At 33.6% G+C, this 57,671-nt stretch carries 41 protein-coding genes (2 of these 41 cut by a window edge); 2 read left to right on the plus strand and 39 right to left on the minus strand.

The genetic code is table 11. The features are described from left to right. The 39 genes from cobJ to Z054_RS0118370 all read right to left on the minus strand — a co-directional run. A protein-coding gene (gene cobJ, locus Z054_RS0118180; protein ID WP_024771470.1) for a precorrin-3B C(17)-methyltransferase crosses the window boundary here: on the minus strand, nucleotides 1-1,029 show its 5' portion. 327 nt of this gene lie to the left of the window's left edge; the window shows 1,029 of its 1,356 coding nt (coding positions 1-1,029); the start codon lies at nucleotides 1,027-1,029; its stop codon lies beyond the left edge, outside the window. Continuing rightward, nucleotides 1,026-1,718: a precorrin-2 C(20)-methyltransferase gene (cobI, locus tag Z054_RS0118185; protein ID WP_024771471.1), complete on the minus strand. Its 693-nt coding sequence runs from the start codon at nucleotides 1,716-1,718 to the stop codon at nucleotides 1,026-1,028. The genes cobJ and cobI overlap by 4 nt, the downstream gene beginning before the upstream one ends. 5 nt (nucleotides 1,719-1,723) lie before the next feature. Beyond that, nucleotides 1,724-2,308, minus strand: coding sequence for a cob(I)yrinic acid a,c-diamide adenosyltransferase (locus Z054_RS0118190; RefSeq protein WP_024771472.1), 585 nt, complete (start codon nucleotides 2,306-2,308; stop codon nucleotides 1,724-1,726). A gap of 45 nt (nucleotides 2,309-2,353) precedes the next feature. Beyond that, entirely contained in the window at nucleotides 2,354-3,445 is a 1,092-nt protein-coding gene (gene cobW, locus Z054_RS0118195; protein ID WP_024771473.1) for a cobalamin biosynthesis protein CobW, read from the minus strand. Between the two features lie 246 nt (nucleotides 3,446-3,691). Continuing rightward, the gene (locus Z054_RS0118200; RefSeq protein ID WP_024771474.1) at nucleotides 3,692-4,378 is read right to left on the minus strand and encodes a DUF2490 domain-containing protein; all 687 of its coding nucleotides are present in this window, start codon (nucleotides 4,376-4,378) and stop codon (nucleotides 3,692-3,694) included. 2 nt (nucleotides 4,379-4,380) lie between these two features. Beyond that, nucleotides 4,381-5,007 (minus strand): carbonic anhydrase family protein, encoded by a 627-nt coding sequence (locus tag Z054_RS0118205; RefSeq protein ID WP_024771475.1) that lies wholly within the window; start codon nucleotides 5,005-5,007, stop codon nucleotides 4,381-4,383. Between the two features lie 5 nt (nucleotides 5,008-5,012). Further along, nucleotides 5,013-5,861 carry a universal stress protein gene (locus Z054_RS0118210; RefSeq protein WP_024771476.1) on the minus strand — a complete coding sequence of 283 codons (849 nt, stop codon included), beginning with the start codon at nucleotides 5,859-5,861 and terminating at the stop codon, nucleotides 5,013-5,015. A gap of 11 nt (nucleotides 5,862-5,872) precedes the next feature. Next, entirely contained in the window at nucleotides 5,873-7,468 is a 1,596-nt protein-coding gene (locus tag Z054_RS0118215; protein WP_035092611.1) for a SulP family inorganic anion transporter, read from the minus strand. 153 nt (nucleotides 7,469-7,621) lie between these two features. Next, nucleotides 7,622-7,963, minus strand: a complete 342-nt coding sequence (locus Z054_RS0118220; protein ID WP_152538600.1) for a hypothetical protein — start codon at nucleotides 7,961-7,963, stop codon at nucleotides 7,622-7,624. Then, nucleotides 7,963-8,631, minus strand: coding sequence for a TetR/AcrR family transcriptional regulator (locus Z054_RS0118225; protein ID WP_024771479.1), 669 nt, complete (start codon nucleotides 8,629-8,631; stop codon nucleotides 7,963-7,965). Before Z054_RS0118225 ends, Z054_RS0118220 begins: the two co-directional genes overlap by 1 nt. A gap of 96 nt (nucleotides 8,632-8,727) precedes the next feature. Continuing rightward, entirely contained in the window at nucleotides 8,728-9,408 is a 681-nt protein-coding gene (locus Z054_RS0118230) for an RNA polymerase sigma factor (RefSeq protein ID WP_024771480.1), read from the minus strand. A 367-nt stretch (nucleotides 9,409-9,775) separates the two neighbouring features. Beyond that, complete coding sequence (locus tag Z054_RS0118235; RefSeq protein ID WP_024771481.1) at nucleotides 9,776-10,444, minus strand: response regulator transcription factor; 669 nt, start codon at nucleotides 10,442-10,444, stop codon at nucleotides 9,776-9,778. A gap of 12 nt (nucleotides 10,445-10,456) precedes the next feature. After that, complete coding sequence (locus Z054_RS0118240; RefSeq protein WP_024771482.1) at nucleotides 10,457-12,433, minus strand: tetratricopeptide repeat-containing sensor histidine kinase; 1,977 nt, start codon at nucleotides 12,431-12,433, stop codon at nucleotides 10,457-10,459. Between the two features lie 32 nt (nucleotides 12,434-12,465). Next, nucleotides 12,466-12,621, minus strand: coding sequence for a hypothetical protein (locus Z054_RS31795; RefSeq protein ID WP_161635307.1), 156 nt, complete (start codon nucleotides 12,619-12,621; stop codon nucleotides 12,466-12,468). A gap of 582 nt (nucleotides 12,622-13,203) precedes the next feature. Continuing rightward, nucleotides 13,204-13,443: a hypothetical protein gene (locus Z054_RS0118250; protein ID WP_024771483.1), complete on the minus strand. Its 240-nt coding sequence runs from the start codon at nucleotides 13,441-13,443 to the stop codon at nucleotides 13,204-13,206. A 765-nt stretch (nucleotides 13,444-14,208) separates the two neighbouring features. Next, on the minus strand, nucleotides 14,209-15,036 hold the full coding sequence (locus Z054_RS0118255; protein ID WP_084050459.1) for an endonuclease/exonuclease/phosphatase family protein: 828 nt from the start codon (nucleotides 15,034-15,036) through the stop codon (nucleotides 14,209-14,211). Between the two features lie 57 nt (nucleotides 15,037-15,093). Further along, nucleotides 15,094-17,037, minus strand: coding sequence for a glucosamine-6-phosphate deaminase (gene nagB / locus Z054_RS0118260; RefSeq protein ID WP_024771485.1), 1,944 nt, complete (start codon nucleotides 17,035-17,037; stop codon nucleotides 15,094-15,096). A gap of 176 nt (nucleotides 17,038-17,213) precedes the next feature. Next, the gene (locus Z054_RS0118265; protein WP_024771486.1) at nucleotides 17,214-18,113 is read right to left on the minus strand and encodes an ROK family protein; all 900 of its coding nucleotides are present in this window, start codon (nucleotides 18,111-18,113) and stop codon (nucleotides 17,214-17,216) included. A 10-nt stretch (nucleotides 18,114-18,123) separates the two neighbouring features. Continuing rightward, entirely contained in the window at nucleotides 18,124-19,560 is a 1,437-nt protein-coding gene (locus tag Z054_RS0118270) for a sugar MFS transporter (RefSeq protein ID WP_024771487.1), read from the minus strand. 17 nt (nucleotides 19,561-19,577) lie between these two features. Continuing rightward, on the minus strand, nucleotides 19,578-22,931 hold the full coding sequence (locus Z054_RS0118275; RefSeq protein WP_024771488.1) for a VCBS repeat-containing protein: 3,354 nt from the start codon (nucleotides 22,929-22,931) through the stop codon (nucleotides 19,578-19,580). A gap of 92 nt (nucleotides 22,932-23,023) precedes the next feature. Then, a complete protein-coding gene (locus tag Z054_RS0118280) occupies nucleotides 23,024-24,511 on the minus strand; it encodes a SusD/RagB family nutrient-binding outer membrane lipoprotein (RefSeq protein WP_024771489.1) in 1,488 nt (495 codons plus the stop codon). Nucleotides 24,512-24,522: 11 nt separating this feature from the next. Continuing rightward, the gene (locus Z054_RS0118285; RefSeq protein ID WP_024771490.1) at nucleotides 24,523-27,660 is read right to left on the minus strand and encodes a SusC/RagA family TonB-linked outer membrane protein; all 3,138 of its coding nucleotides are present in this window, start codon (nucleotides 27,658-27,660) and stop codon (nucleotides 24,523-24,525) included. Nucleotides 27,661-27,843: 183 nt separating this feature from the next. Beyond that, nucleotides 27,844-29,337, minus strand: a complete 1,494-nt coding sequence (locus tag Z054_RS0118290) for an alpha-L-fucosidase (RefSeq protein WP_024771491.1) — start codon at nucleotides 29,335-29,337, stop codon at nucleotides 27,844-27,846. Nucleotides 29,338-29,371: 34 nt separating this feature from the next. Next, nucleotides 29,372-31,678, minus strand: coding sequence for a GH92 family glycosyl hydrolase (locus Z054_RS0118295; RefSeq protein ID WP_241461424.1), 2,307 nt, complete (start codon nucleotides 31,676-31,678; stop codon nucleotides 29,372-29,374). Between the two features lie 64 nt (nucleotides 31,679-31,742). Next, nucleotides 31,743-34,079, minus strand: coding sequence for a GH92 family glycosyl hydrolase (locus Z054_RS0118300; RefSeq protein WP_024771493.1), 2,337 nt, complete (start codon nucleotides 34,077-34,079; stop codon nucleotides 31,743-31,745). A 41-nt stretch (nucleotides 34,080-34,120) separates the two neighbouring features. Then, entirely contained in the window at nucleotides 34,121-35,473 is a 1,353-nt protein-coding gene (locus tag Z054_RS0118305; protein ID WP_024771494.1) for an alpha-L-fucosidase, read from the minus strand. A gap of 25 nt (nucleotides 35,474-35,498) precedes the next feature. Beyond that, entirely contained in the window at nucleotides 35,499-37,820 is a 2,322-nt protein-coding gene (locus Z054_RS0118310; protein WP_024771495.1) for a glycoside hydrolase family 20 protein, read from the minus strand. Between the two features lie 11 nt (nucleotides 37,821-37,831). After that, entirely contained in the window at nucleotides 37,832-39,940 is a 2,109-nt protein-coding gene (locus Z054_RS0118315; protein ID WP_024771496.1) for an FN3 associated domain-containing protein, read from the minus strand. 5 nt (nucleotides 39,941-39,945) lie between these two features. Then, complete coding sequence (locus tag Z054_RS0118320; RefSeq protein WP_024771497.1) at nucleotides 39,946-40,767, minus strand: chitobiase/beta-hexosaminidase C-terminal domain-containing protein; 822 nt, start codon at nucleotides 40,765-40,767, stop codon at nucleotides 39,946-39,948. Next, nucleotides 40,764-41,807: an NHL repeat-containing protein gene (locus tag Z054_RS0118325; RefSeq protein ID WP_024771498.1), complete on the minus strand. Its 1,044-nt coding sequence runs from the start codon at nucleotides 41,805-41,807 to the stop codon at nucleotides 40,764-40,766. The genes Z054_RS0118320 and Z054_RS0118325 overlap by 4 nt, the downstream gene beginning before the upstream one ends. Before the next feature lie 11 nt (nucleotides 41,808-41,818). Beyond that, entirely contained in the window at nucleotides 41,819-43,291 is a 1,473-nt protein-coding gene (locus Z054_RS0118330; protein WP_024771499.1) for a DUF1501 domain-containing protein, read from the minus strand. 5 nt (nucleotides 43,292-43,296) lie between these two features. After that, nucleotides 43,297-45,669, minus strand: a complete 2,373-nt coding sequence (locus tag Z054_RS0118335) for a PSD1 and planctomycete cytochrome C domain-containing protein (RefSeq protein WP_024771500.1) — start codon at nucleotides 45,667-45,669, stop codon at nucleotides 43,297-43,299. A gap of 86 nt (nucleotides 45,670-45,755) precedes the next feature. Beyond that, a complete protein-coding gene (locus Z054_RS0118340) occupies nucleotides 45,756-46,763 on the minus strand; it encodes an isoaspartyl peptidase/L-asparaginase family protein (RefSeq protein WP_024771501.1) in 1,008 nt (335 codons plus the stop codon). 2 nt (nucleotides 46,764-46,765) lie between these two features. Further along, nucleotides 46,766-49,018, minus strand: a complete 2,253-nt coding sequence (locus Z054_RS0118345; RefSeq protein WP_024771502.1) for a GH92 family glycosyl hydrolase — start codon at nucleotides 49,016-49,018, stop codon at nucleotides 46,766-46,768. Between the two features lie 57 nt (nucleotides 49,019-49,075). Next, nucleotides 49,076-50,185, minus strand: coding sequence for a glycoside hydrolase family 10 protein (locus Z054_RS0118350; RefSeq protein ID WP_024771503.1), 1,110 nt, complete (start codon nucleotides 50,183-50,185; stop codon nucleotides 49,076-49,078). 1 nt (nucleotide 50,186) lies between these two features. Continuing rightward, nucleotides 50,187-51,290: a carbohydrate-binding family 9-like protein gene (locus tag Z054_RS0118355; RefSeq protein WP_024771504.1), complete on the minus strand. Its 1,104-nt coding sequence runs from the start codon at nucleotides 51,288-51,290 to the stop codon at nucleotides 50,187-50,189. Nucleotides 51,291-51,301: 11 nt separating this feature from the next. Next, nucleotides 51,302-52,270 carry a glycoside hydrolase family 130 protein gene (locus Z054_RS0118360; protein WP_024771505.1) on the minus strand — a complete coding sequence of 323 codons (969 nt, stop codon included), beginning with the start codon at nucleotides 52,268-52,270 and terminating at the stop codon, nucleotides 51,302-51,304. A gap of 39 nt (nucleotides 52,271-52,309) precedes the next feature. Then, nucleotides 52,310-54,133 carry a sodium:solute symporter family protein gene (locus Z054_RS0118365; protein ID WP_024771506.1) on the minus strand — a complete coding sequence of 608 codons (1,824 nt, stop codon included), beginning with the start codon at nucleotides 54,131-54,133 and terminating at the stop codon, nucleotides 52,310-52,312. Nucleotides 54,134-54,143: 10 nt separating this feature from the next. After that, entirely contained in the window at nucleotides 54,144-56,414 is a 2,271-nt protein-coding gene (locus Z054_RS0118370) for a GH92 family glycosyl hydrolase (protein WP_024771507.1), read from the minus strand. Between the two features lie 140 nt (nucleotides 56,415-56,554). Between Z054_RS0118370 and Z054_RS28825 the strand changes: the two genes are divergently transcribed. Both Z054_RS28825 and Z054_RS0118380 read left to right on the plus strand, forming a co-directional pair. Beyond that, nucleotides 56,555-57,634, plus strand: a complete 1,080-nt coding sequence (locus tag Z054_RS28825) for a sensor histidine kinase (protein ID WP_035092580.1) — start codon at nucleotides 56,555-56,557, stop codon at nucleotides 57,632-57,634. Beyond that, nucleotides 57,634-57,671 carry the beginning of a LytR/AlgR family response regulator transcription factor gene (locus Z054_RS0118380; protein WP_024771509.1) on the plus strand. It continues 670 nt past the right edge of the window, so 38 of the gene's 708 nt are visible here — the first part of the coding sequence; it begins with the start codon at nucleotides 57,634-57,636; the stop codon falls past the right edge of the window. The genes Z054_RS28825 and Z054_RS0118380 overlap by 1 nt, the downstream gene beginning before the upstream one ends.

A 57,671-nucleotide genomic window follows, 5' to 3' on the forward strand; every position in this document is an offset into this window, starting at 1 on the left:
TTCTTTATCGTTTAACAAACAAATTACCTGATTGCCATATTTAGCGGTATACGCTTTTGTAATTCCTGCAGCCACCATAGTTACATCGGTAACGATAGTTCCTCCATTTTTAAGATAATCATGCCAGGTAGCAATTGCCTGTTTAGAAGTTTCCAGGTAATTTATATATTCAAAATCACCAGAAGTGTGAATACATCGTATAGCCGCCCATAAAGTGTCTTTTGCTAATGTATTTGGCGGAATATTATTTAATATCTCATTAAAACTAGCTTGTTGTATTTCTACACCGGTCTCTGGTTTTCTGTTTAAATATCCTCTTGGAGTAATGAGATGATCTTTATATCTAAAGGTCTGACTATTTCCTATCAACACCACACAAAACATATCGACTTCATTGACATCTAAATCTCCTAAAGTGGTAATTTTTATCTCTTCTTCTACTCTTCCTAATTGCTTACAAATTGCTACAGGGGTTGTTGCAGAGCGGTATTGCAAATAGATATTTTTTAAGGTCTGAAGCTGCCAATATCGTTTTTTACTTTTTGGGTTATATAATCCTGTTACAAAATCTCCCATAGCCGCAGCATGGATACGTTTCTCTATTGTGGTCCATGGAGTCATCAAATCAGATAATGAGATACAACAAAAATCATGTCCTAATACAGCTCCTAATTTACTGCCGGCAGTAATAAAGGCCGAAATTCCTGGTACCGTTTCTACAGGGATATCTAATTTTTGTTCTGCAACTTTTTGGTATACAATAGATGCCATTGCATATATACTGGCATCACCAGAGCCAATAACAACAACATGTTCTCCTTCTAAAGCATGTTGTATTGCAATTTCTGCTCTTTTTTCTTCTTCGCTTAATTCTTTACCTATACATAAGGCATCAGGACGTACTAAATGTTGTATAAATTGAAAGTAATAGTGATATCCTATGATTACTGAGGCTTCTGAAATTGCCTGTGTAGCCATCGGAATGATATAATCTGAATGCCCGGGACCTAGCCCTACAACTTTGATCATTGTTTGATAATTAATAAAGAGAAATATGGAATTTCTCTATTGGTCAGAGTGTTTAAATCTGTTGTTATATATTCTTGATTGGTTCCTAAACGTTCACAATAATAACATTTCCAATCTTTCTGTACTAATTCTAACTGAAAATCATTCCATCCAGAGCGTATTTTCATTAATATTACGGTATCGAATTCTAAAAAATATTTAGAGATTTCTGCGATATTTTTTGCTCTTGGAACGATCGCAATTTTATCGTTAAGTAAACTTAATGGTATTTGGTGTTGCGATGCGCCCAGCGAAAAAGAATTGATTCCCGGCACCAAAGATACTGGTAATTGCAACTCTTGAAGCTCTGCTAATATATACGAAAAAGAAGCATATAAGCTAATATCGCCTTCGCATACAATTGCTATTTTTTTTCCAGAACGACAGGCTTCTTCAATGTCTTTTACCGTTGCTGCATATGTTTCTGAAGCCTTTTTGCGGTCGTATGACATATTTAGGAAAAATCCTTTCAGTTCTTTATGCTCTAATCCGTGATATTGCAATATAGGATACACAAAGCTCTTTTTTTGATCTTTGGTAATAGATCCCGGATAAAAGATAAGATCAACTTCTTTTAATATTCGTAGTGCTTTAAGCGTAAGAAGCTCTGGATCTCCAGGTCCTAAAGCTATTCCATAAATTGTATGCAAAACCGTTATATTCTTTTCTTTTTTCTTTTATATAAAAACAACTGCCATTTTTCTTCTGCCACCCCAGCTTTATCCATTTCTGCTCTAGCCATGGTGAAGAATAAATCTGATAATCTATTAATATATGCAACCACATATTCTTCTACAGATTCTGGATCTTCGTGCATTAAGGTAACTAATCTACGTTCACCTCTTCTGATTTGCGTTCTGCACACGTGACATAATGCTGAAATTTCATTCCCTCCAGGTAATAAAAAATAGTCAGATGGAGAACTAATATTGGCTTCCATCTCATCCATCCATTGTTCACAAAAATCCGCCCCGTCTTTAGGCCTGGGGTTAGGATTTTCTTTTTTAGAATCTGATGGCCTTGCGAGATGTGACATCATATCCATAAGATCTTTTTGGATTTTGTGAAGATTTGGCTGCCACTCATGGTCATTACTTAGTTTTGCACGTAGTAATCCAATAGTAGAATTCGCTTCGTCTAAAGCTCCGTTACATTCTATACGTGCTGAATCTTTAAATTCTCTTTTTCCTCCAAAGACTCCGGTCTTACCTGTATCTCCTTTACGTGTGTATATTTTCAAGGGATTAAAATTTTAAATTAATACTGAAATCATGTAAATGAATAGTTATACTCCTTCTCCTATCATCAATTTTTCTTCTAATATCTCTTGAATCTTTTGCTCTTCGAGTAGTTCTCCGATAATCACTAATCGAGTAGCCTTGATTTCTCCATCGATCCATTTTCTGTCAAAATAGTTTTCAAATCGATCCGCAACTCCCTGAACAATCATACGCATTGGTTTACCAGGTACATGGATAATTCCTTTAATCCTGTAGATATGGTGTTCTGCTACCAATGCCTTTAAATTTTTGATTAGAGTTTCTGGAGTATGAGGTGCCTTAATTTCTATCACAATAGAATTAATCGAATCATCATGATCATGGTCGTGATGATGATGTCCATGCTCATCATGGTGATGGTGATGGTGTTCTTCGTGGTGAGAATGCTTGTCATCTACATGATCTTCGGCTTTAGCATCAATCCCTAATAATACATCGGCAGGGATATTACCTTTTACTGCAGAAATCAACTTGATGTTGCCACCAACACGATTCTGGATAATATCTCTGACTTGATTATATTCTTCTGTATTGATTAAATCTGATTTGGTCATTATAATCAAATCTGCACAAGACAGCTGATCTTCGAATAACTCTTCGATAGAAGATTCGTGATCCAGATTTTCATCATCTAATCGTTGAGATTGTACTTTATCACGGTCACATATTTCTCCTGTGGCCTGCCCTACACAATCAACAGCAGTAATTACAGCATCTACAGTGATTTGTGGTTTCAAATCAGGCCAGTTAAAAGCTTTTAGTAATGGTTTAGGCAATGCTAACCCTGAAGTTTCTATAATAATATGATCAATATCTTGTTTACGCTCCATCAATTGAAGCATGGTGGGTAAAAATTCCTCCTGTACCGTACAACAAAGACATCCATTACTCAATTCTAATATATTTTCTTCTTCACATCCACAGTCATTACCTTTTAGAATTTCTCCATCCATTCCTAATTCTCCAAATTCATTAACGATTATTGCTAATCGTCTGCCGTTTGCATTTTTAGCAATTTGATGTATCAAAGTTGTTTTACCAGATCCCAGAAATCCTGTAATAATCGTTACAGGTATTTTTTGTGTGTTTAAAGCCATATAATTCTTATCAAAAATGATTCTAAGCAAAACTATCTATTATAGCTTAAAGGAAAAAACAAATTGTGATATGTTTATCTAAGATTTTGCCAGATAATGAATTTTATAAAAACCAACACCAGTATAAAAACACACAACGGATAATAGATAATTTAGATACAAGTATTATCTTTTTATTTGCAAAAAGCCAGTTATAGAAATAACTGGCTTTTTCAATAGAAAGGGAATAAACAAATATTATTTATATCATACTTTTTTCTTACGTAAGTCTGTATTAAAGACAACTCCAAATTGAAGAAATGCTTTTCCTGTATTTCTTAATCTTTGGTATAAAAGTCCGGTTTGAAGATTAACATTTTTAGATAATTGGTAACCTAGCCCACCGTAGAGTCGGTTTCTATCAAAAAACTCTTCTTCACCATTGATAAAAATTTCATCATAGACCCCAACAAACAATGCTCCTTTTTCAATTTTGGGTTTATTAAGAGGTAAAAAAAGCATCAAACGATATCTAAATCGTGTTTTGAAATCACTTTTGATAAAACGTTCCTCTACACGATAGCGATGTTCAAATTTTACTCTTCCAAGGTTGTTGGTTGTAATGAGTTGTTGCCAAATACGATGCTCTTCTACTTCGGGGCTTGTACGTTCTGATTCATAGATATGATTACTAATATACGCGTAACCTGCTGTTGCAAAAGCATTTTCGGCAAAATGATAATTAAGGCCTGTTCTTAACAATAATTGTTCAACATTAACAGGAGCAATGGTATGATTTCGGTATTGTACTTCTGTATGAACACTAAACTTCTCACTTATTTTATTTGTTCCAAAATACATCAACCAATTTCCTGTATCATCCTGACTAAAAATGGATGTAGGTATTAAAAACAGAAGTACTAAAAAATAAAAAAAACTAAATTTTGATTTCATGTCTAAAAGAATTTTACTCCGCCGGTTTTAATGTCATACATTCCGCCAACTATTTTTATTTCTCCTTTATTTTCCATTTCGGCAAGGACCTCACTTGAAGAACGAATATTGTCAATGGTCATGATTACATTTTTTTCTGCAACCTCATTTACAAAATCGATATTTTTTGAGTTTCTCAATGCATCATCTTTTGGTTCTTTAACCGCTTCAACTGCTGGTTCTATTTTGTTTATTAAGGCGGTTAAATTTCCTAGTCTGGCATGATCACATGCTCCTTTAACGGCACCACAGGCAGTATGTCCCAAGATCACCAATAGTTTTGTTCCTGCCAATTTACAGGCAAATTCCATACTACCTAAGATATCTTCGTTCACAAAATTTCCTGCAATTCGTATACTAAAAACATCACCCAGACCCTGATCAAAAATTAATTCTGATGATACCCGAGAATCGATACAACTCAATATAGTTGCGAAAGGAAATTGACCATTTGCAGTCTGGGTTACCTGTTGTAATAAATTTCGATCTGCCTTCAAATTATTTTGAAAGCGTTGATTTCCTTCTACAAGGGTCTTTAATGCACTGTTTGGAGTCATTGCATCTTGCGTTTCTTTTGTATGTGCTTTCATAATTATTATTTTTTGTTAGCCAGGACAAGAACTGGCACATTTGTTTTATTTATAGTTTGTTGAGCTTTATCATTGAGACCAATTGATTTGCTTAACTTTTGTTTGGTTTCTCTTTTTACACAAAGTAGTCCCAATTTATTTTTTTCAATGTATTTTGAGACACTATTACTATCATCCATTCCTTCTTCAAATTCAAAGATTACTGTATTTGCTACACTAGATTGTTCTTCAGGTTTCGAAAAGGTTATTGGTTTTTTAAGCTGAGAACCTGTTTTCTTAATTTTAAACAGCTTAAAAGGTTTATGAGTACGTTTTTTTAAATCCTGAACAATTTCAACTTCATTATTTAACGATGTATCATCAAGAAAACCAAGAGACACATCATGATAAGAAGTAAGGTTTTTATCACTTCCCGAAATAAGAATCTCACCTTTGTGATTCTTCAATAAATAAGATGTTAATCCATCTCCCAAAAAGTTTACCATTTTGGGTTTTCGTTTACCAATAACAACAACATCTGGCTGTGTTTTGGTAATGTGATTTTGTATTTCAGTAATAACATTTCCAAAAGTAAAACTATAAATGATAGGAATATTTTCTATATCTGATATAGTATCAACCAATTTTCGCATTGCCTTTTTTGAAGCAATTCTTTCTTCCTCTAATGTTCGCATTACAGCTATTTGGTTATCATATCGAACAACCTGCATAGGTGGTTTTACATAAAAAACCTCAATTCCTGCATCTATAACCTTTGCCAAATTTACAGCATTACGTAATGCTGTGTATGAGGATTTGGTTTGATCAATTAATACCAATAGCCTGTATTTTGATTCTAACATATTAGTTTTCATAAGTTTGTATTTTAAGCGCTTTTAGGGCGTAGTCTAAAAAATTGAATAAAGCTATCTGGATTTTCTATAGTACCTCTTTCTGAAATAAGCTGGATATCGATATTCCTATTCCTTGCTTTTTCGGAAAAGTCTTCAAGAATTTCGACAATATCGTTGTCTAAATACCTTGTTTTTCGAACATCAAGTTCTAAATAGGTATCTCTGGGAAGGCTGTCTAGTTCTTTAAGAATAGCTCCTTTATTAAAGAATGTTACTTCTTCTGCTAATGTCATCTTTATTTTATGCTTGCCGTTACTCTTATCTTCGATATGTAAGAAATGTGAGTTCTGAAAACTCTTAATCAAAATAACTACAATACCTACTAATAAACCTAATCCTATCCCTACCAAAAGATCTGTAAATACAATACCTGTAACTGTAACTATAAACGGAACAAATTGTTTCCAACCTAATCGATACATAGTTTTAAATAATCCTGGTTTTGCAAGTTTATACCCAACGATAAGAAGAATTGCAGCTAAAACAGATAATGGAATCTTATTTAAAAGTTTGGGTATTAAAATTACAGAAATCAATATCAAAAACCCATGTAAGATTGCCGCCATTTTTGATTTACCTCCTGATTGGATGTTTGCCGAACTACGAACAATCACTTGGGTAATCGGTAACCCTCCGATAAGCCCAGAAATAATATTTCCTGTGCCCTGCGCCAATAATTCGCGATTGGTAGGTGTTACCCGTTTACGAGGGTCTAGTTTATCGGTTGCCTCTACACATAATAAGGTTTCTAGACTGGCCACTAAAGCAATAGTAAACGCAGTTACCCATATTTGTGGATTGGTAATGGCTCCAAAATTTGGAAAACTAAATTGCGCTAAAAACGAAGATGCATCCTCTGGTACAGGTACACTTACCAGGTGTTCTGAAGAGATTCCCCAGGTACTATTTCCTGCTGTTACTAAAAAGTATATAATACCAGCCGCAACTGCTACCAAAGGCCCTTGAATAAGCTTAAATACTTTTCCTTTTTTCGAAAGTACATTACTCCATAAAAGAAGAATCCCAAGACCGATAAACGCTATTAAGGTAGCTCCAGGACTAATAGCATTAATTGCGCTTAAAATCCCTGAAAACGTATTTTCTCCATCTATCTGGAAGAATGCAAAATCACCTTCTGGATCTGCATCATATCCAAAGAAATGAGGTATTTGTTTAAGTATGATAATGATACCTATTCCTGTAAGCATTCCTTTAATGACAGATGATGGAAAATAATATCCAATAATTCCTGCTTTCAAAAAACCAAATGCCAATTGTATCACACCTCCCAAAACGACTGCCATAAGGAAGTTTTGATACCCTCCCAATGCGCCAATAGCGGTTAATACAATTGCTGCAAGGCCAGCTGCTGGACCACTAACACCTATTTGAGACCCACTCATGGCTCCCACTACGATACCTCCTACGATACCTGAAATCAAGCCAGAAAACAGAGGAGCTCCACTGGCTAAAGCGATACCTAAACATAGAGGTAAGGCCACAAAAAATACGACAATACTGGCTGGAATATCAGCCTTAAAATTTTTAAATAAATTTGGATTATTCATAGCTATTTTGGTTTGAAAAATGCCATACCCCATTGGGCACAAAAACATTGATCAATTAATAATGTTATTATGTAAATTAATGAGTTCCATAGTAATGGAACCTGATTGAAATGCGGCAAGAATTCAGATTAAGAACGTAGAATCCTAATTTAATTACACCTGTTCGGGAGGTGGGATGGGAATTTCGAGAGCAAAATCATAATGAGGTTGTAGTACCTGATAACAAAAACATTCTGAAGCATAGATAAAATGACGATCTTGAGAATTTAAAATTTTAAATTCATTTTTTTCATCCTTACGATCATCTTCTTGTTTTTCTTCTTCATCAGAATCTTCATCAGAATCTTCTTCCCAATCTATCTCAACTAATTCGATATCATCATTAGCAAAAAGTGCAATAGTCCTTACTATTGGTTGTAACAACATACTCACAAATACAACGATAAACGAGCTATACTTTATAAAGCTAAATATGTTATTACAGAATAATCCCATCACACAACAGTTTTTTGTACTAAATCAGTATAAAATCTCACTACATTGTTTTTTCCTTCTTCAACATCGGTTAAGGCAGGAAGGTGTTGAGAAAAATAGCGTTGATGATGTGCTCCCTCCATTACTGTTGAAATGAGCATATGTGGAAATTCAAATTTTGGATTTATCTCCAAAACCATATCGCTCACTCTTTGTACAACTCTTTTATAAGTTTTATAGAACCCTTTTTTATTTTCTTCGTCTACATCCTTAGTATAATAGGCTTTAGCAGATTCTGAAATGATAATTTTATTAAGTAGTACTTCATTAATAAAAGTAAAAGAGTTGTCTTCTTTTACTTCCTCTGTAAGCAAGGTTATAGCAGTGTTCAATTTATCTTTTGCAGAAGTAATGTTTGTCGTTGCAAAAACCAATTTGTACTCAATCCAACTCCAATACCAATTAATCAAGTATACCAACAATGCATGTTTACTTTCAAAATAACGATAAATCGAACTTTCATTAGACCCTATAGCAACTCCCAGCTTTCTAAATGTGAAAGACTCAAAGCCTAAATCATTTATCATCTCGATACTAGTGTGCACTATTTTCTTCCCCAAATCAGAGGATTCAGGGTTTTTGGTGTATAACTCCGGACTAATTGTTATATGTATAGGTAAACCTTCCATTTAGAAAAGCAAATATATGAAAGTATTACTATTAAATAAGAATAGTTTAACTATTTTTTATGAAAGTATTGATTCTGGAAGTATCTCTGATCTAAATTAACATACAGCTTTTAGTTCATTATACATTGGATCTTTTTCGATCATTTTTAATAACTTCTTTTTGGCTTCGAATTTCTTTTTTCTGGTATATCCTTCAGAATGTCCTATGATTTTCGAAATTTCTTTCATTGATTTTCCTTCAAAAAAAAGAGATAATAGTTTCTTATTCTCTGTACTTAATTTTTGAAAGTGTTTTCTATAGAGATGTTCGCGTTCTTGATTTTCAATATCAGTTATTAAGGGTTCACTAGTTCCTTCTTCAAAACGATACCATCCATCATCGAGAATTAGTTTTTTCTTTTTCTTTAATCGATTTCTCCACAGGTTTTTACAAATCCCATAGAAATAGGTTTTTATCGGTACTCGTAGTTCTAAAAGACCTGATCGTAATTTCTGATATAGCACAACTAATGCATCCTGAAAAACATCTTCTACATCTTCAGGATTTCCATTATTGCGAAGAATATATCCCTGAATGTATCGTATATTTTCTTTATAAAAACATGTTAGTATTTTCTCGTCCCCATTAATGATTCCAGCTATGATTATTTGATCGTTATCCATCATTATAGTGAGTTTGTGTCTTTTAGGATTTAGGTTATACCATTTATCTCTTGAATTTACTGGAGTAAAATGTTCTTTTTCGGTAAATTCAAACAATAAATGGTATAAGCTCATTATCATTTATCGCTCACTTGCTTTTATGATACAAACATAAATTGACTACGTCATATGTCCTTACAGATTTCTGTAATGTGATCTATTTTTTTGAAAAAAAATTACATTATACTGCTTTTGAAGATCTACAGTACTTTTTTCTTTATCTGTTAGAAATTTGGATAGTGCGTTTATGCTACTATAAGTCTGAATTCGATGTAGGAAAAAGCTATTCTCGATAGTCCTACTGAGCTTGCCGAAGTACAGTTTTCCTCCATGTCACCTCGAACCTTTCGACTTTGCTCAATACAAGTTCCGTCCAGGGGTCATTCTGAAAAACCACTCGAATTGACGCTTCTAAATATTTTAGCTTACATAGAAACTCAGGTCATAATATTCCTAAATCCTTTACAATAGCTACCAGATGAGTAGTATTTTTAGCTTTGAAGTCATCAAAAAGTTTACTTACTCTTTTATCGATAGCACTTTCACTGTTTGGAGATATATTTTGGTTTTTCAGCTTGGTTCGGATTTCTTTTTTGGTAAACCCATGTGATAAGTCTTCTAATAACATCATATCCAGATCATCTAAATGAATCATCGTATTAGCAGTAGAATTATTAGTTAATTCTGGAGGCCATACCGTATTACCTTGATACACACCATCCACGCACGCTACTAATTCTTTTATCGCATGCTGACCTTTACAGACATATCCATTGATATTGAGTTTTTCGAATAGCATATTGATTTTGTCTGGTCTGTTTTCCTGAGAATATACAATCACTTTGATATCTGGTTGTATGCTTCTTATATCTTTTATGAGTTCGATACCTGAGGTCCTGGTTTGGACCTTATGATCTTCTCTAAACGAAAGGTCTGTGATCAATAATTCAAATACTTCATGGTCATTATGTGCTTTTCGGAACTTGAGATAGGCATCATCACAATATTTAGCTTCTTCAATATTGTGAATTCCAATTTTATCATTTAGTACCTTTATAATGCCTTGATTCGCAATTTCATAGTCTTCTGCTACCAATACTTTAGTAAACATCTTGCTAACTTTTTAATTAGGGATTTGTATCTCGGCTTTAAAGCCTTTACCTTTTTCTGAGTCAAAGATAAGTGTTCCTTGTATAGCCCGAATACGGTTTTCTGTATTTCGAAGTCCATTTTTGGATTGTACATGTTCTTCTGTGACCCCAACACCATTATCAGAATAGTTAATTGTGAGTGTATCATTAGGGTTAGAAAACCTCAATTTAACCAGGCTGGCTTGACTATGTTTTTGCATATTGGTCATCAATTCCTGTAGTACTCTGTATACCGTTATTTTTATGGTTTTATCCATCTCATCCCAATCGATCCTATCAAATCCTATGGCAATTAACTGAATCCCATTTTGGGTATAGTTTTTTAGCATATTATTCAATTCTTCTGGATAGGTCTCCCCAGTCTCGAACTCATTGTTTTCACGTGAGATATCACGTGCTTTGAGATAGGTAGTATTGAGTTTATCTTTAATTTGGGAGTCATGGGGATCGTTTTGATATTGCATCATCACCTGAAAAATATCATTTCCTAATTCATCATGTAATTGTTTAGAAATACGAGTTTCGGTTTCGTAACTGGCTTCAAACTGTATTATTTTATTTTGTTGGTTGAGATAGTGCATTTGTTGTCTAAAAAAATAGATTATAAATCCAATACCTGTAATCAATAGTAATATCCCAAGCAGGTATATTGTATTTTCGTTACGAACCTCTGATATTTTTCTGTTTTTTTCTGCGTTCTCCTTTAGTAAGTTTTCATTCTCAAATCGCGTAGGTGCATAGATTTCCCGTGTCTTTTTTCGAAGCTCCATCAATTTAAGGCTAGCTTCTTTAAAACGTTGATGGTCTTCTAAAGACTCTGGATCTAATTCGGTAATCAAGGTTAATACTTCCAGTAATGCCTCATAATCGCCAAAATCTTTTAAGCTTTGATATGCCACACGAGCATGGTGTTTTGCTTTTTCTAAGTTTTTATTTTTATAATATTTAGTGAGATGTATGTTGCTTGCAAATAAACCAAATATGCTTTTTTCTTGCTGCCTGATGCTAAGTGCTTCCAGCAGCATAGTTTCACTCTCTACACTCTTCGGATTTCGAAGAAATTTTATATACCCCAGATTGCTTAAGATTTGCGCATATCGTGTTCGCTTTTTTATTACGTTCTCATCTTTTAGTAAAGATTGTAAAATATCAATACTTTCTTCATAGTTTTTTTGCTCTGTCAAAATATTTGCACGAGTGTTTTTAAAAACCGGTAAAAGGTGAATTCCTACTTTCTTTTTAGCAATCGAATCGTTAAGTAAGTTTAGCACTTTATTATTCCATAGTAAAGCCTCTTCAGGGTTTTTTAACTCAATAAAAGATATAGATATACCATGGTATAATCCAGATATTATTTTGTGTTCAGAAGAGTTTTCTACATATCTTAAACCATCTGTAGCCGTTGTTTTGCTAGCATTATGATCTCCTAATGTTCTTTGAATATTAGAAATGGCCATCAAACACCTCCCCGCATTGATACTATCCTTAAGGTTTCTCCGAATCTTAAACGATTGATTATAATACCCAAAAGCTTCCAGGTAATTATCGAGTTTTTTATTATAAAAACCTAATCTATAATATGCTTTCCCTATATAAAAACTATCCTTATTTTGTTGAGCTAGTTGTAATAACACATAGGATTCTTCAATTGCTTTTTCTGGGCCTTTATATTTATTCAACAGTTTTGCATATAACGAGAGCCCTTTATATCGTAACGAATCTATTTCTAGTTTCTTAGCTCCTTGCAAAAAGTTATCTATAGCATTTAATCTTTTTTCTTCACTATTGGAATTATTTGAAGCAATATCATAATAGGTATGTAAAGAATCGATCTTTTTGATTACTTGAGAAGAAGTCGAATCATTGGTAACATTATGATTACAGGAATTGAAAAAAACACCTATCAATATACATAAAAAAAAGAGGGATAAAACTGTATATCGTTTCATCCCTCAAAAGTACTAAATTATAATGATTAAGATTATCCTTCATCTTCTTCTATTTCTTCATTTTCTCCATTAGTACTTAATACTTCTGTTTTTAGAGTTTCGTTTTCTTTAACGCTATCATCTGGCGTACAAGAAGCAAAGTTGATTCCAAGGAGTATGGCTATTAGTATGTATTTTAAAGTTTTCATGTGTTAAATTTTTTGTTTTTCCAAAGTTTAGGGTACGCCCATAGGTATCAACCCCAGATCAGTATGTTGCTACATACCTATTGCCTATGGGAAATTATCGATCGGTTTTTGGGAAAGTGTGATCCTATACAGTCGCGATACCCTACTTTCCCCTTTTGGGTAGCGGCAAACTGTAGTCTGGATGTTTTCGGTGGGTCAGTTTTCTGTATTTTCTATGCAATCCAGTTGTAAGCCCAACAATTTGTTAAGCATACATATACTGTGGATATTGATTTTTTAGATATACTTGGTTTTCAGGTTCTTTATCCCAAAAACTATATATAGCTCTAAAAAAATCCTACATTGTTATAGAAAATACTGGTTGGTAATGTCGGTAACAGTTAGAGTATGTAATTAACTTATAAGAGATTTTACATCGTTAGCTACTTGATTGATTATCCTACTCGGTTTATCATATTAGCATATGCCAATATGGTGTGTTCATTGCTCGAATGGAAATCGATGTTTTTCTAACTATTGTTTAGTTTATCTCGGGAGACAAACTCAATCACTTATACGAATTATCATGTACTCTTATAAAGTTTACGAAACGAATTCTTTACAAGAAGTATAACTGCCTTTGATTACTACTTCACGGAAGTTTTTACTTATAAATTGAAGTGTTTCTTCCTGTCTTTCGCCACCATTTGATTCGGTAATCACTTTTGGAAGAGGGTTAACAACCGAAGTATATAAGCCCATTCCAAGGACACATCCTAATGCATCGGTAAACAGATGGTTTCTGTCCTCCTGCCCTTTTTTAGAATTTTGATTATACTTCATTGTTTTATTTTTTGGTTATTAATTAGCATACAAATGTTCAGCATGAATACGTATTCTTTTTGCGTAGTCAATTAGTATTATTTTTCTAAAACTGAACAAATAATATAGTGTTTGTATTGAGATACAAAGATACGGATATTTTTAGGATTTTACAACTATTTTTTAATATTAAATTATTGATTATCAGGTATTTATATTTAAAATTAAGCAAAGAAATTCCTGTCCGTTTTATAACAGATTTTGGATATTTTGGCAATCACCTAACTACCTGATACTTGCTTTCCAATCACTTATTCTTTATGTGCTAATTAGCTTTTATGCATTCGTTTAAAATTTTACTTATTTTCTTTTAGATTGTTTTATAACATATTACTATTTAAATCTGTTTTCATACTATTGCTCTCCATCGGTTCTTTTGTTACGACTTGGTTTTATGCTTTTGATTTGGTTTATTTCAGAAAAATCGCAATAAAAAAAAGCGTCCAATTTCTTGGACGCTTGCTATTTTATATTGTTTTCTAATTTATATCACTTCAAAAAATGATTAAAATAGTTACATAGCGTCCTCTCCTGTAGAGATTCCTTATTAATCCATCGATAATCACCTAGATTAAACCGCAATTTTAATGCCATATGTATACTATTCTGTTTCATTTTGTTATATAAAAGATAACGATTTTAGTAGTATTTTCCAAAATTAGTGCGCAAATATATGTATTTGAATATGAATTCGATACTGATAATCACCAAAATTAGTAAAGTATTTTATTCTATTTTAATGAAGACAGGTAAATGATCAGAGAGTAATAGGTTGTTCCTTCTTCTATCATCAATATTAGAATAACTATTCACTACTATATTTTTGGTCAGGATGTAATCTATTCTCGAGATAATCTTTTTTTCAGAATTGAAACCATTAAAAGTTCCTATTGGCCCGTATGGACTAGTTTTACTAATCTCAAATGAGTCTTCTAACTTGGTTTTCAATATTTGAATAGGTTTTGTATTTGGTAAACAGTTTAAATCACCAATTACTGCGATACGTTCATTTTCTATTTTCATTTTTTTGATTAGTCTTAATACTAATTTAGAAGAGTTTTCCCTTGCTACCTCTCCAAGGTGGTCATAATGACAATTGAAGACATGAATAGTATCCCGTGTAGATTTATCTCTAAATTGACCATAGGTCACAATTCGCTCCATTGAGGCATCCCAACCAATAGATACCGTATCTATTTTTTCTGAAAGCCAAAATGTTTTAGTTTCTATCAACTCGATAGTATTAGTATTAAAAAACAGAGCAGCATATTCTCCTGCTTGGTGTCCATCTTCTCTACCTACACCAACAAAACTATAATTTGTTAACGTAGTGTCTACATATTTTACCTGGTCGTTTAATCCTTCCTGAATTCCTAAAATATCGGGTGAATAGTATTGTATCATCTGTACGACTTCTTGCTTTCTATTCTCCCACCAGTTTTCGTTATCATTAGGGTTGTTATATCTTATGTTGTACGACATTATAGATTTTTGAGCATTGAGACTCAAAGTAACTAGTGCTAATAGAGCAATCAATTTTAAATTTTTCATCATCTATTTTTGTTTGATTATTATCAACTCTGGGCTCTATAATAATTTAGTGTTGTTGATTTAAAAATAATACCTTTTAAAAGCCTCTATCCCGGCATAATCTGTCAATCCCAATTGATGATATTTTTTTGCAGTATCTTTATTACGTTCTTCTGCTCTTACCCAAAATTCTCTGGTATCATCTCCTTGAAACATCACATTATCTTTTTGGGATTGATGAAAAAATATCGCTTTTCGTTTTTTAAGCACTTCATCAGGACTTAGAGGAACAGCCATTTCGATATCATGAATATCCCATTCCTGCCATGCCCCACGATACAACCATATCCAACAGTCTTTCATAAACTCCTCTTTCTTAATGTCTTCTATAACCTTAAATAATATATCTAAACAGACTTTATGGGTTCCATGAGGGTCTGCCAAATCTCCTGCTGCATATATTTGATGCGGTTTTATATCTCTTATTAACTTGGTAAGAATAGCTATATCGTTCTTATCATAAGGCTTTTTCTTTACCGTTCCGGTCTCATAAAATGGTAAATCCAAAAAATTTACATGGGTATCAGGCAATCCCAGGAAACGAGTTGCTCCTAATGATTCTACTCTTCTTATTAATCCTTTAAGAGTTCTAATCTCTATAGAATCAATTGTATTTTCCTTTTTCTTTTTAAGTTCGGCAAGGATAACATCAATGTTTATACTTCCCACATTTTCTAATAGCATACTTTTAACAACCTCTGCATATTTAATAGCTTCCTCATCAGATACTGCAATATTTCCTGAGGTTTGATATGCCACGTGTACCTCATGTTTTTGTTCGATAAGACGAAGAAAAGTACCTCCCATTGAAATGACATCGTCATCAGGATGTGGACTAAGGATTAAAACTCTTTTTTTATGAGGTATATTGCGTTCTGGTCGGTTAGTATCATCTGCATTTGGCTTACCACCAGGCCATCCGGTAATGGTAGATTGTAATTTATTGAACATACTGATATTAAGATCATAGGCTGACCCTTTTTCTGCCAACAATCCAGACATTCCGTTATCATTATAATCTTTATCTGTAAGTTTCAGTATTGGTTTTTGTACTTTCTGACTTAACCATACAATTGATTTATTCTTAATTTTCTCATCCCATATACAAGACTCTACTAACCAAGGGGTTTTAATTCTGGTCAATTCTCCTGCTGCTTCCTGATCTAATACAAAAGTGATATTTTTATGTTCTTGTAGATACGACGCAGGAATATCAGATTTTATTGCTCCTTCTACTGCTTCTTTTACAACAGGTGCTTTTTTATGGCCTAAGGCCATGATCACTATTCGTTTAGCTTTCTTTATGGTTCCTATCCCCATGGTAATGGCCCTTTTTGGCACATTTGCTATACCAAAAAAAGCTTCGGCAGCGTCAGATCTGGTTACGTGATTTAATGTGATAATTCGTGTTCCTGAATTTGGATGTGAACCCGGTTCATTAAATCCAATATGTCCCGTTCTTCCTATTCCTAATAACTGAAAATCTAAACCTCCTACTGCATTTATTTTTAGTTCATAATCTATACAATATTGATGAAGGTCTTTTTGTGAAACCATACCATCTGGTATATGGATGTTTTCTGGTAAGATATCTATATGATTAAATAGGTGTTCATACATGAAGTAATGATAGCTTTGTACATTAGTTCTTTCCATAGGATAGTATTCATCCAAATTAAATACTATCACGTTTGCAAAGCTTAGATTTTCCTCTTTATGAAGTCGAACTAATTCTTCGTAAACCTTAATAGGAGATGAGCCAGTAGCTAATCCCAAAACACAATAGTTTTGTTTTACTTGTTTTTCTTTTATTAACGTGGCTATTTCTTGCGCAATTACTATAGACGCATAATCCGAGTTTTTGAATATAACATTGTGAATTTTTTCAAACTTAGTGTTTTCATAAATTCCAGCTTCTTTGTAGCTAATGTCTTTAAAACTCTTTAATTCAACTTTAGTAATCATAATAATTTGTAATTGATACTCGATTTTATAATAAAAATAATTGCATTTACTCTTATCAATATTGAATATAACTGATAGTATGTCAACACATTTAAAGTCTATGTAATGAAATCTATTATATAATAAATTTTAAATTTCTTGTTATCCCCGAACTATACTTTTATGCTTCATCATCATTATAACTCATTAAAGAAGTCATTATCTATTAACCTGGCTGCACCTATCAAAGCTGCACTCTCCCTAAGTGTACTTTTATAAATTGGTATGGTTATATCGAGCCTTTTAAATGTTTGAATTAAACCTTCTATAAAAAATACCCAGGCGTTACTAATGTTACCTCCAATTACTATTGCCTCTGCTTCAAAGCTTTGTAGCCAAGGAGCTAAAAAAATCGCCAAATTCTCTGAAAACTCTTTAAAAATTTGTGTAGTTATAGTATTTTCTTTTTCAAATCTAATTAGTTCTTTAACTCCTGTTATTTCTTTATTTGTAAGTTCTTTATAACGTTTTTGAAACCATACAGTAGAAAAACTAGTATCTGCAATGTCATTTCCGAATGGTAAATGATACAACTCCCCATATAGTGGGACTCCTTTTCCTTCTAATACAGGAATCCCTTTATGTAAAAACGTAGCTCCCAGACCTGTTCCTAAAGTAATTGCAATCGTTTTATTATAAGGGACCAATTCTCCTACCCAAGCTTCTCCTATTCCAAAACAAGCTGCATCATTATAAAACCGAACAGAAACAGAAGGTTTCAAGTTCAATTTTTTGATAATGTAATCTTTAAGATTAAGATTGCTTAGCATCACAAATTTGTTTTCTCCTTTGTCGGGAAAAACTCCTCTCTCATAATCAAAAGGGCCAGGCATAGCTATGCCAATTCCTTTCAGTTTTTTATTTCCCAAATTGTCAATAGCCATTTCTATAACACCAATCCAGCTATCTAATATTAGATCCAAACTGGAAGCATTACTTATTTTCATTGTATAGATATTCTGTACTTGGTTCGGTACATTTTTATCTATACTAGCTACAGTGATATGACTACCTCCAATATCTACTCCTAGAACCATTTTTATATTTTTAAAGTGTGTTTTTTACTTTGTACCCAACCAAACCGTAGAAAATTAAATATCCATAGCATATTACAGGTATAAAAAAAGATAATTTAATTCCAATATAATCTGCTACTACACCTTGTAATAATGGTATTAATGCTCCTCCAACTATCATCATTACTAATAATGAGGATGCCTGGCTTGTATACTTTCCCAAATCTTTTATTGCTAGTGTAAATATGTTTGACCATAAGATTGAGTTAAATGCTCCTATTGCAATAGCACTCCAAAAAGCGATCTCCCCATTACACAAGATCATGATCAATAATAATACTATAATTATTCCCACAAATAAGGTTAATACTTTTGAAGGTTTAGTGCCTCCTATTAGAAAAAACAAATAGTTGCTAATTAGAAAAACCACAAATAACCATATCTTGGAGAATGATAAAAATTGTAGTGAAAATGTACCAGCCTCAATCTTTATTGCAGTAATAAAATAAAGAACAAAAAAGAAAAGTACCGATAACAAAGCCATTAGGAGGTATTTTTTTCTTGTGCTAGTGATTCCACTCATAGATACCGATCCCAAAAATCTTCCAATCATAGCACCTCCCCAATAGTACGATAAAAATACTCCTGCCTCGGCTTCTTTCATTCCCATAACGGTTTCCAAGCCAAAGAAATTTATTAAAAAACTTCCAATTGATACTTCGCCACCCACATAAAAAAAGATAGCAAACATACCCAAAACAACATGTCTGAATTTTAATACTCCAAGTCCTTTTTCAATTTTTTCATTATTGATAAAAGACGGTAGTTTTACAAATTTTATGATAATGGCTAATACAAAAAACAGGCTTCCATATATTAGATATGGCATCTTTAAAGAATCTACTGTGATTTCACCATCAGAGAATACCTTATATAGAAGTATTGCACCTACAATTGGAGCTAGTGTAGTACCAAAAGAATTGAACCCCTGTGCCAGATTAAGTCTACTTGGTGCAGTTTCTGGTTTCCCAAGTATAGCCGCATATGGGTTGGCTGTAATTTGTAAAATTGTTACTCCGGAAGCAAGAACAAACAAAGCTCCCAAAAATATAGCATATCGTTGATAACTAGCTGCAGGGTAAAAAAGGCAGCAACCAATTCCACACAATATAAGTCCTATAATAATTCCGTTTTTATATCCTATTTTAGAAATGGGATCCCCTATACTTACTGAAGTAATAAAATAAATAAGAGAGATGATAAAAAAGGCTCCAAAGAAAGCAAACTGTATTAATGCCGCCTGAAAATAACTAAGTTCGAAAACCGCCTTTAAATGAGGAATTAACACATCATTCATAACTGTAATAAACCCCCATAAAAAAAACAAAAAAATAATCGCAAAAAAGGGTTTATTGTAATTGTTTTGCCTTTCTGATTTTGTAAGCAAAGAGTTTGTTATATCTGACATATTATTCTTAAGTTATTTTAATTTGTTTTTAGAATAAAGGACTGAAGTATCCCATCATTATTTGCTATCAATACTTTTTTACCATCCTTATCATTAAGTATTTCAATTTTTTTAGCATCTTTCCTAGCAAAAAAACCGCTTTCTTTTCCTAATGAAGTAGAAAAATTGCCTTTACCATCTCCTAACATTAACACTCCTGTTCCTGCATCATTTCTTGGCGTTTCTATTTCCGATACAAATAAATTTCCAACCATTAATGCATCCAGATGATCGTCTTTATTGAAATCTTTAACCATAATATCATTAATACTCGAAAACTGTGCTTGGTATGGTAAAGGTGAAATCTTGAATACTCCTTTTCCTAAATTTTCGATATAAGAAGAAGCAAAAGTTTCTGTTTTATAGTGTAATGCCCCTTCTAATTTTTTTTCACCATAAACCTGATTGATTTCTAAAGACGCAAACAAATCATACTTACCAATCTCTTTTTTAAGGAGAGGTATTTGTTCTGCCGAACATGAAAACCCTCTTAATGGATAGTGCTTGTTTTTATTGTAATATCCCAAAACTATATCATCGCTACCATTATTATCAAAATCATCATAATAGATATCAAAAGGAGTTTCTTTGGATGTCTTATACTTATAATTTAAACCGATATTACCTGCTATAAAATCTATATCTCCATCATTATCAAAATCTCCTTTTTCGATACTAAACCACCATCCTGATGAGTTTTTTAAAGATTCATTAGTTTCTTTATATAACTTACCATCTTCATTTTTAAATAAAGTAATGGGCATCCATTCTCCTACGAGTATAAGATCAATATCATTGTCATTATCATAGTCGACCCAAACCGCATCTGTTACCATCCCAATATCATTTAGTTCTGGGGCTATCTTATCTGTAACATTTATCAATTGACCATTTTCATTACTTAAGAGCATGCTTGTAGCCGGCATTGGATATTGATGTGGTATAACTCTGCCTCCAACAAAAAAATCTATATCACCGTCTTTATCATAATCTTCTGCTATTACTTTTGATCCGCTATGGCGATTTACATTAAGGATTGCCCCTTTAGAAAAGTTTCCTTTCCCATCATTAAGATATAATCGATCTATATAGTGAGGGTCATTTTTTGGATATTCATTACCGCCACTTACTACGTATAAATCCAAAAACTCATCTCCATTTACATCGGCAAACATTGCATCTACATCTTCGTAAGCGTTTTCTTTTTTCCAGAAATTTTTAGTATTTCTCACAAATTTATTTTCCTTAGTTTGAATATAAAGTTCTGCATCAAACCCTGTGGCTCCTCCTATAAATACATCTTCTAAACCATCATTATTAACATCTCCTACGGCCAAAGCTGGCCCAAAATGAGACAATTTGTGTGGTAATAATAATTGATTGACGTAATCATCAAATACGTTTTCATGGTGTTTAAAATCAATCCCAAATGATGTAGTATTTTCTGTAAATAAAAAGGGGTTTTTATGCATATCTGTCCTACTAATATTCGTAACAGAAGCATCGTTCATTTCTATTGGTAATAATTTATTTGCCGAAATATTCTTTTGTATTGTTTTCAAGCCATTAGGCCAGGTAACAATTAGACTATCTATTTTTTTATAATTACCAACTCCAAAATGCACTAAAGGCTCACTGGTCGAATAAATCCCTCTAACATTGGTAGTCTCCTGAGTTTGTACATCATCTCCACAATATAGTTGTATCCTAGTTCCAAAAACAGGTTTTCCTTGTTTGTCTGACAATTGAACTCTAAGGAAATTAGATGTCGATATTTTCTCAGAATTATTGCGATATATAAATGCTTCTTTATTGATATTATTTACCACAATATCCAGATCACCATCATTATCCAAATCGGCATAAGCGGCTCCATTTGAAAAAGATTCTTGGTCTAGTCCCCATTCATTTATTGTTTTTTTGAATTTTAGATTTCCGTAGTTTTTAAAAGCATAATTTTGCAATGGTTGCGATGGTATTAGTGATAATGCTTTATCCAAATCCAGTATTTCCCAAATACTAACCGCTCCTGCATTAGGATTTTGCTTTATCCATTTATTTGCTGTTTCAGTAATAAACTCTCCAACTTTTTTATCTGCATCGGTATTACGAATATCACGTAGCAATCCATTTGTGATATATACATCTTTTAATCCATCATTATCAAAATCTGCAATAAGATTAGCCCAACTCCAATCGGTAGCTGCCATATTCGTTAACTGAGCAATATCACTAAAAGTTGAATTGCCATTATTGAGTTGAACAGTATTATACATATATTGATGATGCCCTCCATTTTTTACTACTTTCTGAAAAGCTTTCGGATTCATTCCACTCATATTAGATTTAGAACGAAAATTATCCTCAGACACCATATCTACTACAAAAACATCCAACAAACCATCATTATTAATATCTGCAATATCTACTCCCATGCTATAATAAGACATATGATTTAATGCATAATCAGCCTGATTAGTAAAAGTGCCATCTTTATTATTTACAAAAAGAAAATCTGGTGCATAAAAATCGTTTGCTATGTAAATATCTGTCCATCCATCACCATTTATATCACTGGCAGATACGGCATTGGGAAAACCTGTTCGCATGAGTCCTGCTGCTTCTGTCACTTCTACAAAAGACTCTTTCCCTGTATTTTTTAGTAATTTGATATGATACTCGGGTTGAAGTAATTTTGTTCCAAAATAATCTGAATAACTTCCAGGATTGGGAGGTTGTGTTAATAAAAGTAAATCCAAAAATCCATCTTTATCATAATCAAAAAAAGTAGCATGTCTGGTTCTTTGAGAATCTGCAATGCCATACTTAGCGGCAGATTCTATAAAAGTTCCATCTCTATTATTAATATACAATAGGTTAGTTCTCCATTCTGGTTTATCATCATAGAGTTCTCTACTCACATAAACATCAACATATCCATCATTATTAACATCTGCAATGGTTACTCCTGTAGACCAACCCCCATCATCTTTCACTCCTGCTTGTTTGGTTACATCTTTAAAAACAAGATTTCCTTGATTAAAATATACTTTATCAGGGACCATATTTCCTGCAAAATATAAATCTTGTAAACCATCATTATTAAAATCACCAACCCCAACTCCGGCACCTCCATAAAAGTTGGCATATTTTAATATGTTTTTCTCTCTTGTATCTTTTATTGTATTTGAGAAGGTTACTCCACTATAAGAAGAATCTAATATTGAAAACCTTTTCTGGGTAGTATTATCAACCTTTTCTCTTTCATTAAAAAAAAGTAATACTAATAGTACAACGGGAATACAATACAGATATGAGTTAGTAATCTTCATTTCATCAAAAATCTATTTCTAAAAAAGATGAAGGGAAAATTAATTTCCCCTTCATCAATTTGGGTAATAAAAGGATTCAAAAAACATGTAAACTATTCTTTATCCCACCACATTCTTGTGGTTAATACATCTGGTCCTTGGCTTGAGATGGCTGCATTATAATTTTCGGTATTATTACTTTGTTCACTAGTAGCATATGTTAATCTTCTTGGTATAGTTCCATTAGTAACATTGCCTGGGTAATTAACGGGAACTAAGACAGGATATCCTGTTCTTCTCCAATTGGCAAATGCCTCATACTCATTCAAAAATGTTGCTGCCCAATACTGTGTATTGATTTGTTCTAATGCATTGGCTGCAACAAAAGGGTTATCAATTAAATATTGATCAATATCGGCATCTGCAATTGATCCTGCTGCGCCATATAATTCTAACATTTTCATGGCAGCACGTACTCCTGCATTATAATGTGATTCTGGATCGCCTCCTGCAAGACCCCATCTATGTGCTGCTTCTGCTAGCATAAATTCGACTTCTGCATAGGTTTGGAAAAACATTGGAGCATCTTCTCCTGTAATAATACTTCTATTCGGTTCTGTATAAGCATCTGTATCCTCTTCACCTGTCAATGCCATTAGAGAGCTAGAATCTAACCCATTAGGTAATCCCTTTTGGTCTGCCGGAGCTGTACTACCGTCACTTCTTCGTGCTCCAAGGATAGGCAATCTCGGATCTCCGGTTAAGAAATCTACAAATGTTTTACTCAGGCGAGGGTTTCCATCTGCGGTAAAAACCTCTCCGATTCCATTTTTGTTAATTCCTTCTGGGCCTGCTGTATGCTGAATATAAGCGATATCATCATTAGATGTCATAACACCTCCTGTAATAGCTTTTGTAACCCATTGTTGAGAAGCTGCAGGGTCTGCTTTAATCAATCGCAATCCTAAACGTAACATCATAGAATAAGCAAACTTTTTCCACTTTTCCTGATCTCCATTAAACATTAAATCTCCTGAGCCAAAACCTGAAGTACCCGTGCCCAAAGCAGCAGCTGATTCTTCGAGTTCTTTTAACATATCAGCATAAATTTCACTTTGCGCATCATATTTTGGTTTAAGTACTCCTTCTAAAGAAGCCTTACCTGCTTCACTATATGGGATATCCCCATGCAAATCTGTCAATCTATGAAATACAAAAACACGATGTATTCTGGTGATCGCTTTCATTTCTTCTGGGTGTGCTTCTTCTTCCAGTTGAACTAACATATCTTCTAATGTTTTTACCGCATTCCCATAAATCCTATCAATCATAGAAGAAGCATATCCTTCATTTAAAGTATATTTATCTCCAGCCCAATACCCAGCTGTTGTAGACATATGTTGCATCATAGTAGAGCAATAAATTAGATTCGCTCTCCAATTCTCGTATCTTTCTCCTGATGTATATAGTTGTGTAGCAGATAACTTATTTACTACACTTACTTGTGTTGGCTTAGTAGGATCAACATTTAATTCTTCAAAACCTTGATCACATGAACCCAATATTATTGTCAGGAATATTATATAAATTGATTTTTTCATGATTCTTTTTTTTAAAACTTTAAATTCACATTTAATCCGTAACTTCTGGTAGAAGGAAGTCCAAAATATTCAAGACCTTGTGCATTACCAACATTATAAGCACTTTCTGGATCTATATTATCTACTGTTCGCATAATATAGAACAGGTTAGAAGCTATTACAGAAATTGTAGCACTATCAAAAAAAGTATTATCCAGCAACTTACCTGGTAAACTATATCCTAAACTTAATTGTCTGAATTTTATGTAATCTGAATCTTCAACAAATTCTTCTGCGATTCCACTAATTCTACCATAATATGTTTGTAAATCTTCTGGAGCTACTGTTGTGGTAAACTCTGCTCCGGTTTCTGCATTAACACCTGTAACCGTTAATCCATTTTCTCTACCAGCCAGAGTACCTTTATGTAATCCGTTTCCATAGGTAACAGTATTAGTTCCCGAAAAAACCTGTCCTCCAAACTTACCATCGATCAAAAAGTTCAATATTAAATTCTTATAGGTAATTGTGTTTGTAAATCCTAATGTTAAAGGAGGAACTCCTTTTCCCAGAATTTTTCGCTCTCCTCTTTGTGCAAGTGGAACACCATCTCCGTCAATTTCATATACTATATTTCCATTATCATCTCTCACATAGGATACGCCAAAAATAGTTCCGTATGCTTCTCCAACAATTTGTTTAATTTCTACATTTCTGGATCTGGGTTCTCCCAAACTAATTTCTCCTTCTTCTGCATTAGTTGCTATTACTTTTCCTGTGTTATGGGCTCCATTGATACTAGTTTCCCAACTGAAATTTTCAGTTTTTATAGGTGTCCCTGACACTAAAAATTCAATTCCCTTATTTTCTACTTCTCCAATATTTGCTAAAGCACTTGAATACCCTGAAAATACAGAAGTACCAACCGGAACTATATCATTGGTTGTTTCATTTGTATAGTATGCAATATCAAATGACAATCTACTATTAAAGAATCTAGCGTCTAAGCCTACTTCAAATTCGCTTTTATTGAATGCTACCAGATCAGCATTAGGGACTTGATTCCCTGCTATAGCTCCTAGAGGTTGCCCTAAATGTCCTTGTCCAAAAATCTCATATGTCAAGGCCAATTGATATGGATCCTGTGCTCCTCCTGCTACATTTGAATACCCGGCTCTTAGCTTTAAGAAATTAATTTTCTCGGGTAATTCTAATGCTTCCGACAAGATAAAACTTGCACTTACAGAAGAGTAAAAATCATCATTTGGAGTTGTTTTTCCTGGAAATGATAATGTAGAAAACCAATCATTTCTTCCTGTAAAAGTTAAGTAAGCAAATCCATCATAAGAGAGTTCAACAGATCCATATAAAGATCCTATTTTCCGTTTTCCATTACCTGGGTTGTCCCTGTCTGCTCCAAAAATATTCGCTGAAGATTGATTAACTGTATTCCCAAATTGTTCTAATCCGGGTACTATAAAATCATTTCCTCTAAGTATTTTTGTTTCCTGGGAGACACTATTTCCATTTGCTCCAATAAAAACATTTGTGGCTAGTCTGTCTGTTATATTTTTTTCTACTCCAAGTATTAAATCTGCATCAACCTGACTATATCTAATTTCTCTCTCTTCAATACCTCCCAGTGGTTTAAAAGCAGTACCAAAAGGCTCTACTGCTGTTCTTCTAATTGTATAGTGATCTACACCTGCTCTACCAGAAACATATAACCAATCAAAAATATCGTATCGTAAAGATGTCGAAGCTATGATTCTATTTTTTGTGTCTTCATTTCTAAAATTATAAGCAGCAAAGTATGGGTTTTGAGAAAACGTATTTGACGAATATTGTCGTTCTGTTAAATCTTCATTTGCTCCTGGATTCATAAATCTAACATCTACATTTGGAGATAAGTTAGACACCGTAAAGTTTCCATTTCCTGGAGCATCAGACAAACGAGGTCTATTCATAACTTTCTCTACAACATACTTTACATTTACCTGAGTTGTAAGTTTTTCTGCCATAACCGCACCCGAATTCAATGAGAATGTTTTTCTATTCAATCCAGAATTTGGAGTAATATCATCGTTAGTCAGATCTGAAACAGAAAATCTGTAATTAAAATTCTCTCCTCCATTTGTTAATGCAACAGAATTAATATATGTCGTTCCTGTTCTATAAAAATGGTCCAAATTACTACCTACATACGAATATGGTCTAGATACACCATCCCATTGTATAACACTAGAACCATCTAGTCTTTCTCCCCATGAAGATAGACCTACATCCAGCGCTTCTTCCTGATTTACAGGTTTGGTTGCTCGTCTACCCTGACCATATTCAGTCTGAAAATCCTGTAATGATGTGTCTACTTTATCAAATGTTACAGAACTACTGATTTCTACTCCAAAACCTTTTTGCTCTTTACCTGATTTTGTTGTCACTATAATAACTCCTCCTGCAGCTCTCGAACCATATAACGCGGAGGCTGCTCCACCTTTTAATACGCTTACAGATTCAATATCATCGGGATTGATACTAGAAATCCCGTCTCCTCCATCCGAGCCTCCCCATAAACCAGCAGATCCATTATTATTATTACTAATCGGAATACCATCAACAACATATAGAGGTTGATTGTTTCCGGTTAATGAACTTGAACCTCTTATGATTACTCTACTCAAACCGGCTGCACCTGTTGAATTTTGAGTAACATTAACTCCAGCAATTTTTCCTTGCAATGAGTTTACTGCATTGGTTAATTTAATTGTAGACAATTCTTCTCCACCAACTTCGGTTAAAGAATACCCTAGAGCTTTAGTAGTTTTCTTTATCCCTAAAGCCGTTACTACTACCTCTCCTAGTTCTTCAGAATCTGCAGCTAATGTTACATTTATATTTGCCTTTCCATTTATGGCAATTTCTTTTCCTTCAAATCCAAGAGAGGAAAATATTAAAATACCTGATGGATCTGAAACTACAACAGTATAGTTCCCATCAAAATCTGTTGATGTACCATTAGATGTTCCTTTTTCAATCACATTCACCCCAACTAGTGGTACCCCGTCTTCACCCGTTACAATACCAGAAACGGTTTTTTTACTTTGTGCTAATGTTACATTACTTGATAAACACAACACAATTGTTAAAAAAATCAGTAATTTATCAATCATACTATCTTCTTTTAGTTAATTTATTTCTATATCGACAGTACAAATGTTACTCTAATGTTAATTTTTATATAAATTTTTCGATCAATGACAACTCAAAAAGGTTAGATAACATTGAATTGATTTATAATAGAAGTCGCTTACTACAGCATTTTCTTTTTAAATTATAGTGATAAACAAATTCCCTTATTTATTAATTTTTACTACAAAAGCGGAAGTATTCAAAAGCTGAGTTTTAATTTTTTCTGGAATGTTTATCTCCATGGAATTATCTTTTCTTATCCATTTTAAAGGAATGTCAAACCCAAGTAGTTTTAATTTTGCTTTGTCTGAAGGCACATAACCAGAGAACATAATTTTGGAAGGTATTTCTGTTCTTCCTTCTTCTATCAGATAGATGAGGTAGACTGTTCCATCTTTCTTACTTGTAATACAAATATTTTCAAATTTGTAGGGAGATATCGATCTTGTATCATATATGGCTTCACTATTTATTTTCATCCATTCACCAATTTCTTCAAGTAGTATGTATGCACCTTCATCCCATTCTCCCATAGCATTAGGAGCAATATTTAATAAAAGGTTTCCTCCTTTCGCAACAATATTTACCAATGTATGTATTGCTTCTCTTCCTGACATATATTTTGCATCTGGTGTCCAGGACCACCCACCCCCCGATATGATACAGGACTCCCATGGGTATGGAAGTGGTTTTTTGGGAACTCTATTCTCTGGGGTCAAATAATTTTGATTTTTTCCGTGGACTGCTCTATCCACCACAATCAGTTGAGGTTGCTTTTTTCTGGCTTTAATCACGAGTTCATCCATTTTGATATCCTGATTTACCATACGATGCTTTAAATATCCATTTTGTTCTTTTTGAAGCTTACGCTCATACCAATTTAGGATATCTTTTTTCGGAGATTTTGAAACCCATCCACCATCTAACCAAAGAATATCGATTTTTCCGTAATCGGTAAGCAATTCCAATATTTGATTATGTGTAAATGCCACAAATTTGTTCCATTTTTCTGGGTAAACTTCGGGTTGATAGTTCACGTTTCTATCTTTTGGTGGAAAATAAGGATCCCAATAATAAGGAGAATGCCAATCTGGTTTCGAAAAATAAGCTCCTGTCCAGAATGTCTCTTTTCTAAAAGCATCAAAAATCTCCTTGGTAATATTAGATTTTGGGTTTTTAGAAAAGGGAGTTTCTGAGTCCGTTATTTTATAATTGGTATACTTAGAGTCAAACATTGAGAAGCCATCATGATGTTTTGTAGTAAAAATTACATATTTCATCCCGGCATTCTTAGCTGCTTTTGCCCATTTTTCAGGATCAAAGTTGAAAGGATTAAAAGTTTTTTTAAGTCCTTCGTATTCTTTTTTATAAACATTATAATCATTAGGATTAGTCCCTTTTTTACGCTCGCACCATTCATATTCTTCGGGGCATAAGGACCATGATTCTACAATCCCCCATTGACTATATGTACCCCAATGCATCAACAACCCAAACTTTAAATTTTGCCATTCTTCCAGTTTTTTAAGCACTATAGTATCTGTTTCTGGGACATAGCGCTCTTCTTCGTGATGTTCCTGAGCTATTATTTCTATACTAGACACTACCATCATCAAAGTAGATAACAATAAAAAATGAATTGGATTGGTATTTTTCATATATTAGAATTTATAATAAAGTGGTCAATCTTATTTATTTCAAAATAAACTGTAATCTTCCTTTGTTAATTAATTCTTGATGTGAGATAAAATAGTCCTGATATTCTTTATCATTTACTATAACTGCATCTATAAAAGTTTCTTTTTCAGGGATGGTAGAGGTGATTACGATCTTATCATTTTTATAATATTCTTTATCTAAATGAATCGTAATTTTTTCAAATTTTGGAGTACAAAATGTATATATGGGTTGAGCTGGTGAAACTGGATATATCCCCATCATCGAAAATATTGCCCAAGCAGACATGGTGCCTGTATCATCATTTCCTGGTAACCCATCCGGAGCATTTTTATAATAAGTTTCCAGGAGTTCATTGACTGTTTTTTGCGTTCTCCATTCTTCTCCTTTTATGTAATTAAACAAGAAGGGGTATGCTATATCTGGTTCATTAGCCATGTCATATTGCTTATTGTCAAAAACTTTCTGCAATTGTTCTAAAAATGGTTGATCACCACCCATAAGTTTTTTTAATCCTGGGATATCGTGTGGAATCATAAAAGTATATTGCCAGGCATTTCCTTCTATAAACCCTGGATTTTTCACAAAATTGGCTCCGGTATCTGGATTGTAAGGAGATAACCAACTTCCATCATCATTTTTAGGCCGTAATAAATTAAATTTTTTATCGAATAGTTTTCTATAAGACAATGACCTGTCAGAAAAACGCTGATAGTCTTCATCCTTTCCTAGTTCTTTTGCTAATTGTGCTATGGCAAAATCTGTAATATTATATTCTTGTGTGGTAGATACTGATCCACTAGTAGTCGTTTTGGTGGTGAGATATCCTTTTTTAATATAGTCATTGATCCCAGGACGTAGCGGGTTATCTTGTAATTGATCTGCACTTTTAAGCATAGCTTTATATGCTTTTTCAATATCAAAATCCTTAATTCCTCTGAGGTAAGTATCTGCAATAATGATTCCTGCCGGATCCCCAACCATGGTTGTTGTTTCTGTTGCATTTAATTCCCACTTGGGCAGCCACCCTGTTTCATCATAAATCTGCAACATACTCTTCATCATATCTGATTGTTGTTTTGGGTATACCAAGCTCATTAACTGATGTAAATTCCTATAGGTATCCCACAGTGAAAAAACAGTATATCTGGTTCCTTTTGTTTTTAAGGTTTCCCTGGTTTTCATTTTAGGGTATTCTCCATTTATATCATTCAAAATATTCGGATGTATAAGTGTATGATATAGAGCTGTATAGAACTTTATTTTATCTTCTTTTTTCCCTCCTTCTACTTCAATTTTTGATAAGTATTGATTCCAGTTTTCCTTGGTTTCTTGTCTAATTTGATCAAAAGCTTTACCTGAAGTTTCTTTTTCTAAATTTTCTCTGGCATTCTCAATACTTACATACGAGATTCCTACTTTCATTTCTACTTGTGTAGGGGCTTCAAAATGATACTTCATATATCCTCCAATACTATCTCCTACTACCTCTTTTGTATACCCTTTCTTTATTCTTTCTTTTCCGTTATACCCCATCCACTGTGCTTCAATCCCCTTATGTATCTTTGGTTTTTTCCACACTCCAAATTCGTCTGCTGGTCTTGAAAATCGAGCTACAAAATATACCGGATATGCTTCTTCTGGCTTATAATAACAAAACGCCCCTACAGAACGTATTCCTTCTATTTCTGTTGAAGATACTATTTTGATCATTCCTCCTTGTTCATTCGTAAGCCCTAATCCCAGATTGAGTACTATATTAGATTCTCCTCTTGGGAAAGTATATTTGCTTATTCCTGTTCTGGTTGTAGCTGTTGTTTCTACTTTAATATTATATTTATCCAATACATTAGAATAGTAACCTACTTTTGCAACTTCATTAGAATAGGTGCTGCCATATAAAGAATGATCGGTTTGGATTGCTCCTGTGGTTGGCATTGCGAGGATCACCCCTAGTTCTGGACATCCTACCCCACTAAGGTTTACATGACTAAAACCTGTTAAATACTTATTTTCGTGAACATAAGGTGTAGAAAACCAACGACTATCTTTTTCTAAAGGAAGATTTTGTTGTCCTGCTACATTAAAAGGGGAAACACTTGCCATTCCTCTTACTGCAATTGGTCCTGGATTGGTTGTACCAAAGTTTGAGGTTCCGATAAACGGATTTACATACTCTGTAACATCAATTGACAACTTTTTAGAAGTGTTATTTTCTTTTGTCTTTTCTACTTTAGTTTCCTTTTGGCAAGAGAAAAACAATACCATAATTATTACCCATAGCTTCAAAAAATACGTCTTTTTAAAAACAATACTATTCATCTTCTCTAATCTTTATATAACACCTTATAGATGTAATCCATGAAGGTCTCTTTTATAATTAAAACTATTCCTTACTTAAAGAGTATGGCACCTCTTCACTTGAGTTTGCCCAATCTTTATTTGGAGTATTAGCCATTTTGAAATCTAAACGTCCTCCTTGCTGAATTACTTCATAATTTAAATAACTATTCTGATATGCTTTTCCGTTTAATGAAACGGACTGGATATAAACATTTTCTTGATTATTTTCTGGAGCATTGACTACAAATTCATTTCCGTTTTCTAATGTAATTACAGCTTTCTTAAACAATGGACTTCCTATTACATATTGGTTTACTCCCGGGGTAACCGGATAAAACCCTAATGCACTAAAAACATACCAGGCAGAGGTTTGTCCATTATCCTCATCTCCACAGTATCCATCTGGTGTTGCCGAATATAGCTTAGTTAACACTTCACGTACTTTTTCTTGAGTTTTATACCCAGCATTAGCATAATTATAGAGGTAAATCATATGTTGGATAGGTTGATTACCATGGGCATAGTTCCCCATATTTACAATTTGCATTTCTCTAATTTCATGAATTGTAAACCCGTAGTAAGAAGCATCGAATTCGGGTGGCATATTAAACACATGATCCAGCTGCTTTTCGAATTCAGATTTTCCGCCCATTAGCTCAATCAAACCTTCTATGTCATGAAAAACAGACCATGTATAATGCAAACTATTACCTTCAGTAAAGGCATCTCCCCATTTTAAGGGGTTAAAAGGAGATTGAAAACTACCATCTTCATTCTTTCCTCTCATCAGTTTTGTAGTAGGATCAAACAAATTTTTATAGTTTTTAGATCGCTCATAGAATGTTTTTGCGATCTCTTTTTTTCCTAATTTTTCTGCCATTTTAGCAATGGTAAAATCGGCATATGCATACTCTAATGTTCTTGCTGCATTTTCATTGATATTAACATCATAAGGGACATATCCAAGTTTATTATAATAATCAACCCCTTCTCTTCCTACAGAACGTATTTCCTTACCATTAGACAATGGACGTCCTTCTGATGTTGTTGCATTTTTTAGAATCGCTTCGAATAAGGTTTCTATGTCTATGTTAGGGATTTCTTTTAAAAATGCATCTGCTATTATTGGTGTTGAATTAGAGCCAATCATACAATCTCTATGTCCGGGGCTAGCCCATTCGGGGAGCCATCCCGATTCTTTATACGTATTGGTCAATCCTTCCATTATATGACTATTCAATTCTGGGTACATCATATTGAAGAATGGAAATACTGCTCTGAAGGTATCCCAAAATCCATTATCCGTAAACATATAACCTGGTAGCACTTTTCCATTATATGGGCTATAGTGTACCACTTCGTTCTTTTCATTAAATTCATAGAATTTCCTTGGAAAAAGTAACACTCTATATAGACAGGAATAAAAAGTTTTGATATGATCTAAATTATCATCTTCTATCTTAATTCTACTTAACTCTTTTTCCCAAGCCTTTTTGGCCTTTATTTGAGTTTGTTGGAATGTATCGTTTCCTATTTCCCGGTTCAAATTTAATTGTGCTTGTTCTGGACTGATAAAGGATGATGCGACTTTTACATGTACTGTTTCTCCTTTTTTAGTTTCAAAACCTATTATAGCCCCCACATGCTCCCCTTCATTTTCTTTTGAATTTTCTACTAATTCCCATCCATCCCCCCAGGTATGATTTATTTCAAAATCTTTATCAAATTCGGCCACAAAATAATTGTGAAAATTATCTGGAACACCTCCACTATTATTTCTACAATAACCAATTATCTTACGTTCTTCTGGAATAATTTTTACCATAGAGCCTTTAAAAAAAGCATCCAGCATAATATAGGATTGTTCAGCTTCGGGAAATGTAAATTTAAAATGTGCTGCTCGCTCTGTAGGTGTAACCTCGGTTACCACATCATAATCTGCTAAATACACCTTGTAATGATATGGTTTTACGGTTTCTGCTTTATGAGAGAACCAGGAGGCTCTTTCATCTTCTTTATACTTGAGATCTCCTGTTACAGCCATCACTGAAAATGCCGCGTAATCGTTGATCCAAGGGCTTGGCTGATGCGTTTGTTTTATTCCTCTTATTTTGTTCTCATCATATTTATAAGTCCATCCATCTCCCATTTTTGAAGTCATGGGTGTCCAGAAATTCATTGCCCAGGGAGTTGCAATTGCAGGATAGGTATTACCGTTAGATAAGTCAAAAGCTGAGTCGGTTCCCATTAATGGGTTCACATAATCTACCAAACTTTGTGTTAGAACGGTTTCTTTACTTTCTGCCTTTTCTACATTTTGTTCTTTACAGGATAGTAGTGATATCACCATCAAACAACTCCATATTAGTCTATCTTTCATCTTTTACTTCTTTTATGTATTAACTGCTATATCATCTATTGTTAATTCAATTCTACAGCATTTCCATGACCTCTATACAACTTCAATTCTCCTTCTAATTCTACTTCCAAAACAGTTACATAGGTATTTAAGTTTTCATTTTTAGGAACTTCTATTCTTACAATTCCCGGAATATTGTTCCAGGATGCTCCTCCGTTTCGAACAAAAGTTAATTCTTGTTCTTTTCCGACTACTTTAATTGATTTTATTTTATTCTGAATTCCTTTTAAAGAGATATAATTCTTAGGTTCATCAAACAGACATAAATACAATTTTGTAGTATCCTTACTTAGTAGTGTGGGACCATAAAAGTGGCCATATGGCAATCCTGCTTTAGTATCGAAAACAACTTTTTTATGTATGTCAATCCAACTTCCTAGTACTTCTAATCGTTCTTCTTGTTCTTTAGGGATTGTTCCATCTGGTTTCATTCCAATATTAAGCAGTAAGTTTCCTCCTGAGGCTATCACCTCAACAAACGTTCTAATAATCTGCGAAAATGGCTTGTAATTCGTATCTGAAGGATAATACCCCCAATTATCATTCATGGTCATACAAAATTCCCAGGGACCTTTTGGTCTTACCACAGGAATCCCTTGTTCGGGAGTACTATAATCTCCATATGTTTTTAATCGAGAATTCACAATGGTTTTAGGGTTCCAGGATAGTAATGAGTCTTTTAATGATTGCGCTCTCCATTCTTCACTTGATTTTTCCCAATCTCCATCAAACCAATATAAATCTGGTTGATATCGATTACTTAGTTCTTTTAATTGCCCTTTATAAAATCTAATAAATCGTTCCCACTTTGTTAGATTCTCCAATCCCTTTTGAGGGTAATCGTTTTTAGTATCAGGCCTTGGGAATACAACATCATAATCAGGATGCGACCAGTCACATAAAGAATAGTATAATCCTACTTTTAATCCTTCATTTCTAAGTGCTTCTACATAAGGAGCTATTAAATCTCTATTAGCAGGTGTTTTTTCTTTAACATTTAGATCACTGTATTTGGTATCCCATAAAGCTACTCCATCATGGTGTTTGGTAGTCATTACAGAATATCTCGCTCCAATTTTCTTAAACAGTTTAGCCCATTTCACAGGGTCATAATGCTTAGCAGTAAATCCATTGCCCTGCTTCATATACTCTTCATATGAGATTTTTTTGTGATATAATGACCAGGATTCTGCTATTCCATTCACGCCATAATATCCCCAGTGAATGAATACTCCTAGTTTGGCATCTTCAAACCAGGACAATCGTTCTTTTTCTGTTGGCTTTTCGTCTTGTGCAACTATCAGGTTTCCAGTAATCAACAAAACAAACATGCAAATCGTTCTTATATATCTCATCTGATTCACCTTAAAATATTAATTATCAATCAATTAAAATCTCATCTATAAATAACCAAGTATCTCCTCCTCTTGGGTTTTCTTTTAAATTTGCTATTTTCACTTTAATAAATCTTGCAACATGCTTCTCGAAATTAATTTTAAAATCTTTTAATTCAATAGTAGAATTAGCCGCATAGGATCGTTTTACTTCTCCTATTTTTTTAAAATCTTTTCCGTCTATTCCCGTAAAAACTTCTATTGCTACCGGAAAATATATTCCCGGGCCTTGATGTTCCATTGATCCAACAATTACCTGATTTATGGTATCTTCTTTTTCAAGATCTATGATAACCTCCATATCATCCTTTAACCACGCTTGCCATTGGCCATCCTGAAAATTTTTGGTTCCTCTTAAGGTATTTACCAATGTAGATTTTCCTGTTCCCGTATATCGATCACTATAAGGAATAGTATACACTACATTACTGGCTACTCCTTTATGAAATACAATGGTATCCTGAAATACTTTACCAATCGGTTTGTTCTCTTTAAATATTGATGCCTTAACTATTGTAGTTTGGGTTAATATAATTGGTTTCTCATATTTAACAGGAGTATCCTCTAATCTATTATTGTTTAATACATATCGTATATCTGCATTAGTGTATTCGCTTTGTAGTGTTAATGAAACTGATTTCTTTTCTAAATTTGTTTCGACTTCTGGTCGTATTAAATAAGAGCTTTTAGCATAATTAATTCCTAAATATTCATACCGTTGAAACATACTGGTAATTCTTTTTGAAAAATCATCCCAATCTTTCTGATTTTTAGTACTCCATACTGCTTCTGACAAGGCTGCCAATCGAGGGTAAATCATATATTGTGAGTGTTCTTTGGTAGGGATGTATTCTGACCATAAGTTTGCTTGCCCACCAAGCACATGCCCAGCTTCTTCTGCAGTCATTGAATCTACTACAGGATCAAATTGATATACTTTACTTAATGGTGTGTATCCACCTATTGCTAATGGTTCTTCATTTTGTGGTCCTTGATAATGATCAAAATAGCAATGAGTTCCAGGTGTCATGACTACATCATGTCCTTGTGCTGCGGCTTCTAGTCCTCCTTTTACGCCTCTCCAACTCATCACAGTAGCATCAGGAGCTAATCCTCCTTCTAAAATCTCATCCCAGCCTACTAATTTCTTACCATGAGAATTTATAAATTTCTCCATTCGTTTTACAAAATAGCTCTGTAATTCTTCTTCGTTTTGCAATCCTTCTTCTGTTATTCGTTTCTGGCAATGCTGGCATTTCTCCCAATTAGTTTTAGTCGCCTCATCCCCACCTATGTGTATATATTTTGAAGGAAATATTTCCATAACCTCAACTAATACATCTTCTAAAAAAGTAAACGTACTTTCTTTTCCTGCACAATATATATCTGTAATTGGCCAAACTCCACCTGATGGTACTCCTATCTGATTTTCAAAACATGATAAATGTGGGTATGCGGCAATCGCACTAGATATGTGAGCGGGCATTTCTATTTCGGGTATAACCTCTACATTTCTAGATTGTGCATATTTAACCAATTCTCTTAATTCTTCTTGAGTCAAAAAACCTCCATAAGTACCTTTATCTTCTGATTTTACCGGTAGTCTGGCATTCCAATGTAAATCCTCCTGATCTACTCTCCATGCCCCTATCTCGGTAAGTTTTGGGTATTTTTTTATTTCTATACGCCATCCCTGATCATCAACTAAATGCAGGTGTAATACATTCATCTTATGCATAGCCAAACCATCAATTACCTCCTTTATGTATTCTTTATCAAAAAAATGACGAGAGATATCTAACATTAATCCTCTCCATTTAAAACGGGGGGTATCTTTAATTTCTACATTTGGAATTTCCCAAGTTCTATTTTCTAATTTAGCTTTGCTTTCTATCTCGGGAGGTAGTAATTGACGTATCGTTTGTATTGCATATGAAAAGCCAACTGAGCTATTTGCTATGATTTCTATACGATTGTTATCCACTTTAAGCTCATATGCTTCTGGTTTACTATTCTCGTCAATCGTAAAAGTTATATAGTTATTTTTTGGTTGTTCTTCTGTCGTTTTCAAATCCCATCCAACTGCTGTTTTAAATTTATCTTTTAAAACACGAATCGACTCGTCTTGTATATCATTTGAAATAAAAAACTTGGTATCTTCATTAAATTCGAATACTCCCGAATTGATTTTTACCATTTCTGGTTTTGGGATAATATGAATATCCTCTTCTGAATACATTCTTTTTTCATCGGTTTTACAACCTAACAATATTAGAAGTGTCAGGGTTATCAGAAATTGTTTTTTCATTATTCTTTATTCTACCATATTAATATTTCATCTACAAAGAGCCATGAGGCTTTTCCTGCTCCTTGATGCCAAGATGGAAGTTTTTTTAAATTATGAACTACTACCTTTATGTACTTAGCGTCTGTTTTAGGAACATTTAGTGTAAAGTGTTTTTTCTTTATTTCTATTGCTTCTTTTGCATTGGTTACATTATAATTTGATGTACTAATTTTCTTAAATGAAGTATTTTCATTTCTAACATATACCTCAATCATTTTCGGAAACAAAATCCAGGATCCTGAATCTTGCAGACAACTAATTGATACATTCTCAATAGATCTGGGTTCATCAAAATTGATCGTAGTAATTAAATTCTCTCCTTCATATCCTGTCCATTTACCATCAGAAAAAAGTAGACTCCCTTCTATAAAATCAAATATCTTACCTGCTCCTGGATATCGTTCTGACGGTCTATGTACTATATCAAAATTCTTTACTTCATGTTTTATCTTAAAAAAATCTCTTTCTAAAACTGGACTTGGTAACCAGTTTTCCTTATACATTTTTGCTTTTAACTTGGTAAAATCAGCGATTTTTATAGGTTTAGTATATTTAACCGAAGTACTATCTGGATCTGTACCATCTAGTGTATATCGTATCGTAGCTTTAAATATTTGTTCATCAAAAGCAACTATTAAACTATCTGAGAATATTGTTTGTTCTGTGATCAGTTTTGGAGGTTTTAAAGGCATAATTTCTGTAAAACCCTCAAAAACTCCGTTATGGATAATAGTTTGATTACTTCTCATTAATTCCTTAGTAAAGCTCTCATCTACTTTTGTATTCCAAACATATATATCTGTTAGATTTATTTTTTCAATCAAGGATGCTATTCCTTTATTACCTACTAACGTATTATAAATATTTAGAACTTCTAAGTCTTCTAAATCTTCTAAATACTTAATAGTTGCATCAGAGATTTTGGTATTGTCCAAACGTAGCTTCTTTATTTTTTTAAGATGTCTAAGACCTTTGGTCATATCGTCTGTAAGCAACGTATTATTAAGATCTAACTCTACTAATTGATCTGCTATTTCTTTTAATTCTGTTACTGCATCTTCTGTAATCGAATCTTTTACATATTTAACTCTTAAGTACGGTTGATCTGCTACTATTCTATTTACCAAAAACCCTACTTCTATTACATCATTTAAGGCATTTACAGAAGCTTCAGAGGTAATTTTAGTATCTTTTTTTAGATAATTTTGTAATAGACCAGTTAGTGTATCATTCTTATGATAAGCTAGTGCTTTTTTATTAAAATCGGCTCCATTATCTATCCAATGTTTCAATAACCAAATCTCATCTGAAGTGATTTGATTTTTTCCTTCTGGTGGCATATGTTTCTCATCTTCTAAAGGCAATAAGATTCGTTTAATTATACGACTATTTAAAGCTTTTCCTGATTGTAAAGCTCTTCCATTTTCACCTCCTTCTAAAATCGTCGCTTCAGAAATCAGTGACAATTCTCCTTTTTGCTTTGTCGCATTGTGACATTGTATACACTTGGCATCTAAAATGGGGTGTACTACATCAGAAAAATACCGAAGACTATCAATAACTTGAGGTTTTTCTTTTTTTACTCTTAACGGCGAATATTGTGTAATAAAACTATCTCCATGTGTTAACACACTTCCATAATGTCCTGTTATACCTATTAAGATGATAGAGGTTACAAACAAAAAAAAGAATAGTTTTTTATAACGCTCTTGTTTTTTTAAAATATATAATAAAATTATTAAACCTGAAGTACCAATTCCTGTCCACATATGAATATTCGTTGTTTGAACTTCATACCCTCCTTCTAATGATAAAAAGTACCCCAGAATACATGCTAAACATGCAAAAATTGCGCTAAAACCTAATCCGGTTTTAACAAGAGTATCTGTATGTTTTTTACGAATGCGCCCTATCACATCAAAATAAAACACTAGTAGTAATCCTCCTATCGGAAGATGTAATATCAACGGATGAAAACGTCCTAAAAACAGTACAAATTCAGGAATATTATCTATAGAATTCTCTACAGGTACTACTGTTTCTGAAAAAAGAAAAAATAAATTAAATAAGACGAAGTTCATAGGTATTACTTATTGTTTCTTGTATTAAAAATCCATTCATCCATAAACAACCAAGCAGGATTACCTTTTCCTTGATGCCATTTGGGAATAGATTTTACATTCTGTATTTCTATTTTTATTTTCTTCATTTCTTTTAGAATAGAGATATGAAGGTTATCTAGTTTTGATACATCTTTATTAAGTTTTTCTATTGGTTCATCAGTTTCAAATTCTATAAAATTTACCCCATCCTGAGAGAATGAAATAATAACATCCTCTATCGGAAAAATCCAGGCACTCGTATTTACCAGATACCCAATATCTATAGATTCTAAAAACACTTTATCTTTAAAATCTACTATAGTTACCAGAGGTTCTACTATTCCTATCCATTGATCATCCTTGAAATTTGAAGTTCCTTTTTTATGATTTACCAGGGTGTTTTTTCCTTGTCCGGGATATTGTTTACTTAATGGGGTAAGTAAAGAAATATTTGAAATATCAATTCCTTTAGCATAAAAAGAAATCGCTTTAACATCACTGGGTTTAAAATCAGAGTGAAATGCTTTAAAAGTATATGTCCCAGGGTTTGAAACAGAGATAGTACTATTATATTTTTGTGATGTTTGTGTAGGTTCACTGCCATCATCCGTATAATAAATTTCTGCTTCATTTAATCGTAATGAAGCTATAATCCTTGATGAAGTGTCTAGAATTACATTTTTCGCCTCAATTCTTGGACTAGCCAATTGTATATTTTCCTGCTGTGTATATCTTACCTCTTGTCCATTTGTATTTTTACAAGAACATAAACATACAAACAACCCAATTTTCCATAATTTCTTCATATTCGGGTTAATTTTATAGGATAAGTTTGTCCAGAATTCCATTGTGTTACGTATATACTACCGTCTTCATCTATACATACATCGTGCGGATGTCTAAATAATTTTATAGTCTGGTACAATTCTGTTAGAGTATCTTTTTTATACACCGGTGGTGTTGCCCCTGGACAAGAAATTACTTCATTCTTCTCATTCATTATCAATAAAAACCCAGAATCATCATAGGTTGCTTCTCTTGATTTTAGTACTGCAAAATAAATATCACTATCATGAATGACAGGTCTACATATTAGTGCCCCAGGAACTTTTATCGATGATAAATAGTTTCCTTCCAGACTAAATCTTTTTAAAGTATTCTGTTCTCGTGCAGTTACTAACAATGTAGGATTAGCTTTATCTCTATGATCAAAACATATACCGTGGGCATTTAAGAATTGGTGATCTTCTGTTCCTTTTCCTCCGAATATATTTAAAAGTTCCCCTTTATAATTATAGTGTAATATGAATTGATTTCCATAACCATCTGCAACATAAAAATCTCCGTTTTCTAAAACAGTAGTTTCTGTAGGCCTGAATTCTTCCTTAGTTTTATATTTACCAGTTTCAACTGGATAATCAACGGTCATTATTTTTTTACCATCAATAGTAGTTTTAATAACTTGATGGCGTTCATAATCAGTAATGAATAAAAAATCTTCTCCATTCTCAACCGACAGGGTTAATCCATGAGCTCCGGGATAGACAGTCCCCCACGTTTCTATTAGTTTTCCTGATTTATCATAAATGATAATATTATTTTTGATATGATTGGTAAGCATTACAATGCGCCCCTTAGAATCCTGAATAATTTCATGGCAATCTTGCACTGGCACTTTCATCGGGTCCAAATTACCCCATTTCATATCTATTTTATATTGATGAGAATTATGCCCAATAACCAGGTCCTTATAAGAATCAAAAGAAAATGCCCCAGAATACCCGGGTAAAGTTAATATCCCAGCGGAAACACATGCCGATTTCTGCAAAAAACTTCTTCTATCCATAATTATCTTATTTAAACAATTAAATCGTTTATCACATTACCATGAACATCTGTTAACCGGAACCTTCTTCCCTGATGCTTAAAAGTAAACTTCGTATGATCTATTCCCATTAAATGCATCATTGTGGCCTGAAAATCGTGAATATGAACCGGGTCTTTTACTACATTGTAGCCCAACTCATCGGTCTCTCCATAGGTAAATCCTGGTTTTACGCCACCGCCCGCCATAAAGAGTGTAAAAGATCTTGGGTGGTGGTCACGCCCGTAATTGGTCTCTGTTAAGGTTCCCTGGCTATAATTTGTTCTACCAAATTCTCCTCCCCAAATCACTAATGTATCTTCTAATAAACCTCTTTGTTTCAAATCCATAATAAGAGCTGCAGTAGCTTGATCCACATCTTTAGCTTGTTTTTCTATTTGTGAAGGGAGGTTATCATGTTGATCCCACCCCATATGATATAATTGCACAAAACGTACATCTTTTTCTACAAGTCTTCTAGCTAAGATACAATTGGCAGCGTAGGTTCCTGGGATCTGCGAATCAGAACCATACATTCTAAAAACATGTTCTGGCTCATCATCAATGTTCATAGTTTCGGGTACTGAAGTCTGCATTCTGTATGCCATTTCATATTGAGCAATCCTGCTATTAATTTCCGGATCTCCAAACTCTGTTTCCTGCTTGTGGTTTAATTCACTTAAATAATCCAACATACTTCTTCTGTCTGCTCTCGACATTCCTTCAGGGTCTTTAAGATACAGAACCGGATCTTTCCCAGATCGAAATTGTACTCCCTGATGTAAAGAACTCAAAAATCCATTTCCCCATAGTTTAGAATACAATGGTTGGCCGTTTGGACGACCAGTTCCTCTACTTAACAGGACAGAAAAAGCAGGTAAATTATCATTAAGACTTCCTAAGCCATAACTCATCCAAGAGCCTATACTTGGTCTTCCTGATTGCTGAGAACCTGTCTGAAAAAATGTGATAGCAGGATCGTGATTTATGGCATCAGTCTGCATAGATTTCACAAAACAAAGTTCGTCTACTATCTTAGAAACATATGGCATCAAATCACTAACCCAAGCTCTGGATTCTCCATATTGTTTAAAAGAAAAGTTGCTATCTGCCAAAGGAAAATTAGATTGCCCCGAAGTCATCCCTGTCAATCGCTGGCCTTTTCTCACTGACTCAGGCAAGTCCTTACCTCTCATGTCTGTTAGCTTTGGCTTATAATCGAATAAATCCAATTGTGAAGGACCACCACTTTGAAAAAGATAAATAACTCGTTTTGCTTTTGGAGCAAAATGTGGCAGTTTCAAAGTACTTGTCCCAAGGTTCAGACCCTCGGCAGTATTTGGTGCTGTAAACATAGTTATTGGGTCCAATATCGAACCCAGTGCAACACCTCCAATACCTAATCCAATTTTTTTTAAAAAATGTCTTCTGTTATTGTTGTTAAAATGTTTGAATATCTCGTTCATAATCTTTAACTTTTAGTTATGGTCTCATCTAAATTAAATAGTAAACTCACTAAAGCCGTATATGCCCTTAATTCTATAGGTTGGATATCTTCCGGAATATCTAATGTGTTTATTTGCAATCTCTCTGTAATTTCTGTATCATTTTTAATATATCTTTCTCGTTGTTCATTGAGATATTGAGATAATTTATTCAATTCTATTTCATCTGGGTATCTAGATGTAATTTTCCTAAAGAGAACTTCAATCTTTTGTTTCTCATCAAAAGCTTCTTTTTTCAATACTTGAATAGCCATAGCAATTGATGCCTCAATAAGTTGGGGGTCATTCATTAATACTAATGCTTGTAAAGGAGTACTGGTTTTTTGTCTCTGTACACTACAAAAATCTCTAGATGCAGCATCAAATGTGAGCATGGACGGAGGGGGTACTGTTCGCTTCCAAAAAGTATATAGACTTCTTCTATGTAACCCCTCGCCAGTGTCTTCAATATATCTTGTAAGTCCCTGTCCTGAAGCTGTTTCTGCCCACAACCCTGGCGGTTGATAAGGTTTTACGCTTGGCCCTCCTATCTTTTTAACTAAAAGTCCGCTTACTGCCAATGCATTGTCTCTTATGGCTTCTGCAGCTAATTTATAGCGTGGGGCTCTTGCTAATAGTTCATTTTTAGGATCTTTTTCTAATAACTTAGGAGTAATTTTAGAATCTTGTTGATACGTAGCTGATAAGGCTATTTTTTTTAATATACCTTTTATATCCCAGCCTTCTTCTTTAAAAGTTACAGCTAACCAATCCAGTAATTCAGGATGTGTAGGAAGTGCTCCCTGATTTCCAAAGTCATCTGCAGTAGTGACAATACCTGCACCAAACATTTGTTGCCATAAACGATTTACCATTACCCTTGCTGTTAATGGGTTTTTATCATCAAAAAACCATTTTGCCAAACCTAACCTGTCTTCTGTATACTGATCAGAAAAAGGTAGTACCTTCTCTGGTAAGATATAAGGTACTTTTTCGCCAGGAGCATCATAAAGTCCTCGATTTAGTAATCGATTCTCTCGTATTCCTTTTTCATCTTTCATTACCATCAATTTTACCTTAGGAATGGAATCCGGCATACTAATAAAAGGTAATTTTTCCTTAACCATCTTTTGATCCAACGTTATAGAAGGTTCTGGTGTTTCTCCATACTCCATCCTTCCCTTTTCATTTAACTGATTAAAAAAGCTATACATACCATAAAACTCTTTTTGAGATATAGGATCATATTTATGGTCATGACAACGGGCACATTCCATAGTGAGTCCCATAAAGGCCTTAGAAGTTGTATTTGTCCGATCCATTACATACTCTACACGATATTCTTCATCTATCACTCCACCTTCCTGCGTAATTTTGTGATTTCTATTAAACCCCGAGGCCACTATTTGTTCTAGACTAGCATTATCTATTTGGTCTCCTGCTAACTGCCACTTTACAAATTGATTATAGGGTAAGTTTTTATTAAATGCAGATATCACCCAATCTCGCCAAGGCCACATTGTACGTTCCAGGTCGTCTTGGTAACCATGAGTATCAGCATATCGTGCCACTTCCATCCAATCTAAAGCCATACGTTCTCCATACGCATCAGAAGCAAGCAATCGATCTATTATTTTCTCGAAAGCATTGGGCGAAGTGTCTGTAGTGAAATCATTAATTTCTTCTAACGTAGGTGGCAAACCAGTAAGGTCAAAAGAAATACGTCTTATTAATTTTTCTTTAGTTGCTATTACTGATGGTGTAAGTCCTTCGGATTCTAGTTTTTTAAGAATAAAGTGGTCAACTTCATTATTTGCCCATTTTTTGTCCTTAACTTCAGGTACTTCGGATTTTTCTGGAGCCTTAAATGCCCAATGTGTATTCCATTTAGCCCCATCTTTGATCCACTTTTTTAAGATTTTTTTCTCATAATCATTTAAACTAAGATTAGAATGTGTAGGAGGCATGAGTTTATGTACATCTTTAGCGAAGATTCGCTTCATCATTTCGCTGTTCTCTACATCTCCAGGTATTACAGCATATCGATCGTTATTTTCTCCTAATGGGACATAAGCACCATCTTCTGTATCAAAACGTAATCCAGCTTCTCTGGTGCCTGCATCGGGTCCGTGGCAAGCATAACACTTATCTGATAAAATAGGTTTTACATCAAAACTATAGCTTATCTTTTCTGGTACTTTTTTTTCATTTTCAGATGTTTTTTGTTCTAAACTTAGTCCCGTACTCTTCTCTTTTGCCAGTAATATATATTCTTCTTTTGGATTTGATATTAACCATTTTATAAAAACAGTTATTACAAAAAAAAGTAAAAAATATAGTACAATATTCCTTTTTTTCATACGTTTAAAATTTAACTATTTAGTTATATTTATCTTTACTATCCTATAGAAAAGGTGCCTTCTTATCATGCTAATTAGTAGCTAGTTTATTTGATCATATAGTCTGCATCTAATAATTCATTACTAGAAATCTCATTTTGTATCGCATAATTAAACCCGGGGCGTAAACAGTACGAACCATATTCTCCATCTTTATTAAGTGCTATAAAACCTACCTGTAAATACTCTAAGTCTGAATGATTTTTATGTATTTTATAAATCCTTTCAACTACTTCTTTACATGCCTGATAAGGAGATTTTCCTTGACGCATTAATTCTACCACCATGGCACTTCCTGCGGTTCTGATTACGGCTTCTCCTAAACCTGTTGCTGCCGCAGCGCCTACTTCATTATCCAAAAACAATCCTGCTCCAATTATCGGAGAGTCTCCTACCCTACCATGCATTTTCCATGCAGCACCACTGGTAGTGCATGCTCCTGAGATATTTCCATCTTCATCTAATGCCAACATACTTATAGTATCATGGTTTTCTATATTTATTACCGGTTTATAATTAGATTTCTGAAGCCATTCTTCATATGCTTTCTTTGATTTTGGTGTAAGTAACTCTTCCTTTTTAAAACCCTGTTCTAAAGCAAATTGCAATGCCCCCTGGCCTGTAAGCATTATATGTGGTGTTTCTTCCATTACTTTTCGTGCTACAGAAATAGGATGTTTAATGTGTTGTAAAAAAGAAACTGCTCCGCAATTACTATTATGGTCCATAATACATGCATCCAGAGTTACATTTCCTTCTCTATCAGGAAAACCTCCCAATCCTACAGTTTGTACTTCTGGGTTTGCTTCTGCAGTACGCACCCCTTGTTCTACTGCATCTAATGCGCTACCTCCTTTACTCAATATTTTCCAAGCTTCCTCATTGGCTACAATACCATGATTCCAGGTAGAAATAACGATGGGCTTTACAATCTTTTTAATTTCTTTTTCTTCCTTAACAACAGCTGTTTTTCCTTGTTTTTCATCAGTTTTACAGCCAAAAATTGTTACTATTAAAAAAAGTGACAAGCAGTAATACTTAGTGTTAGTTCTCATAATCAATATATTTTATTTAAATCTGGTAAAGACATATTTATAAATGCCGCATCATTCGAAAAATTACTCATTTCGAATTCAAGAAACCCTCCATTTACAATTTCTTTATGTGTTATATACATACGATCAAGTGGTTTTCCATTTAATCTTATGTTCTTTATATATGTACTCTCTTTGGATAAGTTTTTAGCCGTTATTAAAAACGTTTTTCCTTGTGGAAGCTGTATTTCAGTATGCTCAAATATCGGTGCTGTAATATGATATACACCCTGTGCCGGATTTACAGGATAAAGTCCAAGGGAACTAAATATGTACCAGGATGACATCTGTCCACAATCTTCATTTCCGCAATGTCCATTGGGTTCATTTTTGTATTGTCCTTCTAAAATCTTACGAGTTAATTCCTGAGTTTTTGAAGGTTGATTTACGTAATTATATAAATATGCAACATGATGACTTGGTTCATTACCATGTGCATATTGCCCAATCATTCCTGTACTAAATATTGGTAGTTTATCTTCTGGTTTGGGATCGTAAGAAAACATAGAATCTAACTTTTGTGTAAATCGTTCTTTTCCTCCTGTACTTTTTATCAACCCTTCTAGATTTTGCGGTACAAACCAATAGTATTGCCAGGCATTACTTTCGCAATAAAAAGGTGTATATTCTTTTGGATTAAAGGGTGCTACAAATTTCCCCAAAGTGTCTTTAGGTTGAATCCAGTTATTTTTATCGTTGTATAAACTTTTCCAATTCTCAGAACGTTTCATAAAATATGTATACTCCTCTTCTTTCCCTAAATCTTTTGCAAACATGGCTATACACCAATCATCATAGGCATACTCCAGCGTTTTAGAAACAGACCAATTTTCATGATGCTCTCCTATCGGGATATACCCTAAACGCTTATAAATATCTATTTGTCTATCATCTACCATAGCACTTTCTTTACATGCTTTATAAGCTAATTTGGCATCAAATTGAAAACCTTTGAAATATGCATCAACAATAACCGGAACGGCATGATACCCTATCATCATATTGGTTTCATTCCCTTGCATGGACCATACTGGTAATACTCCTGTCTCCTTATAATGAGCCAGTATGGATTGGATCATATCAGGAACTCTTTCTTGCTGAATAATAGTATATAGTGGATGTGCAGCCCTAAAAGTATCCCATAATGAAAATGTATCATAACGATTAAAACCTGTAGCATGTACTATGGTATCATTAGCTCCTTTATAATTTCCATTTGGATCACTTAGTAATGTTGGCGCCAGCATAGATTGATACATCATTGTATAAAAAACACTTTTCTTGTCACTATCTGGTGTGCTTATTTTTATTTTCTGCAGTTCACGTTCCCAAGTGGCCTGTGCTCTTCTTATATAGTGATCAAAATCGAAATGAGGAGCTTCTGTATCTAGCGATTCTTGGGCTCCCTCAATACTAGCTGTAGACAACCCGGTTTTAATGATAACCTGTTCATTCTCTTCTGTGTTATAGTGCAGTACAATTTTTGTATTTGTTCCATGAACGGGAAGTGTAGTTAGCTCTTCATCTTTAAACACTTGATACGTCATAAAAGGTTTTGAAAATTGCATTACAAAATAAACTCGTTGGTCTTTTGCCCATCCGGTAGACATCCGATACCCCTGAATAGTTTTGTCATCCACTTTTTCAATATAAGTATCTGTAGGTTTATCCCAGTTTATAGCGTATCCCAGATCCACATGTATTGCGGTTGCAGTATCTTTAGGGAACGTGTACCTATGTATGCCTACTCTATTGGTTGCTGTAAGTTCTGCTTTAATCCCATAATCCAATAAATCTACGGTATAATATCCTGGTGTAGCAAATTCTTTATCATGACTGTATGTAGAGAATGGTTTATAATTGTTTTCTTTTATTTTTTTTGAAAACTTACTATTGGTGGGCATTACCAAAATATCATATAAATCTCCGGCTCCGGTCCCGGTAAGATGTGTATGAGAAAAACCACTGATTATAGAATCTTTATAGTAATATCCTGCAATTCTATCCCACCCTGGAATTCCTATATCCGGACTCAACTGCACCATACCGAATGGAAGTGTTGCTCCCGGGTATGTATTGCCGGGACCATCTGTTCCTATGAATGTATTTACATAAGAGGTTAATGATTGTTCTGGTAGTTTTACTGAAACCTTCTCTTGATTGCAAGACCAAAACAATAGTAAAAGAATGATATGTAAATAGAATATTTTTTTCATTTTTGGTATGAATAAGACCTCACAGATTTTGATAACCTATTAAGTTCGTATATCGGATTACTTTTTTGATTTTCTAATTGCCTCTAATTGCTCTTCTGTTATCGCATTTCCGTCAAAAAATGAAATCCCTGACGCTCCATTATCTTTTGCTAATTGTATGGCTTTTGATACATCGTCTGCACTCATCGGAGGAAGATATATTCCCGTATGCAATTTAGTTTGCTTTCCTTGCAGATCATTAACTCCTTGTTTGGTAGCAAAACCAATCCAATCTATTTCCTCGTTATAAAAGTTGTGATAAATCATTGGTAATACTTCATCTACATTCCATTTGTCCCATCGTTGTCTAACCATATGATCTGCCATTTCGGGATATGGAAACACAGCTGCGGTTAACTTCTTATTATATTTATGAGCAATTTCATAAGCCTCGTCTACCACTTTTTTTATTTGATTTAGCCTAAATTGTTTCCACTCTATATCTATCGCAATATTTTTAGCTTCTTTTGGATTTTTATGATGTTCTTGTTCAAAAGTTTTTATACATACATCACAGTAACAAAAATCAAACTCTGGCAGCTCTTCATCCTGTACTAGATTATATTTTGGTAATAACCCTATAGGTAAATAGATATCTGAATATCGAATATAATCGAGATGTACACTGGTTATACCTTCAACCTTTGCCAGTTCTTCTACTAATCCCAAAATATGTGCTCTGGACTCTTCTCTGGTAGGACATAACCACTGATAATAATCTACATATGGTCGCGTATCATGGCACGATTTACCTTCTCTACTTACTGCATACCACTCTGGGTGCTTTAAGGCTACTTCATCCCCAGGCCGATTCATAGTAAACATCCAGGCATGAACTTCTAGACCAACTTGCGTAGCTAAAGGTGCTATTTTTTTTAAAACTTCGGGATCAGCGAAAGTATTTATCAATACTGCATCTATGCCATTTTCTTTATATTTTTTAAACTCTTCTCTATATTCATCATTTGATTTTGAGGGGTTCGCAGTAATCCAGGTCCAATATTTAAATGACGTTGTCTTTACTTCTGCTACAACCTCTTTTACAATTTCTTCTTCTTTTTTAGTTTCAGTTTTACAACTAACACTAATAAATACACTACACAAGAGTATAATTTTGAGCATCTTCATATTAATCTTCTTTTTGGATAATTTTACCATCTTCTTTAATAATAAACAGACGTTTTGTATGCGGGCTTACAACTGTTATATTCCAGCCTGTTTGATGATTCTCTATGGTTTTAACAACCTTATTTCCATCAACCAACAGATCATTGGCTTCTAGTTCTTTAAAGGTTTTTGCCCAACGGGTGTTCTTTTTAAAATATGCCTTTTGTTTTCTATATAATTGATACAACAATCGTTTTACTTTTTCATCTTCAGGAATTCTGAAATCATCATTTTCTCCTACTTCTTTTGAGGAAAAATATACATATCCCCAATCTTCGGGTTGATGCATATTAATTACCCCGATAGGAGACCAAACCCAATTGTATTCCGGTTTAAATTTTCCGTTATCATCTCGTTTTCTGGAGTATTTATCATTCTGAAGTTCAAAATCCCAATTCACTCTAGAAAAATTAACTCTCCAAAACTTATCTTTCGGAATATTTTTGTGATAATACGACGTTCTAAACACTTTAAATGGAATAGCTATTTCTATTACCCATCCTTTATCGGTATCATTTGGGTTATTTATAGTTCCGTTTACTTTGACTGAGGATTTAAATCCATTAGCATCCCAATCATTTAATACTGGGGTTCCTTCTCTATATGGTTTTGTAATAAACAAATCCCACAGTGTATTTAATGCATTAACTTCAAATTCATAATAATTATGAGTGTCATTATCAGGATCGATAAAAATTTCGAAATCATTATTATAAAAAATAATAGCGTCCCTTTGTTTAAGGTTACCCCATACATGAGGTTCTTCCATTTCTGCCAAAAAGTAAAAATACTCATCATCCCAAAGCATTTTTACAGTAGTTTTATATTTTGGAATTTTGCTTCCTTCAATATCTATAAAAAACTCTGTAGATTTTGCTTTACTCCAGGAAGATTCTAAAGCAGATCCATCTATATCTATTGATTCTTTAGTATAATGCGCGATATAAGATTTTGGAAGTACCTCATTTTCAACACTTTGCCCATAAACAATAGTTGCTTTACTCAAAATTAATACGATGACACAAAGTATTTTATTGATTCTATTTTGAAAAAGTTTCAATTTCATTTTAACCTACTTTATAATGAATTTTCTTTAGTAAACTTAATAATTTCACTTATCCTTCCAAAAGCCAATGCAACCACGGTATCTGCTGCTCCATAATAAATAGCCACTTTATCCTGCTCGATATCTTGTAGAGTAGCACAAGGAAATATCACATTAGGAACATCTCCTATTTGTTCATAAGTCACAGAAGGTGTTAAAAGGTATGGTTTTGTCCTGTACTTTACCTTATCCGGGCTACTCTTGTCCAAAATAGCAGCTCCCATAGCATACCTAAATCCATTACATGTATTTATTACTCCATGATAAAACATCAACCATCCTTCATCTGTAAGGAAAGGCACAGAACCTGCTCCTATCTTAGTGCATTGCCAGGCACTGTCTTCAAAAGGGGTTGCCTGCATTACGTTTCTATGTTCTCCCCAATATTTCATATCTGGGCTATAACTAATAAATATATCGCCAAAAGCGGTATGCCCATTATCACTTGGGCGACTTAACATTGCATATTTACCATTGATTTTTTCTGGAAATAATACTCCATTTCTATTGAAGGGTAAAAATGCATTTTCACATTGAAAAAATTCTTTGAAGTTAAAAGTATAAGCAATCCCGATAGTGGGGCCATAATACCCATTACACCATGTAATCCAATATCTATCTTCAATAAAAGTAACTCGAGGATCATACTTGTAATCAGAATCTATCATTTCTGTATTTCCTGCTTCCATGATAATAGGCTCTTCATTAATTTCCCAATCAATCCCGTTATGACTGAATCCTGCAAAAATATTCATCTGTACAGCTTTATTATCACATCTAAACACTCCTGCATAACCATCATTATACGGCACAACAGCACTATTGAAAATACTATTAGAAGTGGGTATAGCATCTCTAGAGATGATTGGATTTGCAGAATACCTCCAAATAGCATCAGTGCACCCTTCAGGTTTATCCTGCCATGGTATTTCTTTTTTCATCGTATTTCTAGTATAAATATTACTACTTTTCAAAAAGTATTATTTTGTCTTAAGTTTATCATACCATGTTCTCTTTAATATTACCGATGTAATAATCATTAATACTATCGCAAAAGCCAAGCTATAATATTCTTTTATAATTAAATACATAGGCACCAGAACAAAGGTCATTTGCCAAATAATCCCAATACCGCAATTAAACATATCTCTCCAGAAGTTTTTATTAGGTAAAAAATCCGGGTCCTCTTTTTGTATTGCATCAATAACTGGTTTCCACCATCCCCAGGGCTTGGTGGTTCTATAAAAGTTTTTTAACACCTCTATATCATCTCGTTTTCCTAATATTACTCCTAAAAAGCATCCGATAAAGGACATCAACAGGATACCTGGAAATAAGTAAATGGCGGTTGTATCCGGAAAAATTCCAGGTACTATTGTTGCTGCAATAAGTCCTGCCAACATTCCTCCAAAATAGCCATAAGAATTAAATCTCCACCATATCCACTTTAAAACATTTGCTGCTGCATATCCTCCATACAAAGCTGAGGTTAACCATATGGTTAATTCATTAATAGATGATGCAAAAAAACCACCAATCACCCCTACTAATACGATGAGAATAGATGATAAATAACTATACTTAATATATGTTTTATTTGATGCTTTTGGGTTGATATATTTCTTGTATATGTCATTAACTATATATGCTGGCGCAGCGTTTATAAATGCTGCAAATGTTCCCATAAAAGCGGCTAATAAACCTGCCAGCAATAACCCTTTAAAACCTATTGGAACAAAGCGATGAATGGCCACTGGTAATATGGTTTCAAAATCTACATCTATACCTGCTTGTTGTAATTCTGGTCCTAAATATACCAAACCAAGTACGGCAAAACCTGTAATCATTAAATACCTGGGTATAAAAAGAACAATAATTGTAAAAGCACTCATTTTTGAGGCTTCGGCTTCATTTTTAGTAGACAAAACACGTTGCATATCATAGCTGGGAACGGGACCTGCAAGGCTGGCAAAAATGCCTTTAAAGATCATCATCATAAATAGGAAACCAAACAAAGAAAATCCGTCTTTCTCTATCTTTTCATTTACACTATCGATATATCCGGTCCAATCCAAATCTAATTTCATATCAAAGAATAAATTATTCCAGTTTTCTGGTGTAGCGATGGCAATTTGTTCTGCTGTAACAGTAGTAAAAGCAATATATCCAATAACCAAACATGAAATGGTCATAATTACAAACTGAATGACTTCTGTTCCTACTACACTATACATTCCTCCTTTTAAAGTGTATAAAGTAGTTACACCAATAATTACCAAAGCGTAAGATTGCTCTGAAGCTACTACAAACAATCCAAGGTCTATAGATAAGTCCCAAGGAAAAAATACAATTGCAAATTTACCGATCCCTTCAAAAAAGTAGGCTATAAAACCTAAAGTGCTAATAACAGCAAAGATTGTTACTATGATATGAGATAATTTAGCACCCATGGCAGATCCAAATCTATAGGTTATCCATTGTGCTCCTGTCATCACATTTGACCTTCGTAACCACGCGGCCATAAAAATCATAATAAAAACCTGATTCCATACGGGCCATAACCATGGGAGCCAGGCACTTTTCATACCGTAGACAAAAAGAATAGTAACTGTCCACATGGTACCAGAAACATCAAACATCCCTGAAGCATTTGACAGTCCGAGATAATACCAGGGGATTTCATTTCCGCCCAGGAAATACGATTTCATATCTTTTGATGCTTTCTTAGCAACATAAAATCCAAAAAGAAGAGTAATAATGATATAACATAGAATTATTACAATATCTACGGTAGCTAGGTTCATTTAGAGTTGGTTATTTCTGTACACCCCAGTTTTTGTTAGGAGATGCTCCCATTACGAAATGCAATGTTCCTCCTTCTATTATTTCCTGATGTGTAATATATGATCGATTAAATTCTTTTCCGTTTAAGGTTGCAGATTGGATGTATATATTTTTATCTGAAACGTTCTTGGCTTCTATATTAAAACTAAGATCACCTGATAATTTTAAAGTAGCTTTCTCAAAAATCGGACTTCCAATTTGGTATTCTCCTGATGCAGGGTTCATTGGATAAATTCCTAAAGAGCTAAAGACATACCAAGCCGACATTTGCCCGCAATCCTCATTACCGCTTAATCCATTAGGTGTTGTATTATATTGAGTTTTTAATATTTGACTTACCCAATATTGAGTTTTCCAGGGGGCATTAGCTTTATTAAACATATAGGCAATATGATGACTAGGTTCATTACCATGTGCATATTGTCCTATAAGACCTGTAATATCTGCAGAAATATTATCTCCGGTAATTTCAGAATCTTCAGTAAATAGTTGTTCGAGCTTTGCTACAAAGGTAGTTTGATCTCCAAATAATTGTATCAACCTCTCAACATCATGAGGCACAAACCAACTATGTTGCCATGCATTTCCTTCTGTATAATCGGCATGCACTCTATGAGCAGAAAATTTGGGATCAAATGGCTCGTGCCATTTTTTGCCATCCTCGAATTTTCCTCTCATAAATCCTGTCTTAGCATCAAAGAGATGTACAAATGCTTTGGATCGTTTTAGGAAATACTCATAATCCTCTTCTTTCCCTAGAGTTTTAGCAACTTGTGCAACGCACCAGTCATTATAGGCATATTCTAATGTAATAGTAACAGATTCATCTAGCAAATTATATGGGATATACCCATGTTTTTTATAATACTCCAACCCTCTTTCATCTTGCATCATAGTGGTTTTCATCGCTTCATATGCTTTTTCGATATCAAAGCCTTTGATGCCTTTTAGATATGCTTCGGCAATCACAGAAACAGAGTGATACCCGGTCATAGTATTGGTTTCATTAGCATATAAAGTCCATACAGGTAATGTCTTGTTATTTTCATAATATGCTAACATAGAATTTACGATATCAGAAACTTTATTTGGTTCTAAGAATATCAGTAATGGGTGCTCTGCTCTAAAGGTATCCCAAAGAGAAAGTGTAGAATATGCAGTATAATTTTTTGCAAAAACAATACTATCATTTTCTTTTCTAAACGCTCCATCCTTATCACTATATGTTACCGGTGCTACTTGAGCATGGTATAATGCGGTGTAAAAAATGGTTTTTAACGAATCGTTTTTAGTATCTACTTCTATTTTAGATAGTACATTTTGCCATGATGCATTGGCTTTTTCTACGGTTTTATCAAACTCAAATTTATTTTTATATTCAGAAATATTGTTTTTTGCATTTTCAACACTGACCGAAGAAACTCCTACTTTTACCTGTAATTGATTTTTATTTCCCTCGTTAAAAAACAACTGCGCCGATGACTTTACACCTTTAATAGAATTAACATTTTCAGTTTTTTTGGTATCGGTATACAAATCATAGTTATTGATGGCTTTAGAGAATTTCATCACAAAAAACACTTTCTGATTTTTTGCCCATCCGGTACTATTTCTATATCCTGAAACTGTAAATTTATCTTCAATGTGTATTTGTGATTCTAAAGTTTTATCCCAATTAATAGCATATCCTAAATCTAATACTACAGATTGCGTGTCTCCCTCTTTATATTCGTATCTATGAAAAGCTGTTCTAACGGTAGAAGTTAATTCTGCATTAATATTAAAATCTTCTAAAAACACACTATAATATCCAGGTACAGCTTTTTCTTTATCGTGAGAATATTTGGACTTAAAAGGTATTTCGTCTCTTGTGCTAAAAGAAGTAGATAAATCTACTTCTTTATTAATTGGCATCAATCTAATATCATTAAGATCTCCAATCCCTGTACCACTAAGGTGTAAATGACTAAAACCTATAGTTAGAGAGTCTGAATAATGGTACCCAGAGCACCAATCCCATTCTGAAATACCATTATCCGGGCTTACCTGTACCATACCAAATGGCACTGTTGCTCCTGGATAAGTATGACCATGCCCCCCTGTGCCAATAAAAGGGTTTACAAACTCAATTACCGTACTGCTTTCTGCTTTTATACCACCCTCATTATCATGTTCTTTCTTACACGAAAAAGTAATCAATATTGCTAGTACTACTAATTTAATATTGTGAAGTATTTTCATCTATTTACATTTATTTTTTTATCATTGTTCTACAGGAAGAGCAAGTAATGACATAAATATTTACAAAACTTATGGTTAAAAGAATAATTTTAGATCAATAACAAAGCAACTTAGTTAAACGTCATAAAATTTGGGGAAATATGCTGCAAAAAATAAAAAACGTACTTAATATAACATCTGGGAATAATTATACTATAACTGCAAAACATCATGTTATATTCTGGCTCGTATATTTTCTATTTACCACCTTTAAATGGGGTAGTTACTTTAACGATTATGTCTATTCTTTAAAAACTACTATTCTAGGGTTTATTATACATATGTCTTTAAGTTATTTCAACATATATTACTTAATGCCAAAATTCGTAGACAAACGTAAGTATTTGATATACATATTCTTATTACTCACATCTCTTTTCACAATGGTCCTGGCAAAATTTTATTTTACTTATTTCCTTGTTAACCATAATGTTTGGCCAGAAGGTCCTGAAGTAACAAATGAATTGACCTTAAATTATACTATAGAAATGATGCTGGGAGAGCTTTATGTTGTGTCTTTTGTTTCTGCTATTAAAGTAACCCTGGATAAGCTTAGAGAGCATAAAAAATTAATTGAGATAGAAAAATTACAATTAGAAACAGAATTACGCTTTCTTAGGGCTCAAATGTCTCCTCATTTCTTTTTTAATACTTTAAATAATATATACTCTCTTTCTGTAGAAAAATCAGACAAAACCCCAAAAACTATATTAAAGTTATCCGAATTAATGCGGTATTTATTGCATGAGACTAATCAAAAAAGACAATGTCTTAGCAAAGAAATTATATGTCTTCAAAACTATTTAGATTTAGAAAGAATCAGATACGGAGATTCTTTAAAAATAAATGTGACTGTTTCTGGTGAAATCGAAGGTAAAAAAATTGCCCCTATGCTGCTTTTATCATTTGTAGAAAATGCATTTAAGCACGGTGCTAATAAAAATGTTGGAGAAATCGAAATTAATATCTCTTTTAACATAGTAGAGGACTTTCTGTATTTTAAAATTACTAATCCAATTCCTGCAAAAAATAATAAAAACAAAATTGACTCCTTTTCTGGGGGTATTGGAATAGGAAACGTAAAAAAGAGACTTGAGTTAGGTTATAAACCTGATGAATATAATCTAACTATTAGTGAAAATAACGATCAATATATTGTTGAATTAAAAATTAAAGTATAATGGATTTAAAATGTGTTATAATAGATGATGAACCATT

The organism is Aquimarina macrocephali JAMB N27 (assembly GCF_000520995.1).
Classification (GTDB): Bacteria; Bacteroidota; Bacteroidia; order Flavobacteriales; family Flavobacteriaceae; genus Aquimarina; species Aquimarina macrocephali.

Excerpts from the sequence above, each read along its gene's own strand:
- cobW (WP_024771473.1), bottom strand. The coding sequence starts at position 3,445 with ATGGCTTTAAACACACAAAAAATACCTGTAACGATTATTACAGGATTT.
- Z054_RS0118200 (WP_024771474.1), bottom strand. The coding sequence starts at position 4,378 with ATGAAATCAAAATTTAGTTTTTTTTATTTTTTAGTACTTCTGTTTTTA.
- Z054_RS0118205 (WP_024771475.1), bottom strand. The coding sequence starts at position 5,007 with ATGAAAGCACATACAAAAGAAACGCAAGATGCAATGACTCCAAACAGT.
- Z054_RS0118210 (WP_024771476.1), bottom strand. The coding sequence starts at position 5,861 with ATGAAAACTAATATGTTAGAATCAAAATACAGGCTATTGGTATTAATT.
- Z054_RS0118215 (WP_035092611.1), bottom strand. The coding sequence starts at position 7,468 with ATGAATAATCCAAATTTATTTAAAAATTTTAAGGCTGATATTCCAGCC.
- Z054_RS0118220 (WP_152538600.1), bottom strand. The coding sequence starts at position 7,963 with ATGGGATTATTCTGTAATAACATATTTAGCTTTATAAAGTATAGCTCG.
- Z054_RS0118225 (WP_024771479.1), bottom strand. The coding sequence starts at position 8,631 with ATGGAAGGTTTACCTATACATATAACAATTAGTCCGGAGTTATACACC.
- Z054_RS0118230 (WP_024771480.1), bottom strand. The coding sequence starts at position 9,408 with ATGAGCTTATACCATTTATTGTTTGAATTTACCGAAAAAGAACATTTT.
- Z054_RS0118235 (WP_024771481.1), bottom strand. The coding sequence starts at position 10,444 with ATGTTTACTAAAGTATTGGTAGCAGAAGACTATGAAATTGCGAATCAA.
- Z054_RS0118240 (WP_024771482.1), bottom strand. The coding sequence starts at position 12,433 with ATGAAACGATATACAGTTTTATCCCTCTTTTTTTTATGTATATTGATA.
- Z054_RS31795 (WP_161635307.1), bottom strand. The coding sequence starts at position 12,621 with ATGAAAACTTTAAAATACATACTAATAGCCATACTCCTTGGAATCAAC.
- Z054_RS0118250 (WP_024771483.1), bottom strand. The coding sequence starts at position 13,443 with ATGAAGTATAATCAAAATTCTAAAAAAGGGCAGGAGGACAGAAACCAT.
- Z054_RS0118255 (WP_084050459.1), bottom strand. The coding sequence starts at position 15,036 with ATGATGAAAAATTTAAAATTGATTGCTCTATTAGCACTAGTTACTTTG.
- nagB (WP_024771485.1), bottom strand. The coding sequence starts at position 17,037 with ATGATTACTAAAGTTGAATTAAAGAGTTTTAAAGACATTAGCTACAAA.
- Z054_RS0118265 (WP_024771486.1), bottom strand. The coding sequence starts at position 18,113 with ATGGTTCTAGGAGTAGATATTGGAGGTAGTCATATCACTGTAGCTAGT.
- Z054_RS0118270 (WP_024771487.1), bottom strand. The coding sequence starts at position 19,560 with ATGTCAGATATAACAAACTCTTTGCTTACAAAATCAGAAAGGCAAAAC.
- Z054_RS0118275 (WP_024771488.1), bottom strand. The coding sequence starts at position 22,931 with ATGAAGATTACTAACTCATATCTGTATTGTATTCCCGTTGTACTATTA.
- Z054_RS0118280 (WP_024771489.1), bottom strand. The coding sequence starts at position 24,511 with ATGAAAAAATCAATTTATATAATATTCCTGACAATAATATTGGGTTCA.
- Z054_RS0118285 (WP_024771490.1), bottom strand. The coding sequence starts at position 27,660 with ATGATTGATAAATTACTGATTTTTTTAACAATTGTGTTGTGTTTATCA.
- Z054_RS0118290 (WP_024771491.1), bottom strand. The coding sequence starts at position 29,337 with ATGAAAAATACCAATCCAATTCATTTTTTATTGTTATCTACTTTGATG.
- Z054_RS0118295 (WP_241461424.1), bottom strand. The coding sequence starts at position 31,678 with ATGAATAGTATTGTTTTTAAAAAGACGTATTTTTTGAAGCTATGGGTA.
- Z054_RS0118300 (WP_024771493.1), bottom strand. The coding sequence starts at position 34,079 with ATGAAAGATAGACTAATATGGAGTTGTTTGATGGTGATATCACTACTA.
- Z054_RS0118305 (WP_024771494.1), bottom strand. The coding sequence starts at position 35,473 with ATGAGATATATAAGAACGATTTGCATGTTTGTTTTGTTGATTACTGGA.
- Z054_RS0118310 (WP_024771495.1), bottom strand. The coding sequence starts at position 37,820 with ATGAAAAAACAATTTCTGATAACCCTGACACTTCTAATATTGTTAGGT.
- Z054_RS0118315 (WP_024771496.1), bottom strand. The coding sequence starts at position 39,940 with ATGAACTTCGTCTTATTTAATTTATTTTTTCTTTTTTCAGAAACAGTA.
- Z054_RS0118320 (WP_024771497.1), bottom strand. The coding sequence starts at position 40,767 with ATGAAGAAATTATGGAAAATTGGGTTGTTTGTATGTTTATGTTCTTGT.
- Z054_RS0118325 (WP_024771498.1), bottom strand. The coding sequence starts at position 41,807 with ATGGATAGAAGAAGTTTTTTGCAGAAATCGGCATGTGTTTCCGCTGGG.
- Z054_RS0118330 (WP_024771499.1), bottom strand. The coding sequence starts at position 43,291 with ATGAACGAGATATTCAAACATTTTAACAACAATAACAGAAGACATTTT.
- Z054_RS0118335 (WP_024771500.1), bottom strand. The coding sequence starts at position 45,669 with ATGAAAAAAAGGAATATTGTACTATATTTTTTACTTTTTTTTGTAATA.
- Z054_RS0118340 (WP_024771501.1), bottom strand. The coding sequence starts at position 46,763 with ATGAGAACTAACACTAAGTATTACTGCTTGTCACTTTTTTTAATAGTA.
- Z054_RS0118345 (WP_024771502.1), bottom strand. The coding sequence starts at position 49,018 with ATGAAAAAAATATTCTATTTACATATCATTCTTTTACTATTGTTTTGG.
- Z054_RS0118350 (WP_024771503.1), bottom strand. The coding sequence starts at position 50,185 with ATGAAGATGCTCAAAATTATACTCTTGTGTAGTGTATTTATTAGTGTT.
- Z054_RS0118355 (WP_024771504.1), bottom strand. The coding sequence starts at position 51,290 with ATGAAATTGAAACTTTTTCAAAATAGAATCAATAAAATACTTTGTGTC.
- Z054_RS0118360 (WP_024771505.1), bottom strand. The coding sequence starts at position 52,270 with ATGAAAAAAGAAATACCATGGCAGGATAAACCTGAAGGGTGCACTGAT.
- Z054_RS0118365 (WP_024771506.1), bottom strand. The coding sequence starts at position 54,133 with ATGAACCTAGCTACCGTAGATATTGTAATAATTCTATGTTATATCATT.
- Z054_RS0118370 (WP_024771507.1), bottom strand. The coding sequence starts at position 56,414 with ATGAAAATACTTCACAATATTAAATTAGTAGTACTAGCAATATTGATT.
- Z054_RS28825 (WP_035092580.1), top strand. The coding sequence starts at position 56,555 with ATGCTGCAAAAAATAAAAAACGTACTTAATATAACATCTGGGAATAAT.